The following is a 57232-nucleotide window of genomic DNA, read 5'->3' as shown; positions in this document are numbered from 1 at the left end:
CCTCGGCGCGAATGTAGAACAGATCGCCGCGGGTGATGCGATACGGTCTGTCGTTGAAGATATGCAGGCCGTTGCCGCGCCAGACCAGCACCAGTTCATAAAACTCATGGGTATGTTCAGCAAACACGTTCTGCGGGTAGCGATCCGCCACCGCCACCGCCTGCCCTTGGCGGGGGAAAAAATCCGCTTTACGAAGTATTAACTGGTTACCCACCGCATCACCTCAGCCGAAACTTAAAGATTTTTGACAAGTCACCCTGAGTTTATAAAACGGCGTAGTCCGGGTAAGCGCCAGCGCACCCGGTGTTTTCCCGAATGCGGCTTCGCCTTATCCGGGCTACCTTCATATTGACGTTTTTTCCGTGTTCCAGGATTTGGCCACAACTTCATAGTATTAGCGGATTTTTGCGGATAAATCGGTGACAGCCTTCTCGTTACTGCTATTGCAGCTGCACGTCGCGTCCCTGGCGGATATCGCGGGGCGACCAGTTAAACTCTCGACGAAAAAGGGTTGAAAAGTGATTACTGTCGCCGAAACCGCAGCGAAATGCGATGTCGGTAACGCTGTCGTCGCTATGGCGCAGCATATGACGCGCTTTGATCAGGCGCAGGCGGTTCAGGTAACGCTGGGGCGTCAGCCCGGTGTACTGCTTAAGCTGGCGATGCAGCGTCCGCAGCGACAGCGCGAACCTGTCCGCCAGCGACTCCCAGCAGATCTCTTCGGCGAAATGGTCTTCAAGCCATGAAATAAGCTGATTCAGGCGGGCGTCGTTACTGAGCGCCCCCTCCTGCTGGCTGCTTTTACGCAGCAGCACCAGCAGCTGCATAAAAAGGATCTCCCGGTTCGCCGCCGTTGCCATGTCCATCCCGTCCCCCACCGTCTCCATCTGGCCGATGATCTGGCGAACCTGCTGCAATACGCACTGATTGACCCGCCAGTGAGAGGGGTAATGTCCGTCCTGCTCCTGCGGCAGCAGCTGGTTCAGACCGGCGAGGAAGGTAAACGCATCCGGTGAACGATAGAGCACATTAGTAAGACAGAGGTTATCGGTATGTTCATAAAGGTGCCGATCGTGGTCGCGCACAAAGCAAACGGTGCCGCCGCTAATGGTGTAGGACTGGCCGTTGAAAACATGAATGCCGGTGCCGTGCTCCACTATCACAATCTCATGAAAATCATGGTGATGTTCCGGAAAGGCCGACTGCGGCAGACGCGGTTCGATAGCGACCGGCGTGATGCCGGAAGGGAAAAAATCCACGCTGTGTAATACGGTCATAATGACGCCCATCCACTAATGAGAAATGTTCTCAAAATAGTAAATAAGGGCGGCGAATCGCACCTTGAATTTTTGACCGCAAAACGGGCAAAGGCTGTCAGTTTTTCAAGAAACGGCTGGAAAGATCCGGAAATGCGGCCTGTATCACATCGGCAAAATTAGCTCTCTTTCCCTGAAACTGTGAACTCCCTCACTGTCATCTTTGCTTTCTTGCCAGTCCACCCTGGCGACTGTCATTGGCAAAAAGGTTAACGCGGCCTCCTTTTTTTAGACTGGGCGCAATGACTCTTTTAAGGACCCGATCATGACATTTCGCCATTGTGTCGCCGTCGATTTAGGCGCATCCAGCGGACGCGTGATGCTGGCGCGTTACGCGACGGAGCAGCGGACCATAACGCTCAGTGAAGTGCACCGTTTCGCTAACTGCCTGCAAAAACAGGATGGCTTCACCTGCTGGGATATCGACACGCTGGAACAGGAGATCCGCCAGGGCCTGGCAAAAGCCTGTGAATCGGGCGTGACTATCGACAGCATCGGCATCGACACCTGGGGCGTGGACTTTGTGCTGATCGACCAGAACGGCCAGCGTGTCGGCCTGCCCGTCTCTTACCGGGACAGCCGCACCGACGGCATTATGGCTGACGCGCTGGCGCAGCTGGGAAAGGCGGATATTTACCGCCGCAGCGGTATTCAGTTTTTACCGTTCAACACCCTCTACCAGCTTCGCGCGCTGGCGCAGCAGCAGCCGGAAGTCGTGGCCTCCGCTGCCCATGCGCTGCTGATCCCTGACTATTTCAGCTTCCGCCTGACCGGCAACCTCAACTGGGAATACACCAACGCCACCACCACGCAGATGGTCAATATCGACAGCGATAACTGGGATGCAACCCTGCTCGACTGGGCGGGCGTTCCGGCGTCCTGGCTGGGTACGCCAACCCATCCGGGGAATGTGATCGGCCACTGGCAGAGCCCGCAGGGAAGCGCGATTCCGGTTGTCGCCGTCGCCAGCCATGACACCGCCAGCGCGGTGATCGCCTCGCCGCTGAAAGAGGCCAACGCCGCTTACCTCTCTTCCGGCACCTGGTCGCTGATGGGCTTTGAGAGCACCACCCCCTATACCGGCAATGAGGCGCTGGCCGCCAATATCACCAATGAGGGTGGCGCGGAAGGGCGCTACCGCGTGCTGAAAAACATTATGGGGCTGTGGCTGCTCCAGCGGGTGTTGAAAGAGCGCAACGTCGCCGACCTGCCCGCGCTGATCGCCGCCGCGGGCGCGCTCCCGGCCTGCCGTTTCGTCATCAATCCGAACGATGAACGCTTTATTAACCCCGACCACATGGCCGCAGAGATCCAGGCGGCCTGCCGCGAAAGCGGTCAGCCGGTGCCGCAAAGCGATGCCGAACTGGCGCGCTGCATCTTCGACAGCCTGGCGCTGCTCTACGCCGACATTCTCGGCGAACTGGCCCGGCTTCGCGGTAAGCCCTTTAGCCAGCTGCATATCGTGGGCGGCGGCTGCCAGAACCAGCTTTTAAACCAGCTCTGCGCCGATGCCTGCGGCCTGCCGGTGGTAGCAGGCCCGATTGAAGCCTCGACCCTCGGCAATATCGGCGTGCAGCTTATGACGCTGAATGAACTCAGCAATGTTGACCATTTCCGTGACGTGGTGAGCGCCAGCTACGGGCTCACCACGTTTACACCTCATCCTGACAACGAAATTGCCCGCTACGTCGTGCGGTTTCAGCAAAAACGACCGACCAAGGAGCTTTGCGCATGACCACTCAACTTGAACAAGCCTGGGAACTCGCCAGACAGCGTTTCGCCGCTGTGGGTATTGATGTCGAGGAGGCGCTGCGCCAGCTCGATCGTCTGCCGGTATCAATGCACTGCTGGCAGGGCGATGATGTCGCCGGTTTCGAAAACCCGGAAGGCAGCCTGACAGGCGGTATTCAGGCCACCGGCAACTATCCCGGCAAAGCGCGTAACGCGCAGGAGCTGCGTGCCGACATCGAGCAGGCGCTGAGCCTGATCCCCGGCCCGAAACGGGTGAACCTGCATGCGATTTACCACGAAGCAGGCGAGACGGTTAGCCGCGACGCCATCAAACCGGAACACTTCAAAAACTGGGTTGAGTGGGCGAAAGCCAACGATTTGGGACTGGACTTTAACCCCTCCTGCTTTTCACACCCGCTCAGCGCCGACGGTTTTACCCTGTCGCACGCCAGTGATGAAATTCGCCAGTTCTGGATCGATCACGTCAAAGCCAGCCGTCGCGTCTCGGCTTATTTTGGCGAACAGCTGGGCACCCCGTCCGTCATGAACATCTGGGTGCCGGACGGTATGAAAGATGTGACCGTTGACCGCCTGGCGCCGCGCCAGCGCCTGATGGAAGCGCTGGATGAAGCGCTGAGCGAGAAATTCGACCTGGCGCACCATATTGACGCTGTTGAAAGCAAACTGTTCGGCATCGGCGCGGAGAGCTACACCGTGGGTTCCAATGAGTTCTACATGGGGTACGCCACCAGCCGCCAGACCGCGCTGTGCCTGGACGCCGGTCACTTCCACCCGACTGAGGTGATCTCCGACAAAATCTCCGCCGCCATGCTCTATGTGCCGCGTCTGCTGCTGCACGTCAGCCGCCCGGTGCGCTGGGACAGCGACCATGTGGTGCTGCTGGACGACGAAACGCAGGCCATCGCCAGTGAAATCGTGCGCCACAAGCTGTTTGACCGCGTGCATATCGGACTGGACTTCTTCGACGCCTCCATTAACCGCATCGCGGCGTGGGTTATCGGCACCCGCAATATGAAAAAAGCGCTGCTGCGCGCCCTGCTGGAGCCGGTAGAGCAGCTGCGCCAGCTGGAAGCCGACGGCGATTACACCGCCCGCCTGGCGCTGCTGGAAGAGCAAAAATCTCTGCCGTGGCAGGCGGTATGGGAGATGTATTGCCTGCGTCACGACGCCCCGGCGGGTAGCCAGTGGCTGGAGAGCGTGCGGGCCTATGAGAAAGACGTGTTGAGTCAGCGCGGGTGATTCACGCAAACCATCCCCTCGCCCCTGTGGGGAGAGGGTTAGGGTGAGGGCTAAACCTCACCGCGATAACTGGAAATGAAAACTATGCAGAACATTATTAACGCCTGGTTCGTCCAGGGCATGATCAAAGCCACCAGCGACGCCTGGCTGAAAGGGTGGGATGAGCGTAACGGCGGCAACCTGACGCTGCGGCTGGATGAGGCGGACATCGCCCCGTTCACCGGGGAATTTCACGCCGAGCCGCGCTATATCGCCCTGAGCGAACCGATGCCCCTACTGGCTAACACGCCGTTTATCGTCACCGGTTCCGGTAAATTCTTCCGTAACGTTCAGCTCGACCCGCAGGCCAACCTCGGGGTGGTAAAAGTGGACAGCGACGGCGCGGGCTATCACATTCTGTGGGGGCTGACGAACGAAGCGGTGCCCACCTCGGAACTGCCGGCGCACTTCCGCTCACACTGTGAACGCATCAAAGCCACCGACGGCAAAGATCGTGTCATTATGCACTGCCACGCCACCAACCTGATCGCCCTGACCTACGTGCTGGAAAACACCACCGACCTCATTACCCGCAAACTGTGGGAAGGCAGCACCGAGTGCCTGGTGGTCTTCCCGGACGGCGTCGGCATTCTGCCGTGGATGGTGCCGGGCACGGACGAAATCGGCAAGGCCACCGCCCAGGAGATGAGCAAACATTCGCTGGTGCTGTGGCCGTTCCACGGCGTCTTCGGCAGCGGCCCGACGCTGGATGAAGCCTTTGGCCTGATCGACACCGCCGAGAAATCCGCCGAAGTGCTGGTAAAAGTCTATTCCATGGGCGGTATGAAGCAGACCATCACCCGTGAAGAGCTGATTGCGCTGGGCAAACGCTTTGGCGTAACCCCGCTGGCAAGCGCATTAGAGCTGTACCAATAAGAACATCCAATAACCCCTTCGGGCAACGATCCGAAGGGGAAACTCTGTTACCTGTGCAGTAAAACTCTAACTCAGTGGAGTACAAGCAATGAAAATAAAGACAAGCTTAATCCTCACCGTTGCCGCTCTGGCGCTGTCCGGTTCCGCTTTAGCAGAAGTCAAAATCGCCCTGGTGGCAAAATCATTAGGAAATGGTTTTTTTGAAGCAGCAAACACCGGCGCGCAGGAGGCCGCCAAAGAGTTAGGCGATGTGAAAGTGATTTATACCGGCCCCACGACCACCACCGCAGAAGCGCAGATCGAAGTGCTCAACGGCCTGATCGCTCAGGGCGTTGATGCGATCGCCATTTCGGCGAACGATCCGGATGCCGTGGTGCCGGTGCTGAAAAAAGCGATGCAGCGCGGTATTAAGGTGGTCTCCTGGGATTCCGGCGTGGCGAAAGCGGGCCGTCAGATCCACCTGAACCCGTCTAACAACGCCCTGATCGGTGAGACCAACGTTAAGCTTGCCGCCGATGCCCTGAAAGCGCTGAATGTGGAGAAAGGCGACGTGGCGGTTCTTAGCGCCACCCCCACCTCCACCAACCAGAATATCTGGATTGAAGAGATGAAGAAGGTGCTGCCGAAGTACCCTTCCGTCAATCTGGTGACCGTGGCCTACGGCGACGATCTTTCTGACAAGAGCTACCGTGAAGCGGTAGGTCTGCTGAAATCTTATCCGGATCTGAAAGTGATTGTCTCGCCGTCATCGGTGGGCATCGTGGCGGCCGCGCAGGCGGTGAAGGACCAGGGCAAAATCGGCAAAGTGTACGTTACGGGCCTCGGCCTGCCGTCTGAAATGGCGGGGGCGGTGAAGTCCGGCGCGACGAAGAGCTTCGCCATCTGGAACCCGATCGACCTGGGCTATGCCGCCACCTATCTGGCGGACGATCTGGTGAAAGGAACGGCAACCAAATCCGAAGCCAATATGGGCAAACTCGGCAAGGTAAAACTGGATGCTGACGGCAACGGCGCAATGGCCGAGCCGTTCGTCTACGATGCCAGCAATATTGATAAGTTCTCGAAAATTTTCTGATCCCTTCTCCCTCACCCAACCCTCTGCGCAATGCTGCCAGAGAGCGCTGAACAGTTCCCTCGCCCCTTTGGGGAGAGGGTTAGGGTGAGGGGTGATTTTACGGAGAACTATCATGACGCCACTGCTTCAACTCAAGGGCATCACCAAGGTCTTTCCTGGCGTACGCGCCCTTGAAAATGTACAGCTCGATCTCTGGCCCGGCAAAGTCACCGCGCTTATCGGTGAAAACGGCGCGGGTAAATCCACTCTGGTCAAAGTGATGACCGGTATTTACCAGCCTGAAGAGGGAGAAATCCTCTATAAAGCGATTCCCATTCAGCTTCCGACGCCGGAATCGGCGCATAAGGTGGGGATTACCGCTATCCATCAGGAGACGGTGCTGTTCGACGAACTCTCGGTCACCGAAAATATTTTCGTCGGCCAGTACCTCTATAAAGGGCTGCTGAAAAAGCTCGACTGGCCCGCAATGCACCAGAAAGCGCGGGATATCCTTACCCGCCTTGAGGTGCAAATTGACCCGCGCGCCACGCTGAAAACCCTCAGCATCGCCCAGCGCCATATGGTGGCTATCGCCCGTGCGCTCTCGTTTGACGCGCAGGTGGTTATCCTCGATGAGCCCACTGCCGCTCTCTCCCAGCATGAAATTCTGGAGTTTTATCAGATCGTTGAGCGCCTGAAACAGGAAGGCAAAGCCATCCTGTTTATCTCGCACAAGTTTGATGAAATCTTCGAACTGGCGGACTACTACACCATTCTGCGCGACGGCGTTTTTGTCGGCTCCGGCGCAATGCAGGAGATCACCGAAGAACGCATGGTGGCGATGATGGTGGGCCGCGCCATTACCCAGACCTACCCGAAAGTCGCCTGCGAACAGGGCGAGACGGTGCTGGAGGTAAAAGACCTCTGCCATCCTACCGAGTTCGCCCATATCAATTTCTCCCTGCGTAAGGGGGAGATCCTGGGCTTTTATGGCCTGGTCGGCGCCGGGCGCACCGAGCTCATGCATGCGCTCTCCGGCGTCTCCCGCCCCTCCTCCGGCGACATCATCCTCAACGGTAAAGCGGTGCGCTTCCGCCAGCCAGCGGACGCCATTCAGGCCGGGATCGTCTGCGTGCCGGAAGAGCGGCAGAAACAGGGCGCGATTATCGAGCTGCCGATTGCTCAGAACATCAGTCTGCCGCAGCTCAGCAAGCTCAACCCTAACGGCGTGCTGAATGACGCCAAAGAGTGGGCGCTGGCGGATGAGTACGCCAGCCGACTGCAGGTAAAAGCCTTTAGCTGGCGACAGGCGGTAGAGACCCTCTCCGGCGGCAACCAGCAAAAAGTGGTGATCGGTAAATGGCTCGCCACCCACCCTGACGTCATCATCCTGGATGAACCGACCAAGGGTATCGATATCGGTTCGAAAGCGGCGGTGCATCAGTTTATGTCGGAGCTGGTGGCGCAGGGGCTGGCGGTGATTATGGTCTCCTCGGAACTGCCGGAAGTGATGGGCATGGCAGACCGCATCATCGTCATGCATGAAGGGCTGATGGTGGCTGAATATCGGGCCGGCGAAGCCACAGCGGAAACGATCGTCAGCGCCGCCAGCGGCGCTGGCAAGGAGGCGGCATAATGTGGCAGCTACTGCTGAAAAATCGTGAAGCCCTGCTGGGCGGGGTCATCGTGCTGATGGTGCTCGCTATCGGCAGCCGCGTGCCGTCATTTATCGGCCCCGGCAATCTGGTGGAGATGTTCAACGACACCGCCATTCTTATCATCCTGGCGCTCGGGCAGATGATGGTACTGCTGACCAAAGGCATCGACCTGTCGATGGCGGCCAACCTGGCCCTTACCGGCATGATCGTCGCCCTGCTTAACTTCCACTATCCCGCCATTCCGGTATGGGCGCTGCTGATGCTGGCGACCGCGCTCGGGCTGGTGATGGGCGTAATCAACGGCCTGTTGGTGTGGAAGATGGGTATTCCGGCGATTGTGGTAACCCTCGGCACCATGAGCATCTACCGCGGCATTATCTTCCTGCTTTCGGATGGCGGCTGGATCAACTCCCACCAGATGAGCGCCGATTTTCTCGGCCTGCCGCGCGCCTCGCTGCTGGGGCTACCGCTGCTGAGCTGGTGCGCTATCGCCGCGCTGCTGCTGGTGGGCTACTTCCTGCGCTACAGCCGCACGGGCCGCGCCCTCTATACGGCGGGCGGCAACGCCACGGCGGCCTACTACACCGGTATCAATGCCGGGAAGATGCAGTTCGTCAGCTTCTGCCTCTCCGGCGCGCTGGCGGGGTTCTGCGGCTATCTGTGGATCTCACGCTTCGCCGTGGCCTACGTCGACGTGGCTAACGGCTTCGAGCTGCAGGTGGTGGCAGCCTGCGTGATTGGCGGCATCAGCACCATGGGCGGAACAGGCCGGGTGCTGGGGTGCCTGCTGGGCGCGCTGTTCCTTGGCGTTATCAACAATGCGCTGCCGGTGATTGGCGTCTCCCCCTTCTGGCAGATGGCCATTTCCGGCTCGGTGATTGTGATTGCGGTGCTGCTCAATGAGCGCGGCAATAAACGCAAAGGGCGGCTGATTCTGCGCGACGCGGCGCTGGCCCGACAAAAACAGGCGGTGAAATCATGAGTAAAGTTATGACGTCTGATGAGATGAAAAGCGCCCCGGTACGCACCGCGTTCTGGCAGCGCCTGCTGTGCTGGGAAGGTTTTTTACTGGCGGTGACGGTGGCGGTGTTTATCGCCAACGCGCTGGCCTCACCCTACTTCCTCAATATCTGGAACCTGTCGGATGCCACCTTCAACTTCACCGAGAAGGCGATCATCGTGCTGCCGATGGCGATGCTGATTATCGCCCGGGAGATCGATCTCTCCGTGGCGTCAACCATCGCCCTTAGCTCAACGGTGATGGGCTTTTGCGCCGCCGCCGGGGTGGATACCCCGCTGCTGGTCTGCGTGGGGCTTGGCGTGGGGCTGCTGTGCGGGTTGTTCAACGGTATTCTGGTGACCCGGTTTAACCTCTCGTCGATTGTGATCACTATCGGCACCATGAGCCTGTATCGCGGCATTACCTACATTCTGCTGGGCGACCAGGCGCTGAACGCCTACCCGGAGAGCTTCGCCTGGTTCGGGCAGGGCTATGTCTTCGGCGCGCTGTCCTTTGAGTTCGCGCTGTTTATTGTGCTGGCCATCGTCTTCGCTTTCGTTCTGCACCGCACCAACTTTGGCCGCCGTACTTACGCCATCGGCAATAACCCGACCGGCGCCTGGTATTCAGGCATCAATGTGAAGCGTCACAACCTGCTGCTGTTCGCGCTGGTGGGGCTGATGGCAGGGCTGGCTTCGGTGCTGCTCACCTCACGGCTTGGCAGTACGCGCCCGACCATCGCGCTGGGCTGGGAGCTGTCGGTGGTGACGATGGCGGTACTGGGCGGCGTCAATATCCTTGGCGGCTCCGGCAGTATGGTGGGCGTGGTGATTGCCGCCTTCCTGATGGGGCTGGTGACCTTTGGCCTGAGCCTGCTCAACGTGCCGGGCATCGTGATGTCAATTATTGTCGGCGTGATGCTGATCGTAGTGATTTCACTGCCGATTTTATACCGTCGTGTTATGCAACGCAGGCGCATTTAATTTCCCCCTCACCCTAACGTGGCCTTTCACCCTCTCCCCTTTGGGGAGAGGGCCGGGGTGAGGGGAACAGGATTTCCCAAAATCAATGTTATGGAGAATATTATGAGCTTTATGTTGGCACTTCCCAAAATCAGCCTCCACGGCGCGGGCGCAATCGGCGATATGGTAAATCTGGTCGCTGGCAAGCAGTGGGGCAAAGCGCTGATCGTCACCGACGGCCAGCTGGTCAAACTTGGCCTGCTGGATAGTCTGTTCGCCGCGCTTGATGCGCACCAGATGTCGTATCACCTGTTTGATGACGTGTTCCCAAACCCCACCGAAGAGCTGGTGCAAAAAGGCTACGCGGCCTATCAGCAGGCGAACTGCGATTACATTATCGCCTTCGGCGGCGGCAGCCCGATCGACACCGCGAAAGCAGTAAAAATTCTAACTGCTAACCCCGGCCCCTCCACCGCCTATTCCGGCGTAGGTAAAGTGAAAACCCCCGGCGTGCCGCTTGTCGCCATCAACACGACCGCCGGTACTGCCGCTGAGATGACCAGCAACGCGGTCATTATCGACACCGCCCGTCAGGTAAAAGAGGTGATTATCGACCCGAATATCATCCCGGATATTGCCGTGGACGATGCCAGCGTGATGCTGGAGATCCCCGCCACTGTCACCGCCGCGACCGGGATGGACGCGCTGACCCACGCCGTGGAAGCGTATGTCTCAATTGGCGCGCATCCGCTGACCGACGCCAACGCACTGGAAGCGATCCGCCTGATTAACCTCTGGCTGCCGAAGGCGGTGGACGACGGGCACGATATCGAAGCGCGCGAGCAGATGGCCTACGGCCAGTATCTGGCAGGCATGGCCTTTAACAGCGCCGGTCTGGGTCTGGTGCACGCGCTGGCCCACCAGCCAGGAGCAACCCACAACCTTCCGCACGGCGTCTGCAACGCCATCCTGCTGCCGATCATCGAAAACTTTAACCGCCCCAACGCAGTGGCGCGTTTTGCCCGCGTGGCGCAGGCGATGGGTGTCGATACCCGTGGCATGAGCGATGAAGCGGCGAGCATGTGCGCAATTCAGGCAATCCGCGACCTGAGCGCCCGCGTGGGGATTCCCTCCGGCTTTAGCAAGCTGGGCGTCACCAAAGAAGATATTGAAGGCTGGCTCGACAAAGCGCTGGCGGACCCGTGCGCGCCGTGCAACCCGCGTACCGCCAGCCGTGATGAAGTGCGCGAGCTCTATCTGGAGGCATTATGATCCGGAAGGCCTTTGTGATGCAGGTTAACCCCGATGCGCACGAAGAGTACCAACGTCGTCATAATCCCATCTGGCCGGAGCTGGAAGCCGTGCTAAAAGCGCATGGCGCGCACCACTACGCCATTTACCTCGATGACGCGCGCAACCTGCTGTTCGCCACCGTGGAGATCGAGTCGGAAGAGCGCTGGAACGCAGTGGCCAACACCGATGTCTGCCAGCGCTGGTGGAAACACATGCGCGACGTGATGCCCGCCAACCCCGACAACAGCCCGGTAAGCGCAGAGCTTAAAGAGGTTTTTTACCTGGCGTAGCATGGCGTGATAGCGTCGTAGCCCGGATAAGGCGTCTTTACGCCGCATCCGGGAATCCCGGGTGCGCTGACGCTTACCCGGGCTACGATCATAAAAAAGCCCGGCGCTGATGCATCGGGCTCGTCTAAAACAGCGTTGTTAGCGAATCGGTTTACGCACAAAGAAACCGTAGCAGCAGGCTCCCATAAAGAGCAGACAACCGCCCAGAATAAAGACGTTGGTGAAGTGCCCGGTGGCATCAAGAATGATGCCCGTTACGATCGGTGCCAGCGCCGCTCCGAGGAAGCCGCCAAAGTTCTGAATAGCTCCCAGTGAAGCCACCTGCTCTTTCGGTGCCATATCGGTCGCCAGCGTCCAGATAACACCGGAAGGCATCTGGGAGCAGAAGTAGCCCAGCGTCAGCAGGATAATGGCCGTCGTGGTATCGCTGACAAACGGAATTGGCATCACAAAACAGGCCGCCAGTCCGGCACCGAGAACGATAGGCACCTTACGCGCCGTTACCGCAGAGACGCCTTTGCGCACCAGACGGTCTGAGAGCGTGCCGCCGCACAATACCCCCAGAATCCCCGCAAAGAACGGAACCGAGGCGATTAAGCCGGTCTGTTTCAGGCTAAAACCGAGGGACTGCTCCAGATATCCCGGCAGCCAGGTCAGGTAAACCCAGATGGTAAACATGATGCAGAAGTTGCCGGCAATCATGAACCAGGTTGTTTTGCTGCGAAATAAAGTGCCCCAGTTGCCTTTCTCCTGCGCTGACGCGGCGGATGTTACCTGGCCGGTATGGATCAGCATCGCCTCACGGGCATCCGGGTCGCGGTAAAATTTCAGCCACGCCAGCATTAACGGCAAGCCCAGCAGACCTACCGCAATAAACATCCCGCGCCAGCCGATCCACAGCAGCAGAATAGTCAGCAGCGGCGGCGCAATGGCATTGGCAATTTGCGACCCGGTGTTAATTATCGAGGTGGGCAAGCCGCGCTCTTTTTCCGAGAACCAGCTCTGAGTGATTTTTATGCCCGAGGTGAAAAACGGCGATTCCGCCACGCCCAGCAGCATACGCAGCCCATAAAAGAAGCTGTAACTGTTGACGAAGCCCATCAGGAAGGTCACCGCTGACCACATCCCCAGCGCGCCGGTGAACATCTTTTTCGGGCCGAAGCGGTCAACCAGCCAGCCTGCGGGCAGGTTCGCCAGCGCATAGGGCCACAGAAATGCCGAAAGCAGCAGCCCCATCTGGGTGGCGGAGAAACCGAACTCCTTCGCGATTGTCGTGTTGGCGATACTGAGGTTGGCGCGGTCAAGGTAGTTAACCACCGCCGCCAGCAGCAGAATCAGGATAATGCCCCAGCGACGGCGCGACAGCTCAGGTGCCTTAACAGCCGATGCAGTAGAAGCGTGTACGGTGCTCATAAGGTTCTCCGGATTAACGCGCAATGCGCTTGCGCCACAGGTCAGTGCCAGCCCGAATCTGATCGAGGATCACGGTCAGGCCCCAGAACTTCGTCAGCACATCGTCCCTGTTTACCCGGCAGGTAATACTGTCGAAGGTGCCAAGGCGCTGATGGTAGATTTTGGCGTTTTTCGGATAGCCCAGCGTTTCGGTCACTGCCCCCAGCGAGAGGAATACCGCCAGTTCGTCAGCCAGTTCGCGCTGCGCCTGGCCGTTTTTCCACAGCCAGCTATACAGTTCAGGATGGAAGTTAGTGAACACACCGCTGAACCCCTGCGAGCCTGCCAGCATAGCGGGCCAGGCGATGGCGGCGTTGGCATTGATAACTTTCAGCGGGGTGCCCTGCGCCAGCTTCACGCGCCGTTCGACGGTGGGCAGATCACAGCTTACGTCTTTCAGCACCACAAAGCGGCCGCTGTTGGCGCACCAGCTAAACTCTTCATCCGTCAGCAGACGGCGATACGGAGCCGGGCACTCATACAGACCCAGCGGCAGCGTTTCCGGTAATGTGTCGAGCAGCGTGTTCAGGGTGGCGAAAAAGGTATCGCTGCCTTCATTGCGGGGATCGAGATGGTTAGTTACCAGCACCAGCGCATCGATATCGGTCTGCGCCATCGCCAGCAGCTCTTCTTTTTGCGCGTCGATATCATCGCTGATGTGCCCGGAGGCGATCACCGGAATGCGGCCATCTACCTGTTTTACAACAAAGCGGGCAAGGTCAACACGCTCCTGCAACGTCAGCAGTTGCATTTCACTCGACTGACACACGGCGAAGAGCGCATCCACCCCCTTTTCCAGATACCAGTCGATCAGTTTCGCGAGCGCCGGATAATCAATCTGTTCATCGGTGGTAAACGGGGTGAGCATAACCGGAACAATACCTTGAATGGCTTTCATTTTTCTCTTCCTGAATCAGTTGTGGGTGCGGAGTCGTACGGTCGCCTGTTCAAAGTCAGGCATATTGGATGCCCCTTCCAGCTCAACAGCCAGAGAGGCGAATGCTGAGGCCCAGGTCGCGGCCTGAACCAGACTGTTTCCGGCGGCAAGCGAAGCAGCCAGCGCGCCGTTAAAGGCGTCGCCTGCGCCGGTGGTATCAACGGTGACCGCCGGGAAGGCACGAATATGGCTGAACTGGTTATTATCCAGCAGCAGCGCGCCGCGCGAGCCCATAGTAATAAGTACTTTCTTAGCGCCCATTCTGGCAATTACCATCGCCGCTTCTTTTGCCGTATCAACGTCACGGACATCGACGCCGGATAATAAAGAAGCTTCGGTTTCATTCGGGGTGATGACATCAACAAACGGTAAAGATGAAATTATTTCAGCAGAGCAAGGTGCCGGGTTAAGAATGACCGTTTTACCCAGCTCATGGGCCATCTTCATTAAGGCCGTAGTTGCATCAAGGTTATTTTCCAGCTGGACCAAAAGCACATCGGCTGCTGATAATTCAGAAGCAATAGCCTGTACTTCATTATGGGTAACTGTTTTATTGGCCCCGGAATAGATGGCTATCATATTCTCGCCATTTTCTTGCGAGACATAAATAATGGCATTGCCAGTGGGCTCACTGTCAGATTGATACAAGGTGTAAGAGTGGATATCAGATGAATTTAAATGATCGGCGGCAAGTTGGCTGAACTGATCTTTACCGACTTTCGCCGCAAAGTGCACCTGCGCGCCCGCCTTGCTTGCTGCGGTAGCCTGATTGGCCCCTTTGCCGCCCGGCCCCAGGCTACTGCCCAACGCCAGGAGGGATTCGCCGCCGCGGGGAAAACGCTCCACCCGCGCGACAATATCGACATTAAACGAGCCAAATACACAGACCTTGCCCTGCATAGTTTTTCCTTTTTGTTGAGGATCGTGCTGCGGCTTACGACGGTCTATTGGCTGGAGTAACACTTCGAATCCACGCCCGGTTTCAGAGATTAATTCCGCCTGTAAACTACGCCGCAAAATAATCGCCCCGCCGTGGCATCGCTGCACCAGCCCCATCTCCGCCAGAATATTTAAATCGCTACGGATCGTTTCTTTAGAAACGCCAAAATGCTGCGAAAAATAATTTACGTTGCCGCGTTCATTTTCATTTAAATATTGCCAAATACGATGTCTACGTTCTTCAAGAAACATAATAAACCCCGAAATCACAACTGGAGTATACGAACCGCATACTGTCTGAAGAGTGATATCAATCTCATGTTTCCAGGCAAAACGGAACCAAACAAAAATGGTAGTAAGCACACATCAACACTTATATTCGCTTTGTTACCCAAAGAAATTAATACATACCTAATGAAAGGAATTTCATCTCAATGTGCGCAGCGAGCGGGCTGGCCTGACGCACAATCCGCTGAGAAGTCCATCACAAACTGATTAAAACAAGGTTTCATTTTCCTCTCGGGCGGTAGAAAGTAACCAGTGTTTAATACATTGATTAGTGTCTAGTGTCGAAATGGAATCGACACTGGATGCCTGGCATTTGTGGGATATAACAATGGCACTCTCCGCCAAAGAAAAACTCTTCCAGAACATCCTGACCCATTATGCGGACCATACCGCAGGCTTTACCGCTCAGGACTGCGCTGACTTTATGCAGGTAAACCGCAGCGTCATCAGCCATTACCTTAACCGCCTGTGTGATGATGGAAAATTACAAAAAGATAATACCCGCCCGGTGCGCTTTTTCGTCAGGCAGGCGGAGGCTCTCTCGCAGCCCCGTTCGACGCTAGTGTCGAAAAACAGCGATGCTTTCTCGCAGCTGATTGGCGCAGAGGGTAGCCTGGCGGAAATCGTCTCCCTGTGTCGCTCTGCCGTAGATTACCCGACCCACGGTCTGCCTGTTCTGCTTTCCGGCGAGAGCGGCGTCGGCAAAAGCCACCTGGCTTCGCTTATCTGGCAGTACGCCGTTGAACGAGGAGTGATCTCCGGCGATAAGCCGTTTATCGAGCTGAACTGCGCCGATTATGCCAATAACCCGGAGCTGCTCTCCGCCACGCTGTTCGGCTATACCCGGGGGGCGTTTACCGGCGCTGACCGGGAAAAACGCGGCGCATTCGATGAGGCGGACGGCGGCTTTCTCTTTCTTGATGAGGTGCACCGCCTCTCCGCGGAAAACCAGGAGAAGCTGTTCCTGTTTATGGACAAAGGCTATTTTTACCGCCTTGGCGATAACCGGACCCGCCACCCCGCCGCGCTGCGCTTTATCTTCGCCACCACTGAAAATATCGACACGGTACTGCTCAATACCTTTCGTCGCCGTATTCCAGTTCGCGTCGCTCTGCCGAACTATATCTCCCGCCCGCTAACCGAGCGAATTGCCCAGGTCAGCCACTTTTTGCACGCCGAGGCCGCCAGCCTGCGCCGGGATATTCATCTTGATACGCAGCTGATGCATCAACTGGTGATGTCGCCGGTGCGCGGCAACATTGGCGAGTTAAAAAACCAGATCAAAGTGATGGCCGCCAGCGCCTGGAGTGACCAGCGGCAGAGCCCGTTTATCACCCTGCATACGCCCCGCCCCAGCGGCGAAGTGCTGGTGATCCCCGCCAGGGAGAAACTCGCCGGATTGGATACCGCCGCTTTGTTACCAAAAGCGATGCGTGATGATGTCATCCTGCGGGAGTTCTGCCACAGCGGCAATATTCTGCTGCTGAACCGGAAAATGGAACAGCTGCTGACCACCATTCACGGCATTCTCGATCAGGAGGCGCTCTATTCCGGCTACCTGTGGCAGAACACCATGCATGCCATAAATGAACTGGAGGGGCTGACCGGAATCGAGTGCGGCCAGGAGCTGCGCAAAGCCATCTGGCTGTGCCTTATCCAGGCGCTGCACGTTGAGCATAATGCCGATGAGGTTAACGAACTGCTGGCGGTGACGGAGTACGTCTCCTGCAAGGCGCGGCTGCTGGCGGAAACCTGCGTGAACCTGCTGGTTAAACATGTTGCCGACCGTCCACTGCCCATTCTGCTGCCGCTGCTCAGCTGCGCGCTCAACAAACCGGCAGGCGATGATGACGCCATCCAGGGGGTGATTGTCTCCCACGGGCGCTCTACCGCCTCCAGCATCGCCGGGGTCGCCAATCAGTTAACGGGAGGGTACTACTTCAAAGCATTCGATATGCCTTATTCCACCTCTACCCGTGAAATTATCGACCTGCTGATTGCCCATCTCGCGGCGCTGAAACCGGGCGCAGGGCTGATCATTCTTGTTGATATGGGTTCGCTTAAAGAGATTTATGAAGAGATAAAACTGCATCTGCACGGTGAATTACTGGTTATCAATAACGTCAGTACGGCCATGGCGCTGGATATCGCCGGTAAAATTCAGCATCAGTTGCCGATGGAAGAAATTATTGAAAGCGTGAAAGGCGCTTACGAGCCGGAGACGCGCTATTACGCAGGTATCCTGCCGGGTAATAAAATCATCATCTCCTGTATTTCCGGCGAAGGCATTTCGCGCAAGCTGAAAGATATCTTAAGCCGCTATCTGGCAAGAGAAGAGATCGACATCGTCACCATGGAATATGACGATCTGAAATGGAAAATCGCCCGCGACGATCCGGCGCTGAACGGCACCCGGCTGATTATCACCACCACCGACCTGGAGGCGGGCTACATTCCCCTGCTCAGCGTCGAACAGCTTATTAAAGAAAAAACCCAGGTGCTGCGCCGGGACTACTTCACCGACCTGCTGATGGAGGACAGCCTCGAACCGATGGTAGAAGAGGTGGTGAAACTGTTCACTGTGGAAGGGGTAGCCAGCAGGCTGAACTTCCTCAATCCGGTGATCATCATTGATGAGGTGGAGTCGGTCATTAAACAGTACGAAGCCTTCTATAAAATCCATTTCGAGAGCTATCTGCGCATCAACCTGTTTATGCATATCGCGCTGATGATTGAGCGGGTGATGGTCAATACCGGCATGCGCCACCGGGATGACGCCGCACTCACGCTGGAGCAGCAGGCGTTTGTCGCGGTCAATGACACCTTCTTCCAGGCGCTCAACCGCAAATATCACCTCGCCGTGCCGCTAACCGAAGTGCTGATGATTTATGAAATCATGGAGCCCTGGATAGCCACCGAAGCCGTTTAAACGCTGTGCTCGTGGCTCCCGGATGCGCAAGCTTATCCGGGCTACGACAACGCCACCGCCCGGGTAAGCTTGCGCCCCCGGGAACGCCCCCTTCGACGCTACGCTTTCAACAGTAAAAACAGCGTCCAGACCGCATAAAAAAACCATTAAAAACAATTCATTAAATAATTGGCACACTGCTTGCAATCGCTATTACCCATAACGTCAGCACCCCGCAAAAAGAAAGGAAACACTCATGCGAGAGATTTATATCGCAAGTCATGGTCGCTATGCCGAAGGCATTATTTCCGGCCTCAATCTACTTATTGGCGAAGACCACGGCGTCACGCCCATTTGCGCCTACTGCGGTGAGATCGGCTCCACCGCTGACCTTGCGAAGCACGTTGACGCTCTCGCCAGCGAAGCCGCGCGCCGCGGCAACGAGCTGGTGCTGTTTACCGATATGCAGGGCGGCAGCGTCAATAATACGGCCGTACAGCTGATGGTGAAGTACCCGCATATGCATGTCGTCAGCGGCGCAAATCTGATCATGCTGATGGAGTTCTGCATGTCTGAACACGCGCGTACCGAAGACCGCCTGCAGGACGCGATGACCGCGGCAACCGACGCCATGCAGTATATGAACACGCTGCCTGAAATCATGGCGGCGCGGCAGGCGACGCTGGCGGCGCATCGTGATGATGCGGACGATTTTTTCGCCACGGAGGGCAGCCTGTGATCCCAATTCTTGAAACGCTGGATAGCCGCTACCTCACAGCGCAGCCTGTGCTGGATAAAGCCTGGCTTGACGCAGCGATAAACGAAACGCTCGCCAGCATCGACGCCATGCTGCCGCGCTTTACGGACACCTTCCCCGCCGCCAGCGCCCATGAGGGCCGCTACCCGGCCGTTGAGAAGGTCGACTGGACAGAGGGTTTCTGGACCGGAATGCTGTGGCTGGCCTGGGAAGTGACCGGCGATGACAAATACCGCAAAGTGGCGGAAGGGCTGCTCGACAGTTTTGAAGAACGGCTCGATAAGCAGATCAAAGTCGATACCCATGACCTTGGTTTTTTATACCTCCTCTCCTGCGTTAACGCCTGGCGGCTGACGGGCAACACCCGCGCCCGTACCCTGGCGTTGCGGGCGGCGGAACTACTGTATCGGCGCTTCAACGCCACCGCGGGAGTCATTCAGGCCTGGGGCGACCTGAACGACCCGGCGCGCCAGGGGCGGATGATTATCGACTGCAACCTGAATGTGCCGCTGCTGTTCTGGGCGGCGAACGAAACGGGTAACGATGACTACCGGCAGGCCGCCACGCGCCATCTGCAGCAGGCGGCGCGTTATCTGGTGCGTGACGACGCCTCCACATTCCATACCTTTTATCTTGATATCCACAGCGGGCAACCGCTACGCGGCGACACGCACCAGGGGTTCAGCGACAGTTCATGCTGGGCGCGTGGCCAGGCGTGGGGGATTTACGGCTTCGCGCTGGGCTATGCGCACACTGGCGACACCGCGCTGCCGGAACTCTCCCGCAAGCTGGCGCACTATTTTCTCAACCGCCTGCCGGAGGATTACGTCTGCTACTGGGATCTGATCTTCACCGCGCAGGATAAAGCGTATCGAGACACCTCCGCCGCCGCGATTAGCGTTTGCGGTCTGGCAGAGCTGCTGAAACAGCTGCCGCTGACCGACCCGCTGCGTCCGGCATACCTCAATGCCATCAGCCTGATAATGCATCATCTACACGCTGATTACTTTGCGCATAACGAAGACGGCCTGCTGCGTGAAGGCGTTTATAACTTTGGCCGCGATATGGGCATCAACGTACCAAACCTCTGGGGCGACTTTTTCTGGTTTGAAGCCCTGGTACGTCTTTCCCGCGTCTGGACACCCTACTGGTAAAACTAAAACAGGAGTACGTAATGATTTCGCTAATAAGAATTGATGACCGTTTAATCCACGGACAGGTCGCGGTTGTCTGGACCAAGCATCTCGGCGTTAACCGCATTCTGGTCGCCAACGACCAGATCGTGAATAACGAGGTGCAAAAAATGTCGCTGCGCATGGCCGCGCCGGACACCGCTAAATGCGCCATCATGGCGGTGAACGATGCGGGCGACGTGCTCAACGATCCGCGCTCGGAGGCGATGAAGATTATGGTTATCGTCAACAACGCCGCCGACGCCCGTAGGCTGGTGGAGCAGGTGCCTGCTATCAAGACGCTGAATGTCGCTAACTTTGGCCGTATTACCGATAACCTGGCCGCCAAAACCCGTATCAGCGACACCGTATACGTTACGCCGGAAGACGTGGCCGATTTTCACGCTATCGCTGAACGCGGCGTCAACGTGGAATACCAGGTCCTGCCATCCCATCCGGTCAAAAATTTGATTGAGATGCTGGATAACGCCGCCAGCTGAGTGAGGTCGCTATGTTAACGTCTGCACTACTTGTCGCGCTGGTGATGTATATCGCCAAGTTCGCCGACCACACCCTGGGCCAACCGCTGATTGAGCGTCCACTTATTTGCGGCGCGATGGTGGGCTTTGTGCTGGGTGATTTCCAGCAGGGAATAATCATCGGCGCCACGCTGGAGCTTATCTTCCTTGGCACCATCACCATTGGCGGCTCGGTACCTGCCGACCTGGCGGTAGGCTCGGTACTGGCGACGGCATTCACCATTCTGACCAAAGCGGAACCTGCCGTCGCGGTGGCGCTGGCGCTGCCCATCAGCCTGCTGGCGGTCTTTGTCTATCAGGTGCTGAAGCTGGTCTATACCGGGCTGGTGGAGAAGTACGATGCCCTGTTGGAAGAGGGGCGCGATCGCGCCGCGCTCGGTATTACGCTGGGTATGACAATGTTTTACGGCGTGCCGTTCGCGGTGCTGGCCTTCTTCGGCATTCTGTTCGGCACGGAGGTTATCCGCAGCCTGGTCGAGAGCATCCCGGATACGGTAATGCGCGGGATGACGGCAGTCGGCGGTATTCTGCCTGCGCTGGGCTTCGCCATTCTTTTAAAAGCGTTGTGGAACCGCAATATCGCCGCCTTCTTCTTTATTGGCTTTGCGATGGCAGCTTATCTCCAGCTACCGATTATGGGTATCGCCATTATTGCCGCTTCGGTAGCGGTCTGGTTATGCCTCAACGAATTCAATCAGCTTAAAGCAAATAAACAAGCGACAACCACGGCGACGACCTCGGTTGACGATAAGGATGGGTTCTTCAATGACTGATATCCATAACAGCGCGGACAGCGCCTACGACGATAGCAAGAGCGAGAAGAAAATGTTCCGCCAGCTATTCTTCCGCCAGTTTCAGCTGCTGGGTTCCATGAACTTCACCCGTATGGAAGGGCTGAGCTACGGCTGGATTCTGGCGCCGCTGCTGAAAAAATATATCGGGGGAACCCGCACGGCTATATTGATTCCCTCAAGCGGAACAGCCAGTTCTTTAATACCAACCAGCATCTCGCCCCCTTTATTATGGGCCTGACGCTGTCGATGGAAAAAGAGAACGCGGCTAACCCTGGTTTCGATACCTCCAGCATTAACGGGATAAAGGTCGCGCTGATGGGGCCCTTCGCGGGCGTCGGCGACTCCTTCTTTTATGGCGTACTGCGTATTATCGCCACCGGGATTGCGATTGGCCTGGCGTCACAGGGGAATCCGCTGGGGCCGCTGCTGTTCCTGCTGATTTATAATATTCCCAGCTACCTGATTCGCTATTACGGTGGGGTAATGGGCTACCGGTTAGGGTCGAAATATATCGCCGAAGCCACCCAGTCCGGGCTGCTTGGCTGCGTGACCAAAGCATCGGCGATAATGGGGCTGATGATGGTAGGGGCGATGAGCGCCAGCATGGTGAAATTTACCACCACCTTCAAAACGACCATTGCCGGGCAGCCTTTCGTCTTACAGGAAATTCTCGACAAAATTTGCGTCGGACTCATTCCGCTGCTGCTGGTACTGGTTTGCCTGCGCATGCTGAATAAAAAGGTGAGCCCGAATAAAATCCTTATATTTTTAATTATATTTGGTTTCGCTGCGGCGGGAATTGGGATTATTTAACGCACCGGCCCCTCACCCTAACAAGAGGGGCGTTATTTTTAACAGCAAATCGCCTTAATTTAATAACACAGCCTCAACGTTTCAAAATAATAAGCTGGCGTATAACGCGCCGGTCAATACGTGCATAAAAATGAAATGGAAACAACCATGAAAAAGATAAATTATTTTGCAATTGCCTTACCGCTGACCTTATTTACCATGAACTCCCTGGCTGCCGCGACATGGGTAGATAACCGCTATGCGCACACCACTGCCTCGGAAAAAAACCAGTATAAAATTGGCGCTGGCCATATTTTTGATAACGGAGCCGGAATTTTAGTTTCGGCGATGTACGATTTAGGCCAGCATTTTGACCAAATGCGCAGCACCTTTCAGGAATATGAGGGCTGGTATCCGGTGCCTCTGAACGATAAATGGACTCTGACCCCCGGCGGCTTAACCGATATAGACAGCAACGGAACTAAACTCGCCCCCTATCTGGGCCTTGATTATAAAGTCAGTAAAGCGTTCAGTATCGGCAGCCGCTACCGTTACAACCATATGACCCACAAAGATCGCGATTACAACGGTGAGATGGACTATAACGACAGCCACCAGTTCGACCTGTACTTTAATTATCAGGCGACGGAAAAGCTATGGCTGCAGCTGAACCCGGAGTTCTTCGTCAATACCAACGATTTCAACGCCGCAAACGGGCAGAAAACTCACTGGGAGCCCAGCATTGTGGCGCGTTATCGTCTGGATAAACACTGGCTGCCCTATGCTGAAGTGGCATGGCTGGATCAGGATCAGAACCACGACGACCAGGTGCGATTCCGTATCGGCATCCGTTATTACATCAATTAAAATCTGCCGGGGCGCTTCTCGACACGGTTAATCATGCAGACGGTAGCCCGGATAAGGCGTAGCCGCATCCGGGGAAAATCCCGGGTGCGCTGACGCTTACCCGGGCTACGCCGTTCTATGAATTCCTGTTGGCTTTGTCAGCGGTCTGAAGCGCCCACGGGCGCTTTTCGACACGGTTAATCCTGCAGGTGATCCTCAAGCCAGGCAAACAGTGGGTTGAGGTTTTCACCGCTGCCCTGAGTAAGGCGAAAAACCGGCCCAAGCGCCATCGGCTCAGCATTTGCCGCCAGCAGAGCCAGTTCCGGCAGATACTCCTCGCCCGGATGGCCGACCCGGCGTTCGCCAAGACGCTGTGCGTAGCGGGCGACCGCGACATCCGACGACACCGCATTCCACACCTCCAGCACGCGCGCGACGCCAGCCTGTCGCAGATAATCGACCAGTGTCTCCCGCGGCTGAAAGCCAAACCAGGCGTCAATAAGAAACGGGCACCCTGGCGGCGCATCGCGCACCACGGACCAGATAACCTCATAGGCCGCGCAGCCCAGCTTGCGATTAAACGCGCGGTCTATCTCACTGAACTGCGCCATAAACGGCTCCTTAATGCCGTCTATCGTCAGATACGGCAGTGAAAACCGTTCCGACAGCTGGCGCGTCACCGTACTTTTGCCGGATGCCGGCACGCCATTTACCAGCACCACCGTTTTCGATTGCGTAGTCATAAAGCCGCCATCACCTCCTCCCGGGTCCGGGCCGCCCGCAGCGCCGCCATCGTTTCATCGTTATCCAGCAGGTTAACAATGGCGCGGATGCCTTCTTCTATATGCGCATTACTGTCGCGGGCGCCAAACATGATGACAATGTCCGCCGCTTCACTCTCTGCAAAGCGTATCGGTTTTTCCAGCAGCACCAGGCTGAAACAGTCCCGCTTTACGCCACACTCCGGCCGGGCGTGGGGCATGGCGATGCCTTCATCAAACACATACCATGCGCCATACTCCTGCGTATTGTCGATAACCGCTTCGCCGTAACGCGCCTCCAGGTATCCCCCGTCAACCAGCGGCCTGGCGGCCAGTCGAATGACCTGCCGCCAGTCCGTTTCCGTTACCCCGACCTGAATGGCATCGGCTTCGATGAGAAGATCTTTAATCGTCATCTGTGCTCCCTAAATATTACGTCGAATAATATTGCGTAGCTCATCAATACGCACAAATAAAACGTCCACTTCGTGACGATGCGTTTCGCTTTTCGCAAAGACATTTAATGCCCGGTTATACAGCAGCATTAATTGTTTTTGGATATCGCTATTTCGTGGCTCTCCGGCGAGATCGGCCTCCAGCTTTTTAATATCGGCTGCCAGTAATTCCGCCTGCTCATTATATTCCTGCGCGGATGCACTCTCTTTTTTCCACAACGATCTTAATGACTGAAACATATATCACTCCCGCCCCGAGACGCGCCTGGCATCAGGGTTATGGAATAAAATCAGATTAGCGTTTTATTTAAAGAGGTTCATTTTCTCTACTAACACCTGGGTCACGGCATCGTTGGCCGGGATGAGAAATTTGCGGACGCTGTCATTCACCTTGCCTTTTTCAAAGGTGGTCTTACAGCGGTCAACCCACTGCACATTCATCTCCGTACCCACATTGACCTTGTTGATGCCTTCGGTAACCGCCCGGCGTATATCGTCATCGCTTACTCCAGTGCCGCCGTGCAGCACCAGCGGCGTGCCGGTAGCCTGGCTTATCTCCAGCAGGCGCTGATGCTGGATCTGCGCCTTGCCGGTATACAGCCCGTGCACCGTACCCACCGACACCGCCAGCATATCCACCTGCGTTTCGTCGACAAAGCGTTTCGCATCTTCAACGGTGGTGAAACAGATATCCTCCGCCGCCACGGATTTACCGTCTTCCGAACCGCCAATCGCCCCCAGTTCGCCTTCAACGGTAATATTACGGGGCCGCGCCATTTCCACCACAATACGGGTATTGGCAATATTCTCATCGATACCCAAATGCGAACCGTCATACATGATCGAGCTGAATCCGGCGTCAATTGCCGTCTGGATAGCGTTAATATCCGAGCAGTGATCGAGATGCAGACAGGTCGGCACATCTTCGCTCACCGATAAAGAGCGTACCGAATCAACCAGCAGAGAATACCCTAAATATTGCGCCGTCCCGGTAGAGATCTGAATCATTAACGGGCTGTTGGTTTGTTTTGCCGCTTTAAAAAAGGCGGGCAGCATCTCCAGGCAGTGTAAATTAAACGATCCGACTGCTTTAAAATTCCGCTGGCGTGCAATCTCCAGCAATGCAGTAAAGTTATACAGATTCATGGATATTTTCCCCTTTAGGCTTAGCTGATTTACCGTTAACGAACCAGGCGATGAAGGCCACAAAGACAATGAACAGGCCGACAAACAGCCAGTTATTCTGGAAGGCATGACCCAGTACCAGCCCGGAACTGATGACGTCAGAGTCGCTAAACGTGACGCCGGTAAAGCCGTAGCTTTCCAGCATTGGCACCAGAATGGCGGGCAGGAAGGTGATAAACAGGCCGTGTACCACGCCGCCGATGATCGCGCCGCGCCGTCCGCCCAGCGCGTTACCGAACACGCCCGCCGTACCGCCGGCGAAAAAGTTTGTCAGCAGACCGGGCAGAATCATCGCCAGACCAAACATCGGGAATACCAGCATGCCGATAATGGAGCCGACGGTGGTGGCGAGGAAGCCGACGATGACCGCATTCGGCGCATAAGGGAACAGCACCGGGCAATCCAGCGCGGGTTTCGCATCCGGCACAACGCGCATGGCAATACCCCGGAATGCGGGCACCAGTTCGTTGAGCAGCAGGCGCACGCCGCTATAGAGCACAAAGACCCCGGCCACAAACTGAATGGATTGCATAAAGGCGTACATCAGGTAGTTAATGCCGCCGGAGAACTGGGCGATATAGGCCGGGCCAGCCGCCAGCGCCGGGATCAGGTACATCGGCACCATCACCACAGCCATTGCCAGATAGGTGTCCTGCAAGAATTTGAAGTTATCCGGCAGTTGCAGATCTTCGGTGGAGCGGGAGCCTTTGCCCACCACTTTCGCCACTGCCGCCTGCACCAGATAGCCGATGGTACAAAAGTGCCCCAGCGCCACATCGTCAGAATCGGTAATGCGCCTGACCACCGGCTGCGCCAGCGCTGGCATCAATACCGCCATCACGCCGCCAAAAATACCGCCGGTCAGAATCAGCGGCAGCCCGGTCAGGCCCGACTTGTAGCCGATTACCGCGCCGATAGTCGCCATCCACAGCAGCGCCTGGCCCGTCAGGAAGATATATTTCAGCGGCGTCAGACGGGCAATAATGATATTGACGGCAAAAATCACCATCAGCGTCAGCGCCACTTCCGAACCCAGCTCACGGTTGGCCAGCCCGGCAATGGCGGCTACGTCCGTGATATACCCTTTCATACCGAAGCCGTGGGTAAAAATGTCATTGAGGAAGGTTAATGTGGCGACAATAATATTTATCCCGGCCATCATAATTAAAAAGCCAAGCAGCGTTTTAAATGTCCCTTCGGCAATTTTACCCGGCGATTTTTTCTGCAAGATCAGCCCAAGCATGGCAATAAAAGCGATTAATATCGACGCCTGCCCGAGAAGATCTTTGACGATAAACTCCACAAAGCTATTCATGGTCAGCTACCTTCATATTATGCAGTTTAAGAAACGCGATAATTTTCTGTTCGATTTCTTCTTTATCGGTCAGTTTGTTTAACACGACGATACGCTTGATCTCCTCCTCGCTGGCATCCGCCGCCAGAATATCGGCAAAGGTTTTTTGCGTCAGGATCATATCGGATTTAAACGCGCCCGCTTCTGATACGGTGGTATGTTCTACCTGCGCCGGAATTTCTAATTTTTTAAGCACCGCTTTGGCGCTCATTTCAATCGCAAAGCTCGACCCGAGGCCGCAGCCACATACACAGAGAACTTTAAGCATGTAAAATCTCCTCAAATAATATTGAGTTGTTTGGCCAGTTTATAATGATGTCCTTCAGTGTCTACCAGACGTTTTTTCATACTAATAAGATCAATAGGGATGGGTTTATTGCTGGAGTTAATAATAATGGCTTTATTCTTCATGCCAGATTGAATACAACGAACCACTTCGCTGGCCATAATCGTGCCCTGGTATATTTCTTCACAGGTAGGATCGCCGTTGCGTAAGCCATAGCCGACGATGGTTTTACGGATACGCACGCCAATCTGCGGTTCAATCTGCTTGATCATGGTATCGATAGCGCCCTGAAAGCCGGGGGAGTATTCGCGGGTGTACCCCTCAGAGCAGAGGATCACCACGCTGTTCTGGCTGGCGAGGCGTGATTTGATGCGCGCGGAGAGGTCATCAATCGCAATCTGACATTCCGGGATGAGGGCAATATCCGCATTGCTTTTAATGGCTGATTGCAGCGTCAGTTCACCACAATAGCCACCCAGTACCTCCACCATAAATACGCGGCCTGGCAGCGCCCGTCCCGTATTTCTGAGGCGAGAGACCTCTTTAATAATTTGCTCGCAAGCGGTAGAAAAACCGATGGAGTAGTGGCTCCCGTAAACATCATTGTCAATGGTCATGGCAACGCCAAAACAGTTCACGTCAAATTCGCTAAGCGTATTTAAAAATTGTAGCGAGCCATCGCCACCCGCCATGATCAGCACATCGATATGCAGCGACTTTAATTTTTTAGCAATAGTTTCATATTCGCTGCGCACTAATTTACGGGTCGTGCGTCCTGAGGTGATAATGGGAATGGCTGCGATCGAAAAATCAACCAGATCGCGCCATTCAATTTCCTGGTGCCTTTTTTCAAGCAGGCCGGGTATCCCCCCGTTAAACAGGGTTATACGGGCTTTTGCCAGCCGGGCGATCTGGAAAATAAAATTATTTATTCCTGAAACGTCACCACCGCTAATAACCACACCGATATTCATCACGACGTCCTCAATGGCTGCCTTTGCGAATATTTTTCCCTGAGTTCAAGGGTTATATTTGCAATGAATGTCACACTTTCTGGATAATTTCAGCAGAGGCAATGATTGACAACGCGATCATTAGGCTTGTTTTTGCGAGTGCCATCACATAATCACAATGCGATAACTATCACATATTTTTTATTAATTCCTTTTCTATCATTTAGTTATAAATCGAGAGCACCAGAGCATCGTCTGTATAATAAAAACGCAGGCGGCAATTTTTGCGATTTGATAATTTTGTGAGTTTCGCCGCATTTTTTAGCGACAAAGAGGCATACAGCGTGGAGATAAACAGGGAGGGAAAAGACTGCGGGCGTAAACCTGTCCCCGCTCCGAAGAGTCAGGGACAGCGGTAGAGCGGAAGACTTATTTAGACAGCTCAGCGGTCATATGAACCTGATTACCGGTGAACGCTTCGGTGATCTGGTAAGAAGAGGCGCCAGCCTGCTGTGCCTGAGCGGCGATTTTCGCTTCTGCGCCAGACAGGGTGGAGTCCGTTGCGGTCACGGTCTGTGCAGCAAATGTGCCGAAAGAGGAAGCCAGAGCGACAACTGCGACAAAAGTTTTGATGCTTTTCATGATATAAACCCTTCTGTATGTTTGATTAGCTGAGGCGTTGTGCCTCGATGAAGTCAATAATAGACCTCAACCCTATCAACAAAAAGCGGAAGGTTTTGCTTTTATTGTTCAATAAAACTGAACGTTAGCGATTAAGCAAGCGTTGAGGGTGGGTATAGACCGTAGCCCGCCCCGGCTTACAAAAGCCCACCAGCGTCAGATTGCAGCGTTCGGCGACTTCAACGGCCAGCGTGGTGGCCGCCGATACGGCAAACAGAATCTCAACGCCGCACATCGCCGACTTCTGCACCATCTCATAACTGGCGCGGCTGGAGACCAGCGCAGCTCCCTGTTGCCAGCGCTCCCCTTCACGGGCGCGATGGCCGAGCAGTTTATCCAGCGCCACATGCCGCCCCACATCCTCATGGCCGCCCGCCAGTTCACCGGAAGGCAGCATCCACGCGGCGGCATGGGTACAGCCGGTCAGCATTCCGACCGGCTGGAAATCAGACAGGTGGGCGAGCGCCCGGTCCAGATGGGCCAGGTCAAACGTGCGGGTAAAGGGCAATGGCGCGATGGGTTTGCCAATATCGTTAAGCTGTTCCACCCCGCAGACGCCGCAACCGGTACGCCCGGCAAGGGCACGGCGGCGCGCTTTTAACTCCATAAAACGGCGACTGGAAAGCTCAATCTGTACCTCCAGCCCGTTACAGGCAGGAACAACATCAATACCGTAAATGTCACCGGGCTCTTCAATAATCCCTTCGGAAAGGGAAAAGCCGATAGCGAACCACTCAAGGTCTTTGGGCGAAGCCATCATCACAACATGAGAAATGCCGTTATAGACCAGCGCGACTGGCACTTCCTCGGCCAGCATATCGGGAAGCGTCTGCTGCAGGTTGTCGCGGCGCCAGAGCGACACCTGGCGTGCCCCCGTGATCTCGCTTGCATTTTCTGGATGTTTAGTCGAATTTTCGTTCACGTTGTTTTAACCGAATAAGAACAGGCGGAGCACAATATGGTATTCTGGCGTCATTCCCCTGTGGGACGAGGGGATTAACCGCAATTCTGAACCTTTGCGGCGTCGACCGCAAAGTAAATAAAAGCACGTGACAATGTCGAAACAAGGAGCGACCCATGCAGGTCAGCAGAAGGCAGTTCTTTAAGATCTGCGCTGGCGGTATGGCAGGAACAACAGCAGCGGCACTCGGCTTCGCCCCGAGTCTGGCGCTGGCGGAAACGCGGCAGTATAAATTACTGCGCACCCGCGAAACGAGAAACACCTGCACATACTGTTCCGTTGGTTGTGGGCTGTTGATGTACAGCCTCGGCGACGGAGCAAAGAACGCCAAAGCATCAATTTTCCATATTGAAGGCGACCCGGATCATCCGGTTAACCGTGGCGCGCTCTGCCCGAAAGGCGCAGGCCTGGTGGACTTTATCCATTCAGAAAGCCGCCTGAAATACCCGGAATACCGCGCACCAGGTTCAGACAAATGGCAGCGCATCAGTTGGGAAGAGGCGTTTGAACGCATTGCCAAACTGATGAAAGAAGATCGTGACGCCAACTATATTGCGCAGAACGACGAAGGCACCACCGTTAACCGCTGGCTCTCCACCGGGATGTTATGTGCTTCTGCTTCCAGTAACGAAACCGGCTATTTAACCCAGAAATTTTCCCGCGCGCTTGGCATGCTCGCGGTCGACAACCAGGCGCGTGTCTGACACGGACCAACGGTAGCAAGTCTTGCTCCAACATTTGGTCGCGGTGCGATGACCAACCACTGGGTCGACATCAAAAACGCCAACCTCGTCGTGGTGATGGGCGGTAACGCCGCTGAAGCGCACCCGGTCGGGTTCCGCTGGGCGATGGAAGCCAAAATCCACAATGGCGCGAAGCTGATTGTGATCGATCCGCGCTTTACGCGTACGGCGTCGGTGGCGGATTTCTATGCCCCAATTCGTTCCGGTACTGACATTGCTTTCCTGTCAGGCGTAATGCTGTACCTGCTGAATAACGAAAAATATAACCGCGAATATACCGAGGCCTACACCAACGCCAGCCTGATCGTGCGTGAAGATTTCAGCTTTGAAGACGGTCTCTTCTCCGGCTATGACGCGGATAAACGCAAATATGACCGTTCAAGCTGGAACTATGAGCTGGATGAACAGGGCTTCGCCAAACGCGATACCACCCTTACCCACCCGCGCTGCGTCTGGAACCTGCTGAAACAGCACGTCTCCCGCTACACGCCGGAAGTGGTAGAAAACATCTGCGGTACGCCAAAAGCGGACTTCCTGAAAGTTTGCGAATACATTGCGGAAACCAGCGCTCACGATAAAACCGCCTCGTTCCTGTATGCACTGGGCTGGACACAGCACTCCGTCGGCGCACAGAACATCCGTACCATGGCGATGATTCAGCTGCTGCTCGGCAATATGGGGATGGCAGGCGGCGGCGTGAACGCCCTGCGCGGCCACTCCAATATTCAGGGGCTGACCGACCTTGGCCTGCTCTCCCAGAGCCTGCCGGGTTATATGACCCTGCCCAGCGAAAAACAGCCGGACCTGCAGACTTACCTGACCGCCAACACGCCGAAACCGCTGTTGCAGGGGCAGGTAAACTACTGGAGCAACTACCCCAAATTCTTCGTGTCGATGATGAAAGCCTTCTACGGCGATAAAGCGACCAAAGAGAACAACTGGGGCTTTGACTGGTTGCCGAAGTGGGACAAAGGCTACGATGTCCTGCAGTACTTCGACATGATGTACAAAGGCCAGGTGAACGGCTATATCTGCCAGGGCTTCAACCCGGTGGCGTCCTTCCCGAACAAAAACAAAGTCGTGGCGGCGCTCTCGAAGCTGAAATTCCTGGTCACCATCGACCCGCTTAACACCGAGACGGCGACCTTCTGGCAGAACCACGGCGAGTCGAACGATGTCGATCCGTCGAAGATTCAGACCGAAGTGTTCCGTCTGCCGTCTACCTGCTTTGCAGAAGAGAATGGCTCGATCGTTAACTCCGGTCGCTGGCTGCAGTGGCACTGGAAAGGCGCGGACGCCCCCGGCGAAGCGCTGAACGACGGCGAGATCCTCGCGGGCATCTTCTTACGCATGCGTAAAATGTACGCAGCGGAAGGGGGCGCGAACCCGGAACAGGTGCTGAACATGAGCTGGAACTATCTGACGCCGGAGAACCCGTCGCCGGAAGAGGTGGCCATGGAGAGCAACGGCAAGGCGCTGGAAGATATTATCGACCCGGTTACCGGTGCTGTGCTGGCGAAGAAAGGCAACCAGCTGGGCACGTTCGCGCATCTTCGCGATGACGGCACCACCTCCAGCGGCTGCTGGATCTTCGCGGGAAGCTGGACGCCGGACGGCAACCAGATGGCGCGTCGTGATAACGCCGACCCGTCAGGCCTGGGCAATACGCTGGGCTGGGCATGGGCATGGCCGCTGAACCGCCGCATTCTCTATAACCGCGCCTCCGCCGACCCGCAGGGCAAGCCGTGGGATCCGAAACGTCAGCTTCTCTCATATGCCAATGGCAAATGGGTGGGCGCGGATATTCCGGACTACAGCACCGCCGCGCCGGGCACTGACGTCGGGCCGTTTATCATGCAGCCAGAGGGCGTTGGACGCCTGTTCGCCACCGACAAAATGGCGGAAGGGCCGTTCCCTGAGCACTATGAGCCGTTTGAGACGCCGCTGGGGACGAACCCGCTGCATCCGAAGGTTATCTCCAACCCTGCCGCCCGCGTCTTTAAAGACGATATGGATGCGATGGGGAAAGCGGATAAGTTCCCGTATGTCGGCACCACTTACCGTCTGACCGAGCACTTCCACTACTGGACCAAGCACGCGTTGCTCAACGCCATCGCGCAGCCGGAACAGTTTGTGGAGATCGGCGAGAAGCTGGCAGGCAAGCTAGGCATCGCGCAGGGCGATACGGTGAAAGTCTCCTCCAACCGCGGCTATATCAAAGCCAAAGCGGTGGTGACGAAACGTATTCGCACTCTGAAGGTGGACGGCAAGGATGTGGATACCATCGGTATTCCTATCCACTGGGGTTATGAAGGCGTGGCGAAGAAAGGCTTTATCGCCAACACCCTCACCCCGTTTGTGGGTGACGCAAACACCCAGACGCCAGAGTTCAAGGCGTTCCTGGTGAATGTGGAAAAGGTATAGCGGAGACGAATCATGGCTTATCAATCGCAAGATATTATCCGTCGTTCCGCGACTAACGGCTTCACTCCCGCGCCTCAGGCGCGGGATCACCAGCAAGAGGTGGCGAAGCTTATCGATGTCACCACCTGTATTGGCTGTAAAGCCTGTCAGGTGGCCTGCTCTGAATGGAACGACATTCGTGATGAAGTGGGTCACAACGTCGGGGTGTACGACAACCCCGCCGATCTGACCGCCAAATCCTGGACGGTAATGCGCTTCTCGGAAGTAGAGCAGAACGACAAACTGGAGTGGCTTATCCGTAAGGATGGCTGTATGCACTGCGCCGATCCGGGCTGCCTTAAGGCGTGCCCGGCAGAAGGGGCTATCATTCAGTATGCCAACGGTATCGTCGACTTCCAGTCGGAGCAGTGCATCGGCTGCGGCTACTGCATTGCTGGCTGCCCGTTCGATGTCCCGCGACTCAACCCGGAAGACAACCGCGTCTATAAATGTACGCTCTGTGTCGACCGCGTGACCGTGGGCCAGGAACCGGCCTGCGTGAAGACTTGCCCGACCGGCGCTATCCATTTTGGCTCCAAAGAGGATATGAAAGTGCTGGCAGGCGAGCGCGTGGCCGAACTGAAAACCCGTGGTTACGACAACGCGGGCCTGTACGATCCGGCCGGGGTCGGCGGCACGCACGTGATGTACGTGCTGCACCACGCCGACAAGCCGAATCTCTATCATGGCCTGCCAGAAAACCCGGAAATCAGCGAAACGGTGAAGTTCTGGAAAGGGATCTGGAAACCGCTGGCGGCAGTGGGCTTTGCGGCCACTTTCGCAGCCAGCATTTTCCACTACGTTGGCGTAGGCCCGAACCGTGCAGAGGAAGGCGACGAAGACAATCTGCATGAAGACAAAGACGAGGTGCGCAAATGAGAAGACGTGACACCATCGTGCGCTACACGGCGCCGGAACGTATCAACCACTGGGTTACCGCCTTCTGCTTCGTGCTGGCGGCGGTGAGCGGGCTGGGCTTTTTCTTCCCCTCCTTCAACTGGCTGATGCATATTCTGGGCACGCCGCAGCTGGCGCGTATTCTGCATCCGTTTGTCGGGGTGGTGATGTTCGCCTCGTTCATCATCATGTTCTTCCGTTACTGGCACCATAACCTGATCAACCGGGACGATATTTTCTGGGCGAAAAACATTCGCAAGATTGTCGTCAACGAAGAGGTGGGCGACACCGGGCGTTATAACTTCGGCCAGAAGTGCGTCTTCTGGGCGGCGATTATTCTGCTGGTGCTGCTGCTGGTAAGCGGCGTGATCATGTGGCGTCCTTACTTCGCTCCGGCCTTCTCTATTCCGGTCATTCGTCTGGCGATAATGCTGCATTCATTTGCCGCCGTTGGACTCATTGTGGTTATCATGGTGCATATTTACGCTGCCATCTGGGTAAAAGGCACAATAACCGCTATGGTGGAAGGATGGGTGACCAGAACGTGGGCGAAGAGACACCACCCGCGCTGGTACCGTGAAGTCCGCCAGAAAGAGGAAAAAACCACGGAATGAGTATTCGCATAATCCCGCAAGATGAGCTGGAGAAGAGCGAGAAACGCACGGCGGAAGTCATTCCGCCGTTATTATTCCCCAGGCTGAAAAATCTCTACAACCGCCGGGCGGAACGCCTGCGTGAACTGGCAGAGAATAACCCGCTGGGCGATTATCTGCGCTTTGCCGCGCTGATCGCCCACGCTCAGGAGGTGGTGCTGTACGACCACCCGCTTGAAATGGACCTGACCGGGCGTATCAAAGAGGCCGCCGCGCAGGGCAAGCCGCCGCTGGATATCCATGTTCTGCCGCGCGACAGGCACTGGCACAAGCTGCTGCACTCCCTCATCGCTGAGCTAAAACCGGAGATGAGCGGCCCGGCGCTGGCGGTGATCGAGAACCTGGAAAAAGCCTCGGAGCAGGAGCTGGAAGCGATGGCGAGCGCGCTGTTTGCCGCCGATTTTGGCTCAGTCAGTAGCGACAAAGCTCCGTTCATCTGGGCCGCGCTGTCGCTCTACTGGTCGCAGATGGCAAGCCTTATTCCTGGCAAAGCACGCGCAGAGTACGGCGAGCAGCGCCAGTTCTGCCCGGTGTGCGGCTCGATGCCTGTTTCCAGCATGGTGCATATCGGCACCACTCAGGGGCTGCGCTACCTGCACTGTAACCTGTGTGAAACCGAGTGGCACGTGGTGCGCATTAAGTGCAGCAACTGCGAACAGACGCGCGATCTGCATTACTGGTCGCTAGATAACGAGCAGGCGGCCATTAAAGCGGAAAGCTGCGGCGACTGCGGCACCTACCTCAAGATTCTGTACCAGGAAAAAGATCCCAATGTGGAGCCTGTGGCAGACGATCTGGCCTCGCTGGTGCTGGATGCGCGTATGGAGCAGGAGGGCTTTGCCCGCAGTTCCATCAACCCGTTCCTGTTTCCGGGCGAAGGGGAGTAGCGTCTTTTATAATCACCGGGCAGCCCGACTGCCCGGTTTATAGCGTATAGGGCATCACGACCTCAGGTATGCCTGCAAAATCTTTGGTATTGCGCGTCACCAGTGTAAGGCGATGAATTTGCGCCGTTGCCAGAATAATTGCGTCTGGCAGTTTCATGCCATATTTCTGGCGCAGGCTAACGCTCCTCTCGGCGATTTCTCCCGAAATATCAATCACCTTAAACGCGCCTAACGCAATACGGGTTGGGTACTCCTGCTGGTACCTTTTCGCCCCCACCATGACTTCCATCCAGGTAATCAGGCTAATGGCATTCTGCGATGGCCAGGCTTCCAGCGCCTGCTTTGCTTCACTGCGCCCGCGAAACAGGTCAATTAAAATATTGGTGTCGAAAAGCGCCAATCCCTGCATTATTACCACTCCTCACGCAGCGTCCTTTCGTACTCTAAACCATCCTCTTCACACCCCTGCCAGAGCCCCAGCGCATTTATCATCGCCGTTTCAGACTGCTTTTCCAGGTACTGCTCAATCGCTTCACGCAGGAGTTCCGCGCGGGGAAGGTTGCGCTGCTGCTTAAGCTCGTCCAGCCGCTGGATAGCCTCATCTGGTAAGTCGAGTAAGATCCTGCCCATCTCCATGCCCGCCATCGTCATCATATATACCTCCAGTATATCATTGGCGTTTGTGTTCAAAAACCATACGCCATAACCTGACGAAACAAAAGGCTTACACCGGGTTACATCGGCTTTTGCGAAGCGCTTTCCATAAATTTATTTATGGCTAAATCATCCCTTCTCATCCGCTACAACCCAGGCTATAACCCTGTACATCCATACAGAGCGGAGCAACATTATGGCACTGAAAAAAGGTGTGGCACGGCTACGTGAGCCTACTGTGGCGGGACGATTTGGGTGGGCTGCCGTCGGTACATATCATTACCGCCGAATACAATCCGCTCTGGACGAAGGCGAAGCGCTGTATCAATGATGACAGAACAGAGGGGAGTTCACCTGCAGCGCTATCCTGGGGTAATTCACGGGTACTATACGGATTACGGTGAACGGATAATCCGTATACTGCGCCAGCTTATGAACCCGTATGCGCAAGTGGGGTAGAACCGCTACTCCTCTTCGTTCCCGCCCTCTTCATACGAGCCAAAGGGTTTTGCTGGCAGGACGATGAAAATGCCCTCGAACAGCGCACCCGGCTTTTCATCGCCGAACAGCTCAACCTGTAACTGAACACGCGCTTTTTTACCCCGTGCCAGCCTGTCGAGATCGCCGCTCAGCGAGCCTAAATCGGCAACGGCGCTGGGTTTACCGCTAATGGGTCTGCTGTAACGGATGTGCGCATCGGCAAGGATAATCGTGCCGCCCAGGTGGCGCTCGCGCAACATCAGCCAGATTAGCCCCCAGCCTGTCAGGGTCGCCAGGGAAAAGAGGCTGCCGGCAAACAGCGTATGGTGCGGATTCTGGTTGCCCGCTTCCGGCATAGTGGTAATAAATTTTTGCCCGGTGTACTGCTGAATGCGCACGCCCATCTTCTCGCTAAGAGGGATATGCTGATACCACGCCTGCTGCAGCTGCCCACACCAGTCGCCGCGATGGAGGATGTCGTCCAGGGTGGCGACGGGTTTGATCATCAGGAAATGGCGCACCGGCGTAGTCTGCGGCGCGGTTATCTCGCCTTCATTGATAAACCCCAGCTTGGCGAAAAACTCCACCGCGTCTTCTCTGGCGCTGCATGTCACCCGTTTTACCCCTTCCTGGCGCGCGACGGACTCCAGCGTCATCGCCATGAGCGTGCCCAGCCCTTTATCCTGAACGGAAGGGTGTACCGCCATAAAGCGGATCGACGCTTCATTATCGGCGTTGATATACAGCCGCCCCACCGCCACCAGGTTTCCCTCTTCATCCACCACCATCTGGTGATGCGCCATCGCATCCCAGGCGTCGCGTTCTGAACCTTTCGGCTGGTGCAACGGTTTACGCAGCATCTCCCAGCGGAAGTGATAATACTGTTCCAGTTCTTCTTCTGTCTGCGGTACACGAAGGTGATACATAGCCGTATTCTCTCTTGTTACCCGGGGCCACTCTGCCAGTTCGCTCATACTTGCAACCAGAACGTTACGGGGCCGTCATTGACCAGCGACACCTGCATATCAGCAGCGAATCGCCCGGTTTGTGTCTCAATTTGCTGGCTGCGGCAACGCGCCACAAAATAGTCGTACAGCGCTTCGGCTTTATCCGGCGCCGCGCCGCAAGAAAAGCCGGGGCGCATGCCGCGGCTGGTATCCGCCGCCAGCGTAAATTGGGACACCACCAGCACGCTGCCGCCCGCCTGCTGTACGTTAAGGTTCATCTTGCCGTCGGCGTCGCTAAAAATGCGATACCCCAGCACACGCTCGCAGAGGCGGTTCGCTTTCTGCTCGTCATCATCCCTTTCGACACCTAACAACACCAAAAGTCCCGGACCGATTTCACCCGTCACTTCACCCGCCACGGTAACGCGGCTCTGGGTTACACGTTGAATCAATGCAATCATGGTTGGTCTTCTTGTTCTTCTCTGAGTCTGCGGTATTCACCGAGAGTGACAGTTATTTCCGCGCCAAGCAAGACGATACACCAGGTCCAGTAGACCCACAGGAACAGAATGGGGATGACAGAAAGCACGCCATAAATCAGCTGATAAGAAGGAAATGTGGTGATGTAAAGGGCAAACCCTTTTTTCCCCGCCTCAAACAGCAGGGCGGCGACAAAAGCACCGACTATCGCGTCACGGTTAGGGACGCGCGTCGTTGGCACGATACTGTATAACAACCAAAAAGAGAGCCAGGAGAGGATTAGCGGAAAGATACGCAGTACATCATCAATCACGCTATTCAGTTCGCTGGCCCATTGCAGCGACAGCAGGTATGAGCTTATCGCCATGCTCGCCCCTGCAAGCAGCGGGCCAAGCGTCAGAATCATCCAGTAAACGGCAAAAGAGTAGACGCGCGGCCGCACGCGGGTGCTGCGCCAGATAGCGTTGAGGGCGCTGTCGATGGAGTACATCAGCAGCAGCGAGGTCACGACCAGGCCACACGCCCCTACTGCGGTCATCTTGCTGGAATTAGCAACGAACTGCTCGATATAGCGCTGAATGACGTCGCCGGTGGTGGGAATAAAATTGGCGAACACAAAATGCCGTAGCTGAATGCTCACTTCCGAAAACATAGGAAAGGCGGCGAACAGGGCGAATATAACCGCAATTAGCGGCACCAGCGAAAGCAAAGAGACATAGGCAAGGTTGCCCGCCAGCGTGGTCATATTGTCTTCATCAATACGCTGCCAGAGCAATTTCAGCCACGCCAGGAGCGACCTGGCATGGTGTTTCGCTTTATGGTGAAAACATTTCAGCATAGCTGTTTCGCAAAGTAGTCAGGCACGGTATTTTTACCCGTCACCAGGATCGAGGTAATCCCTGCCTGGTTAGCTCCTTCTATATTATCGGCGTTATCGTCAAAAAAGACCGCGTCATCGGCGGAGTATCCTTCCAGCTCCAGCACGCGCTGATAGATACGCGCCTCGGGCTTGCGCATGCCCATCTCCTGCGAAAGATAAATATGGTCGGCGGCGGCGCGGATTTCCGGATACCGATCCGGCCAGAAGGTGGTATGCAGGCGGTTGGTATTGGAGAGAACGACTACCCGATGCCCCTGCTCTCTTAGCCGCTGCATAATCTCAATTACCTCTTTACGCAGCGAGACAAAGACCGCCTGCCAGCCTGCGGAGAATTGCTCAAAACTCAGCGGCAGCGCCATCTCTTCACACAATGCTTTGGCAAAGTCCTCATCGCTGATCTCGCCCCGCTCGTGCAGATGAAACGGCTCGCCCATCGTGAAGCTTTGCTTAAGCGTCGCCAGCGGCACGCGGCTGAAATCGCTCCATGCACCCAGCACGCGGTTAAAGTCAATATCGACAATGACATTACCTAAATCAAAGATATAGAGCATCTTTCTCTCCTCGCATTCCGTGGAAAGTTAACTGTAGCGGGAAAGTAAGGTGTTGAATAGTTCGTCCGCTCATGCGGGCGAAAGGGATCTCAATAAAAACATATCCTGAAAGCAGTGATATCTGGCGACGCACTACACTCACAGAGAAAAAGAGGCTAGAACGGTTGATAGTAGAGGGTATGAGCTAATGCCCTCAGCCACAGGCAAAAAAAAGCCGCTGATATCAGCGGCTTTTTCACAACCGGGCGGGCCCGGTCTTATTAACCCGTATTACTCTTCTTTCGCACCGCGCATAGCACGTTTACGATCGTTTTCCGTCAGGTGACGTTTACGAATACGAATAGACTGCGGCGTCACTTCAACCAGTTCGTCGTCATCAATAAACTCCAGAGCCTGCTCCAGGGTCATCTTGATCGGCGGAACCAGGACCGTTGCTTCGTCCGTACCGGACGCACGCATGTTGGTCAGTTTCTTACCGGTCAGGCAGTTTACCGTCAGGTCGTTAGAACGGCTGTGAATACCGATAATCTGGCCTTCGTATACTTCCGCACCGTGGCCCAGGAACAGCTTACCGCGGTCCTGCAGGCCGAACAGCGCAAACGCAACTGCTTTACCCTGACCGTTGGAGATCAGTACGCCATTGTTACGCTGGCCCACTTCGCCCGGACGAACGTCGTCATAGTGGCTGAAGGTGGAGTACAGCAGACCGGTACCGGAGGTCATGGTCATGAACTCGGAACGGAAGCCAATCAGGCCACGGCTTGGGATCACGTAGTCGAGACGTACGCGGCCTTTGCCGTCCGGATTCATGTTTTTCAGGTCGCCTTTACGCTCGCCCAGCGCCTGCATCACAGAACCCTGATGCTGCTCTTCAACGTCCAGCGTCACGTTTTCGAACGGCTCTTGTTTACGGCCATCGATTTCACGGAAGATTACTTTCGGACGGGAAACCGCCATTTCGAAACCTTCACGACGCATGTTCTCGATAAGAACGGACAGGTGCAGTTCACCACGGCCAGAAACGCGGAACGCGTCTGCGTCTTCGGTCTCTTCAACACGCAGCGCAACGTTGTGCACCAGCTCTTTGTTCAGGCGGTCAAGGATCTGACGAGAGGTAACGTATTTACCCTCTTTACCACAGAACGGCGAGGTGTTGACGTTGAAGAACATGGTTACGGTCGGTTCATCAACAGAGAGCGCCGGCAGCGCTTCAACCGCCTGCGGATCGCAGATGGTGTCGGAGATGTTCAGCTCGCCCAGACCGGTAATCGCGATGATATCGCCCGCTTCCGCCAGGTCGCTGTCGATACGCTCCAGGCCCAGATGAGTCAGTACTTTACCGACTTTACCGTTACGGGTTTTGCCTTCGCTGTCGATAAGGGTAACCTGCTGGTTCGGCTTAACTTTACCGCGTTTGATGCGGCCGATACCGATAACGCCAACATAGTTGTTGTAGTCCAGCTGGGAAATCTGCATCTGGAACGGACCGTCAAGGTCAACGTCCGGAGCCGGTACGTGGTCGACAATCGCCTGGTACAGCGGGGTCATGTCTTCCGCCATATCTTCGTGATCCAGACCGGCGATACCGTTCAGCGCGGATGCATAAATGATCGGGAAGTCCAACTGCTCGTCAGTGGCGTCGAGGTTAACGAACAGGTCGAATACCTGATCGACAACCCAGTCCGGGCGCGCGCCGGGACGGTCGACTTTGTTGATAACCACGATCGGTTTCAGGCCATGGGCAAAGGCTTTTTTGGTCACGAAGCGCGTTTGCGGCATCGGGCCGTCAAAAGCATCAACCACCAGCAGCACAGAGTCTACCATGGACATGACACGCTCAACTTCACCCCCGAAGTCGGCGTGCCCTGGGGTATCAACGATGTTGATACGGTAATCATTCCATTTGATGGCGGTGTTTTTCGCGAGGATGGTAATCCCACGCTCTTTCTCCAAATCGTTGGAGTCCATCACGCGCTCTTGAGTTTCGGCACGCGCATCGAACGTACCGGATTGCTGCAGCAGCTTATCAACCAGGGTAGTTTTACCATGGTCAACGTGCGCGATGATGGCGATGTTACGCAAATTTTCGATCACAACTTTGCCTCAGGCATTAGAAATAGCGCGTTATTGTACACGGATTAATCGCACTACAAAACAGGATCACAAACATCCCCTGCAAACAAGTGCTGCAGGGTTGCTTTGTGATCGCTTTCACGGAGCGGAACAGAGCGCACCTAACGGAAATTGCACCAATTTAGTGCTTAATTTTTACGCTTACGCACTAAATTGGTGCACAATAACCATCATGGTGCAGCTCTTTTGCACTATGGCGCGCATGATAGCGCCTTTTGCAGGGCATTTGAAAGTTGGCATAGATTTCGCTTTATCTTTTTTACGGCAACCAAGCCAGTCCAACACAAAATTTGCAGACCTCGTTACCACGACGACAATGACCAATCTGGAGAGTTAAGTATGTCCGCTGAACACGTTTTGACGATGCTGAATGAGCATGAAGTGAAGTTTGTTGACCTGCGCTTCACCGATACCAAAGGTAAAGAACAGCACGTCACAATTCCTGCTCACCAGGTAAATGCCGAATTCTTTGAAGAAGGCAAAATGTTTGACGGCTCCTCGATTGGCGGCTGGAAAGGTATCAACGAATCTGACATGGTCCTGATGCCGGATGCCTCCACTGCGGTCATTGACCCGTTCTATGAAGAATCCACGCTGATCATCCGCTGCGATATCCTCGAACCAGGCACGCTGCAGGGCTACGATCGCGACCCGCGCTCCATCGCCAAACGCGCTGAAGAATACCTGCGCTCCACCGGCATTGCCGACACCGTCCTGTTCGGGCCAGAGCCGGAGTTCTTCCTGTTTGACGACATCCGTTTCGGCGCTTCTATTTCCGGTTCCCACGTCGCCATCGACGATATCGAAGGCGCATGGAACTCCTCTACCAAATACGAAGGCGGTAACAAAGGCCACCGTCCTGGCGTAAAAGGCGGTTATTTCCCGGTTCCGCCGGTCGATTCAGCGCAGGACATCCGTTCCACCATGTGTCTGGTGATGGAAGAGATGGGTCTGGTTGTTGAAGCGCACCACCACGAAGTGGCAACCGCAGGTCAGAACGAAGTGGCAACCCGCTTCAACACCATGACCAAAAAAGCGGACGAAATTCAGATCTACAAATACGTCGTGCATAACGTCGCTCACCGTTTCGGTAAAACCGCGACCTTTATGCCGAAACCAATGTTCGGCGACAACGGCTCCGGCATGCACTGCCATATGTCCCTGTCCAAAAACGGCGTAAACCTGTTCTCTGGCGACAAGTATGCGGGTCTGTCCGAGCAGGCGCTGTACTACATTGGCGGCGTAATTAAACACGCTAAAGCAATCAACGCCCTGTCTAACCCGACGACCAACTCTTATAAGCGTCTGGTCCCGGGTTACGAAGCGCCGGTTATGCTGGCCTACTCTGCACGTAACCGTTCTGCGTCCATTCGTATTCCGGTTGTTGCTTCTCCGAAAGCGCGTCGTATCGAAGTGCGCTTCCCGGACCCGGCTGCTAACCCGTACCTGTGCTTCGCCGCGCTGCTGATGGCGGGTCTTGACGGTATCAAGAATAAGATCCACCCGGGCGAAGCGATGGACAAAAACCTGTACGACCTGCCGGCTGAAGAAGCAAAAGAGATCCCGCAGGTTGCCGGTTCTCTGGAAGAAGCTCTGCAGGCGCTCGACGCAGACCGTGAGTTCCTGACTGCGGGCGGCGTATTCACTGACGACGCTATCGATGCGTACATCGCACTGCGCACCGAAGAAAACGACCGCGTACGCATGACACCGCACCCGGTAGAGTTCGAGCTGTACTACAGCGTTTAATAATTTAAAGTCCGATGGATTTTGTGTCGCAGCAAGGCGGCAACCGAAGGAATCCCGATGAGCTTAGTGAACTTAGTGATTCGGGTGACTGAGGGTAGCCAACACCGCTGCGGCGCGAAAGACATCAGGAGTTTTGTTGCCGTGGAAACTTTCAGCCCATCTTCGATGGGCTTTTTTCTCCAACAACATCATGAACTGCGAACGTTTTTTAAGATAAAACGCTATAATGCACTAAAATGGTGCACTCTTTGGGAGACTGCTGGATGGCGAGTGGCTCGTTGCCCGATGCTGGGCAGATCCTCAATTCTTTAATCAACAGCATATTGCTGGTTGATGATGAGCTGGCGGTGCATTATGCCAACCCGGCGGCGCAACAGCTTCTGGCGCAGAGTTCCCGCAAATTATTCGGTACGCCGCTGCCGGAACTACTGAGCTACTTTTCCCTGAACATTGTCCTGATGCGTGAAAGCCTCAACGCAGGACAGGGTTTTACCGACAACGAGGTCACGCTCGTTATCGATGGTCGATCGCACATTCTCTCTTTAACGGCGCAGCGGCTGCCGGAAGGGCTGATTTTGCTGGAGATGGCACCAATGGATAATCAGCGGCGCCTTAGCCAGGAACAGCTACAGCATGCCCAGCAGGTGGCGGCACGCGACCTGGTACGCGGCCTGGCCCATGAAATTAAAAACCCGCTCGGCGGATTACGCGGCGCGGCACAGCTGCTAAGTAAAGCGCTGCCCGATCCTTCACTTATGGAATACACCAAAGTGATTATCGAGCAGGCCGACCGGCTGCGCAATCTGGTGGACAGGCTACTGGGGCCGCAGCAGCCCGGTATGCACGTTACCGAAAGCATCCATAAAGTCGCCGAACGCGTGGTTAAGCTGGTATCGATGGAGCTGCCCGATAACGTCAGCCTGGTACGCGATTATGACCCCAGCCTGCCGGAATTACCGCACGATCCCGACCAGATAGAACAGGTTTTACTGAATATCGTGCGCAATGCCCTTCAGGCGCTTGGGCCGCAGGGCGGCGAGATTATCCTGCGTACCCGCACCGCGTTTCAGCTTACGCTGCACGGCACGCGCTACCGCCTGGCGGCACGAATTGATGTTGAAGATAACGGGCCGGGGATCCCTTCGCATCTGCAGGATACGCTCTTTTACCCCATGGTCAGCGGACGCGAAGGCGGAACGGGCCTGGGCTTATCCATTGCCCGCAGTTTGATTGACCAACACTCCGGCAAAATTGAATTCACCAGCTGGCCAGGCCATACCGAGTTCTCGGTGTTCCTGCCTATTCGGAAATAGAGGTGTTTATGCAACGAGGGATAGCCTGGATCGTTGATGACGATAGCTCCATCCGTTGGGTGCTTGAACGCGCGCTCACCGGGGCAGGCATGAGCTGTACAACATTTGAAAGCGCCAGTGACGTGCTTGACGCGCTCACCACCAAAACGCCGGACGTACTCCTTTCAGATATCCGGATGCCCGGCATGGACGGGCTGGCCTTGTTAAAACAGATTAAACAACGCCACCCCATGCTCCCGGTCATCATAATGACCGCCCACTCCGATCTGGACGCAGCGGTAAGCGCCTATCAGCAAGGGGCATTTGATTACCTGCCAAAACCTTTCGATATCGACGAAGCCGTCGCGCTGGTTGAGCGGGCTATCAGCCATTATCAGGAGCAACAGCAGCCGCGTAATGTCCAGGTTAGCGGGCCAACGACGGATATCATCGGCGAAGCGCCTGCCATGCAGGACGTGTTTCGCATCATTGGCCGTCTCTCCCGCTCTTCTATTAGCGTGCTGATTAACGGCGAATCGGGGACCGGTAAAGAGCTGGTAGCTCATGCTTTACACCGCCATAGCCCCCGCGTTAAAGCGCCCTTTATTGCCCTGAACATGGCGGCGATACCCAAAGATTTGATTGAGTCCGAACTGTTTGGCCACGAAAAAGGGGCGTTCACCGGCGCTAACACCATACGTCAGGGGCGTTTTGAACAGGCTGATGGCGGTACGCTGTTTCTGGATGAGATCGGCGATATGCCGCTGGATGTGCAGACCCGCTTACTGCGCGTGCTGGCGGACGGCCAGTTTTATCGCGTTGGCGGCTACGCCCCGGTGAAGGTCGATGTGCGGATTATCGCCGCGACTCACCAGAACCTGGAGCTACGCGTGCAGGAAGGCAAATTCCGTGAGGACCTTTTCCACCGCCTGAACGTGATTCGTGTACATCTGCCGCCGCTGCGCGAACGCCGGGAAGATATTCCGCGGCTGGCCCGCCACTTTCTGCAGGTCGCCGCGCGCGAGCTGGGCGTGGAAGCCAAGCTGCTGCACCCGGAAACCGAAGCGGCGCTAACCCGGCTGGCATGGCCGGGCAACGTGCGTCAGCTGGAAAACACCTGCCGCTGGCTTACGGTGATGGCCGCAGGGCAGGAAGTGCTGATTCAGGATCTGCCTGGAGAGCTGTTTGAAACAACCGCGCCCGAGAGCCCGTCGCAAACAATGCCTGACAGCTGGGCGACGTTGCTGGCTCAATGGGCCGACCGTGCGCTGCGATCCGGTCATCAAAACCTGCTTTCCGAGGCGCAGCCAGAGATGGAGCGGACGCTGTTAACCACGGCGCTCAGGCACACTCAGGGGCATAAGCAGGAGGCTGCGCGCCTGCTCGGCTGGGGCCGCAACACCCTGACGCGTAAGCTGAAAGAGCTGGGTATGGAGTAAGCGCAGCGCGCTGTGTAAAGATTGAGCGATAAGCGCAAATTGCTGCAATTTTGCGCTTTACTGTTCCGATGAGTTCAGTATGATCCTGCTCGTTCACGGGGGAAGCCATCATGCTGGAATCATTAATCAATCTGCTATCAAGCGGCGCTGTCGACAGCCACACACCGCAAACGGCCGTCGCCGCTGTGCTGTGTGCCGCGCTGGTCGGGCTGTTTAGTTAGCGCGCTTTTCCCGGCGGCCTGGTGCCGCCGGGAAGAGGCTTAAATAACCCGCGAGAATTGCTGCATACGCGCTTTCTGGCGCAGATATGCATCGAAGCACATGCAGATGTTACGAATCAACAGGCGGCCTTTTGCCGTCACCTGGATCCCCTTCTCATTAACATCCACCAGCCCATCTTTGGCCAGCGGCGACAGCAGCTGCAGATCTTCGGCAAAATAATCGGCAAAGTTTAACGACCACGGTTGTTCTATCGCCGCGTATTCAAGGCGGAAGTTACAGATAAGCGACTTTATGACATCCCGACGAATACAGTCATCACGGGTCAGAGCAATACCGCGCCATAACGCGTTCCCACGTTCATCGACCTGCTGATAGTACTGCTTAAGATCTTTTTGGTTCTGCGCGTAGCTATCGCCAAGCATACTGATAGCCGAAACGCCCAGCCCCAGCAGGTCGGTATCGCCCTGGGTGGTATACCCCTGGAAGTTGCGATGCAGCACGCCGTGACGCTGGGCTACCGCCAGTTCGTCATCCGGGCGGGCAAAGTGATCCATGCCGATAAACTGATAGCCTGCCATAGTCAGCGAGTGAATAGTTTGCTGCAAAATATCCAGCTTCTGCTGCGCGGAAGGCAGGTCGGCATCTTTGATTTTGCGTTGCGCGGCAAAGAGCGTCGGCAGGTGCGCGTAGTTAAACACGCTCAGCCGGTCAGGGTTCAACTCCGCCACCCGTTCCAGGGTATAAGCGAAACTGTCCGGCGTCTGTTTTGGCAGGCCGTAAATCAGGTCGATATTGGTAGAGGTGAAACCTATATCGCGGGCATGGTTGAGCAGGGCAAAGATAAACGCTTCATCCTGTTCACGGTTAACCAGCCGCTGGACCTCTTTATTGAAGTCCTGTACGCCCATACTCAGCCGGTTAAAGCCTTCGGCGCGTAAATGATCGAGAACATCCAGTTCGATTTCCCGGGGATCGACTTCAATAGAGATCTCCGCGTTGGTTTCGAAGTGGAAGTGGTCACGCAACAATCCCATCAGGCGGCTGATTTGCGCTTTATTAAGATAGGTGGGCGTACCGCCGCCCCAGTGCAGTTGACTTACCCGCCGGTCGGAAAAGAGCGGCGCGCGATGCAAAATCTCCTGCTCCAGCGCATCAAGATACTGATCGGCTTTATGCTGCTGACGGGTAACAATTTTATTGCAGCCGCAGAAATAACAGAGTTTATGGCAAAATGGGATGTGCACGTACAGCGATAACGGGCGGCCAGGGTAGCGCGCAACGGCATTGCGGAAATCTTCTTCGCCATAGCTGGCGGAAAACTCCAGCGCGGTGGGATAGGACGTATAACGCGGCCCGGAATAGTTATATTTCTGGATAAGGGCCAGATCCCAGTCAATGCGCTGCTCAGACATGCTCACTCCTTCCGATAACGCCGCCGGCGGATCCGGCGGCCTGGCCCGCCCGCATTTCGGGTCATGAGCCGGTTGCGCAGCCAGGCTTTGCGCCGCGACAACCGCTGTAGTTTAACGAATAACCACGCCAGATAACATATAACCGGAAGGGTTATAAGCAGGACCGTCAGCCCCATAGCAAAGTGTTAGTTGCCGCCTTTCAGCAGACGCATCATATCTTCCTTGCCCTCTTCCTCTTCTTCTTCGTCATCATCATAAGAGAGGCCAAGCTGCTGCATCAGCTCATCAATACGGTCCAGCTTCGCGTCAACCCAGCTCTGCTCTTCGGCAGTCAGGGTTTCGCCCTCTTCAAGACGTTCCAGCAGCGCGTCCAGGCGCTCATCGTTCTCCAGCATCTCCAGTTCAGCCTGCGGTGAAAGCATAGGTTTCTCGCTCTTGGGTTTGTGCTGCTTTTTAGGCTGGGCCTCTGTCGCGCCCAGCGGGATCGGTTTTTTACTGCCGATACGTGGATCGGCCTGCTGAGTACGCTTCCCTGAGCCCGAGCCTTCACCCGCACCACTTGCGCGGCTGCCCGGCGCATTGCCACGATGCTTTTTATCGCGCTTACGGTCACGCGACTCCTGATTGAGTTCTTCACGGGTTTTGCGGCGCGCTTTTCCAGCACTGTTACCGCGCGGAGTAGTAGAAGGTTTTTTCATGATGCTCAGCTTTGATGTTTTTAATCAGTATAGAATTGCGGCGGAATCTAGCAGAAAGCAAGCAAAGAAAAAAGGCGACAGTGTAAACTGTCGCCTTTTTTTCTGACCCTCAACCCTCAATGGGCATCACATTCCGTGTTTGCTGGTAACGAACCCTGTTTTATCCCTTAGCATTCAACGTTCCCTGTAGGATCCTTTTCCTTTTCAGACTGCCATCCTGACAGTTTCCTGACCTTCGCCTCCTGGCGCTCCGGGTCCCTTATCCTTAAGTTCTTATCCTGTTGGCTCCCCTGCCCTGACGCTTACTTTACCGACTTCATTTAATCATACAAGCGACTAATGACCACTTTGAAGTAATTTCAGAAAATTCCTCATATATAACCGGCTGTTTTCATTGATTTTACCATTTTAATACCCTGCAATTATTCTGAAAGTTCGCATAAGACCTATGGCAAATATCTCACAAGCAGCATGGTTATTATCTACATCATAGAGACGCGGCGAGAAAAACAGCCTTTTAAGCGGGTTCAGGTATAATCCCCCCATGCCTGAGATTATGGAGACGACCATTTTGACTAACTGGAACTATCAACAGACGCACTTTGTCACCAGCGCGCCTGATATTCGCCACTTACCCGCCGATACCGGTATTGAAGTGGCTTTTGCCGGCCGCTCCAACGCAGGTAAGTCCAGCGCGCTGAATACGCTGACTAACCAGAAGAACCTTGCCCGCACCTCAAAAACGCCGGGACGCACCCAGCTGATTAACCTGTTTGAAGTCGCTGAGGGTAAGCGTCTGGTTGACCTGCCGGGCTACGGCTATGCCGAAGTACCGGAAGAGATGAAGCGTAAATGGCAACGCGCGTTAGGTGAATACCTTGAAAAACGTCAGTGCCTGCAGGGGCTGGTTGTGCTGATGGACATTCGCCATCCGCTTAAAGATCTCGATCAGCAGATGATTGAATGGGCGGTTGAGAGCAATATTCAGGTACTGGTGCTGCTGACAAAAGCCGATAAGCTCGCCAGCGGCGCGCGTAAAGCGCAGCTGAATATGGTGCGGGAAGCGGTGCTTGCGTTTAATGGCGAGGTACAGGTAGAAGCGTTTTCGTCTTTGAAAAAACAGGGCGTGGACAAACTGCGGGAGAAACTCGATAGCTGGTTCAGCGACCTGCCCCCTGCCGTTGAAGGTTCGCCGGAGGCGTAATGGCGTGCGCGCGGCTCAGTCCGCGCCTCTCTTTCGCGCAATAAAAAACGCCCCAGTCATTACTGACTGGGGCGGCTAAATATTCAGCCAAATCCGATTACGTGAAGTAAAAGGTCTGAAAGATAGAACATCTTACCTCTGTACCCTACGCGTTTAACTCTACTCTCTTTTCAGAATCAGACAAAGTATTTTTTGTAATTTTTTTTCAACCTTTACATAGGGAATTCTAATACCTGTCACAAAAGAGAGCGGTTATGTTGCTTAGTTACAGGAAATGCACCTTGTCCAGCCAGAACTTAGTGCGCCTGATCCCAGTTTTGCCCGCTACCCACCTCCACCAGCAGCGGTACATCCAGACGCGTGCTGCTTTCCATCAGTTCATGGATTTTTTTCGACACGGCTTCCACATCGTCCTTATGAACCTCAAAAACCAGTTCATCGTGAACCTGCATGATCATTTTGACCCGTGGTTTTTCCGTCTGTAACCATTCGTCGACGGCAATCATTGCACGCTTAATGATATCGGCCGCGGTGCCCTGCATCGGCGCGTTGATGGCGGCACGTTCCGAACCCGCGCGGCGCGCTGCATTGCTGGACTTAATATCTGGCAAATAAAGACGTCGCCCTTCCAGCGTTTCAACGTAGCCCTGCTCCTTTGCCTGAGCGCGAGTTCGCTCCATATACTCCAGCACGCCCGGATAGCGCTCAAAGTAGAGGTCCATATATCTCTGGGACTCTTTACGGGGGATATTGAGCTGGCGAGATAACCCAAACGCGCTCATGCCGTAAATCAGGCCGAAGTTGATCGCTTTAGCGCTGCGGCGCTGTTCATTCGAAACGCTTTCCAGCGGCAGGCCGAAGACTTCGGCAGCCGTCGCCCGGTGGATGTCTTTTCCTTCGGCAAACGCTGAGAGCAGCCCTTTATCACGCGACAGATGCGCCATGATACGCAGTTCGATTTGCGAATAGTCCGCTGAAACGATGACATAATCTTTCGGCGCGACAAAAGCCTGCCTGATCCGGCGCCCCTCTTCGTTACGTACCGGAATATTTTGCAGGTTCGGATCGGTGGACGATAAACGTCCGGTCGCCGTCACTGCCTGATGATAAGAGGTATGCACGCGCCCGGTTTTGGCATTAATCATCAGCGGCAGTTTATCGGTATAGGTCGATTTGAGCTTCGCCAGCCCGCGATGCTCAAGGATAACCTTCGGCAAGGGGTAATCCAGCGCCAGCTCTTCCAGCACCTCTTCAGAGGTGGACGGCGCGCCGCCCGGCGTTTTTTTCAGCGGCTTGATACCCTGCTTTTCAAACAGAATGGTCTGAAGCTGCTTCGTGGACGACAGATTAAAGGGCTCGCCTGCTATCTCATGCGCCTTTTTCTCCAGCTCCGCCAGACGCAGCGTGATCTCTTCGGAGTGCTTGTGCAACACTGCCGGATCGATATTAACGCCGTTGCGCTCAATGCGTGACAGCACAGGCACCAGCGGCATTTCGATATTCTGGAAGATGTTAAGCGGCCCGGCGAGTTTTTGCAGTTCCGGCCACATTTTCAGGTGCAGCTGCAGCGTAACGTCAGCGTCTTCCGCCGCATAACGGCCAGCTTCTTCCAGCGCAATCTGGTTAAAGGTCAGCTGGTTTTTGCCTTTCCCGGCGATCTCTTCAAAGGTGATGGTTTTATGTTTCAGCCAGCGTTCGGAAAGGCTGTCCATATCATGACGGCCCGCTACGCTGTCCAGGATATAGGACTCCAGCATCGTGTCGAAGGCGATGCCGCGCAGTTCAATATCGTAATTCTGTAAAATGCCGCGATCGTACTTCAGGTTCTGGCCAACCTTGAGCAGCTTCTCGTCCTCAAGCAGCGGCTTAAGCAGCTCCAGAGCGCGGGTACGGGCGATCTGCGGCGGCGCATCCAGATAATCATGCGCGACAGGAACATAGGCGGCGACGCCCGGCTCGATAGCAAAGGAGAGCCCGACCAGATTTGCATTGATATTATCAAGGCTGTCCGTTTCGGTATCGAAAGCAAAAACCGGCGCTTTTTTGAGCTTCGCAATCCACTCATTAAGCACCGTTTCATCCAGGATGGTCACGTAATTCTCAAACGACAGGGCAATGCCCGGCGCTTCAGCTTCAACCTCGATAGTCTCCTGAGGTTTTGCGGCCGCTTTACCTTTCGCCTGCAGCCATTTCCCCGCTTCTACATCGGCGGTCCAGCGTTTGAATTCATACTTCTTAAACAGGCCAAGCAGCGTCTCAGCTGCTGGCTGCTGTACGGTGAGCTGCTCGCAGGTCAAATCCAACGCTACATCCGTTTTGATGGTCGCCAGCTGGTAGGAAAGATAGGCCACTTCTCTGTTCTGCTCCAGCTTCGCCGCCATTGTTTTGGCGCCGCGGAAGGAGAGCTCTGCTATTTTTTCCGGCGCGGCGTAAAGCGCATCCAGGCCGCCAAGCCCTTGCAGCAGCGCCTGCGCCGTTTTTTCGCCCACGCCAGGCACCCCTGGAATGTTGTCCGAAGAGTCGCCCATCAGCGCAAGAAAATCGATAATCAATTCGGGCGGCACGCCATACTTATTCGCCACCTCTTCCGGCCCAAGAATGGTGTTGGTCATGGTGTTGATAAGGGTAATATGCGGCGTTACCAGCTGCGCCATATCTTTATCACCGGTACTGATCAATACAGGACGGCCCGCTTTTTCCGCTTCACGAGCCAGCGTGCCGATCACGTCGTCGGCTTCCACGCCGGAAACAGCCAGCAGCGGCAGCCCCATGGCTTTCACCATTTCATGCAGCGGTTCGATCTGCGCGCGCAGATCGTCAGGCATTGGCGGGCGATGGGATTTATAGTGTTCAAACAGCTCGTCACGAAACGTTTTGCCCTTCGCGTCAAATACGACGGCGGCATGCGTTGGCTGGTACTGCAATATCAGGCTACGCAGCATATTCAGCACGCCATACATCGCACCGGTAGGTTCGCCTGCGCTATTCGTCAGCGGAGGAAACGCGTGGTACGCGCGGTAGAGATAGGATGAACCATCAACAAGGATAAGTGGGTTTTCTGGGATCTGAACCATAATGTCCGTGCCTGTCTATTAATTTATGGTTAAAGGATGCCACAGAAGGGCGAAAACATCAGTTTTTAGCCTGAATTACGGGAAAAGAATTCTCGATCCGTCGGATCGCTTTTCTGACGCACCTGTGGATAACTTTGTGAATTATTTCTCATTTCAGGGAATATTGTGCATATCCGCCGAGCCGGAAAATATCCTTTCCTTTTATTTTCAAATAGTTAATAAAATAAAAAAGATCCTTCTTGCTTTTTGTATGCTTTTTGTTCTATGTGGATATAAGAAAAGGAAAATTCTTTTCCGCGTCTGTCGCTCAATCATCCAGGGCAACCTTTCCTCATTCCTGCGGACGGTTTTCTGTTAGAATCGCCGCCTTATGCGTGCCTTGTCCGCATGTTTATATTAACTCTTTGAAAAAATTAATTATGTCGAGATTACTCGCTGTATGTACTCTCATCCTGAGCGTCATACTTACCATTCTGGTGACGATTGCCTGTTCAGTGCCAATCATTATCGCCGGTATTTTTAAACTGCTGTTGCCGATCCCTGTCCTGTGGCGCGCTATTTCAGCATTCTGTAATTTTATGATGTATTGCTGGTGTGAAGGTCTGGCCTGGCTGCTGCACCTTAATTCCCATTTACAGTGGGACGTTGAAGGGCTGGAAGGATTAAACAAAAAGAACTGGTATCTGCTTATCTGTAATCATCATAGCTGGGCGGATATTGTGGTGTTATGTGTCCTGCTGCGTAAGCATATCCCAATGAATAAGTATTTTCTTAAGCAGCAGCTGGCCTGGGTGCCCTTTATTGGTCTTGCCTGTTGGGCGCTGGATATGCCATTTATGCGCCGTTACTCCCGCAGCTATTTAATTCGCCATCCTGAACGCCGGGGTAAAGATGTTGAAACCACCCGCCGCTCCTGCGAGAAATTTCGTTTACACCCGACCACCATCGTCAATTTTGTTGAAGGTTCTCGGTTCACGAATGAGAAGCGGCTCCAGACCCGCTCTCCTTTCACCCATCTGCTCCCCCCTAAGGCAGCGGGTATTGCTATGACATTGGGCGTGCTTGGCGAGCAATTTGATAAATTGCTGGACGTCACCTTATGCTATCCGCAGAACGATCGGACACCGTTTTTCGATATGCTTAGCGGCAGGCTAACGCGTATTGTGGTTCGCGTTAATCTGCTGCCAGTGAATGATGAACTGCACGGGGATTATGTGAACGATAAGAACTTTAAGCGTAGCTTTCAGCAGTGGTTGAATAACCTCTGGCATGACAAGGACCAACAAATTGCCGCTATCAAAGCGGAATACAAAAAAGCCGGTCAGTGACCGGCTTTTTACTGTTATTTTTTCTCGACCAGATATCTGACCGTATCTGCATACTGCTGTACGAAGATATCCATGCTGCTGGTGTCCATACCCTGCATGTTCAACTGGTATTTACCGTTTACATACATGGCCGGAACACCCTGCAGTTGCATATCGGCAGCGGCTTTTTCCTGCTGAGCAACCAGTGATTTAACAACGAAGCTGTTCCAGGCGGCATCGTATTCCTCACCTTTCACACCCGCTTTAATAAAGACATCACGAATGTCAGCAACGGACTGAACGGTTTGCGTTTTCTGAACGGCTTCGAACATTGGCGCAGTAATTTTATCTTCTACGCCCAGCGCCATTGCTACAGCCCAGGCCTGCGTCATCTCTTTACCCAACGGGCCGAGGAACTCGACGTGGTATTTCGTCATTTTCGTCCCTTCGGGCAGCTTCTGTTTTACCGCATCAGGAATATGCCAGACATGTTCGAAATCATAGCAGTGCGGGCAGTAAAATGAGAAAAACTCAAGCACCTGCGGTTCACCCGCTACAGGCTTATCAAGGGTGATGTATTGTTTACCATCGGTGAACTGAGCCGCAGACGCGCTAAATGCCAGAATCATTCCTGCCAGCGCCAGCCAAATTTTCTTCATGGTTAAATCTCTCCAGGATGTATCACATTAATAAGTGGGCGTTAATTGTAGAGGCGGTTCTTGCAATATCTTAACCTGCCCAAGAAAAATTGATGTTTGCTCGCGCCAGAAATCCTCTCCGGTTAACCAGGGGAAGTTCCTTGGGAAAGCAGGATCGTCCCAACGACGAATTATCCACGCCAGATAATAGACCAGCCGCATAGCGCGTAGCGGTTCGATAAGACTGATTTCTGCCGTATCAAATTCGCAAAATTCTTCATAGGCTTCAATAATCATTTCAAGCTGCATACGCTGCTCGGCTTTATCGCCGTGGAGCAGCATCCATAAATCCTGAATAGCCGGGCCGGTACGCGCATCATCAAGATCGACAAAAAGCGGGCCATCACGCCAGAGAATATTGCCGGCGTGGCAATCGCCGTGTAAACGCAAATGAGTATAGCGGTTATGCCACTGCGCTATGACAGCTTCAGTAAGCTGGTCGACGGCGCGTAAGAACTCATCTTTAAGCGCCGAAGGGATGATGGCTGCCTGTTCAAAGATAGCACGAGGCTCTATCAGGTACTCTTTTACCCCAATATCCGGGCGATGAACAAAAGGCGCCTTTTTGCCCGTCTGATGCAAACGGCCCAGATAGCGCCCCACCCACTCCATCTGATCGAGGTTATCGGCCTCAAACTGCCGCCCTCCCACGCTAGGGAAGACGGCGTAGTAGAAGCCCTGATGGGTCAGTAAGGTCTGGTTATTAAAAGCTAACGGCGCAGCAACAGGCACTTCATCACCGACAAGCGCTAACGCAAAGTCATGTTCTTCCTGGATCTGGGCTGCAGACCAGCGCTCAGGACGATAAAACTTCACCACATAGCGGCGACGTTCTTCGTCCTGCAACTGATAAACGCGGTTCTCATAGCTGTTTAACGGGGTCAGACCGGAATCAACCCGGATACCCAATTCAAACAGCGCATCCATAATGGTATCAGGATGGAGCGTCTGGAAAGTAAAAGCGTTGTGGTTCATCCCATCATCCGCAAAAAAACGAATGATTGAGGATAACATTTCAGTGCACTTTCGGTGGCTTCGCTTACAAGCTTTTACTCTTTAATTACACCGCGAGCGCGTAACAAGGCGGTCTTAAAATCTTCTTCGTAGTCTTTCTGAATGCCGGGGATAGCTGCATCTTTAGCCGAGTCGCGCATTTTAAGATGATAGATCAGGATATCGTCGCTTAAATCTACGAGGTCGCCTTCATAGCCGGACTCTTGCGCCAGTTTCTGTAAGAATTGCATCAGGTTAAGTTCTGGCTCTTTCTGCCACGCTGGCTGGAGGAGTTCGATTACTTCATTAAGACGTTTACATTTCATGGTTCTGCTCCTTACTCTTGATACAGACACGTTAGCAGGGTCAATCCCACAATAAAAGAGGCGATATAGGTGGTTCGAAGTGATGAAGTAACAGGAGTAGTACTGGCCGGGGGTAAAGGCAGGAGAATGGGCGGCGCAGATAAAGGCTTGCTGAACCTGCAAGGGGAACCGCTGTGGCGGCACGTCGCCAGCAGGCTCAGGACGCAGCTCGGCAGAATCATCATCAGCGCTAACCGCCATCAGGAGATCTATCAGGCTAGCGGTATGAAAGTTATTACGGATTCGATGATCGATTATCCAGGGCCGTTAGCCGGTATGCTCGCTGTTTTTCAGCAGGATGAAGCGGAGTGGTTTCTCTTTTGCCCCTGCGATACCCCTTTTATTCCACAGAATCTCGTCGATCGTCTGAAAACCCAACGCAAAAACGCGCCAGCAGTATGGGTGCATGATGGCGAGCGGGATCATCCGACAATTGCCTTAATGCACCGCAGCGTACAGCCCGTACTGCAGGAATATTTACAATCCGGTGAGCGCCGCGTCATGGTTTTTCTACGCCTGATCGGCGGTCATGCTGTCGATTTTAGTGATTTTAAAGATGCGTTTGTGAATATTAATACACCCGAAGAGCTTGATCGCTGGGAGCAAAAACAATGATTCCGCTTCTTGCTATTGCGGCCTGGAGTGGGACGGGCAAAACCACATTGCTTAAGAAGCTGATTCCCGAATTACGCGTTCATGGTATTCGGCCCGGTTTAATCAAGCATACCCATCATGATATGGATGTTGATAAGCCGGGTAAGGACAGCTACGAGTTACGTAAAGCCGGAGCAGCGCAAACGCTGGTAGCAAGCCAGCAACGCTGGGCGTTAATGACGGAGACACCGGAACAGACAGAACTGGATTTAACGTATCTGGTAAGCAGAATGGACGCTTCCAGTCTGGATATTGTGCTGGTTGAGGGGTTTAAGCATGAAGCAGTAGCAAAAATTGTGCTGTTTCGGGAGGGATGTGGGCATAGCGTAGAAGAGCTTACCCTTGATGAGCATGTTATTGCCGTCGCCAGCGACATTTCAATCATTGCGAATGTCCCCGTTTTGGATATTAACGATATCCCGCAGATCGCAGCGTTTATTTTAAGCTGGCTGGACGGTAAGGCTGGCGAGTAAAGAATGTCATACAGGTATTAATATGCGTAGAAACGCAAAAAGCCCATCCGTCAGGATGGGCTTCTTACTTATTTGATGCCTGGCAGTTCCCTACTCTCGCATGGGGAAACCCCACACTACCATCGGCGCTACGGCGTTTCACTTCTGAGTTCGGCATGGGGTCAGGTGGGACCACCGCGCTGTTGCCGCCAGGCAAATTCTGTGCACGAAACGAATCTTTTCCACTGATGCTGCGTTGGCTGCGCTCGTAAAGTCAGTCACATACTCGTGTATGCTCCTTCCTTTCCTTCGGCTTGCCGCCTTGCCTCAGCGTAAAATCTTTCGTTTCCGCTAATCTGTATCTAA

55 protein-coding genes, 1 rRNA gene and 2 pseudogenes (1 of these 58 cut by a window edge) are annotated in these 57232 nt (G+C 54.9%); 29 read left to right on the top strand and 29 right to left on the bottom strand.

What is annotated here, in order from left to right:
- Positions 1–214 carry the beginning of an HTH-type transcriptional activator RhaR gene (gene rhaR, locus ENTHG_RS22290; protein WP_044185401.1) on the bottom strand. It extends 635 nt beyond the left edge of the window, so 214 of the gene's 849 nt are visible here — the first part of the coding sequence; the start codon lies at positions 212–214; its stop codon lies beyond the left edge, outside the window.
- 226 nt (positions 215–440) lie between these two features.
- Positions 441–1277, bottom strand: a complete 837-nt coding sequence (gene rhaS, locus ENTHG_RS22285) for an HTH-type transcriptional activator RhaS (RefSeq protein WP_044185398.1) — start codon at positions 1275–1277, stop codon at positions 441–443.
- A 304-nt stretch (positions 1278–1581) separates the two neighbouring features.
- Here rhaS (ENTHG_RS22285) and rhaB point away from each other — a divergent pair, with 304 nt between their 5' ends.
- The 9 genes from rhaB to rhaM all read left to right on the top strand — a co-directional run bounded on the left by rhaB (position 1582) and on the right by rhaM (position 11479).
- Positions 1582–3051: a rhamnulokinase gene (rhaB, locus tag ENTHG_RS22280; protein WP_044185395.1), complete on the top strand. Its 1470-nt coding sequence runs from the start codon at positions 1582–1584 to the stop codon at positions 3049–3051.
- A complete protein-coding gene (locus ENTHG_RS22275; protein WP_044185392.1) occupies positions 3048–4307 on the top strand; it encodes an L-rhamnose isomerase in 1260 nt (419 codons plus the stop codon). Before rhaB ends, ENTHG_RS22275 begins: the two co-directional genes overlap by 4 nt.
- An 84-nt stretch (positions 4308–4391) precedes the next feature.
- The gene (gene rhaD, locus ENTHG_RS22270; protein ID WP_044185389.1) at positions 4392–5222 is read left to right on the top strand and encodes a rhamnulose-1-phosphate aldolase; all 831 of its coding nucleotides are present in this window, start codon (positions 4392–4394) and stop codon (positions 5220–5222) included.
- Positions 5223–5310: 88 nt separating this feature from the next.
- A complete protein-coding gene (gene rhaS, locus ENTHG_RS22265; RefSeq protein WP_044185386.1) occupies positions 5311–6297 on the top strand; it encodes a rhamnose ABC transporter substrate-binding protein in 987 nt (328 codons plus the stop codon).
- Positions 6298–6409: 112 nt separating this feature from the next.
- Positions 6410–7912 carry a sugar ABC transporter ATP-binding protein gene (locus ENTHG_RS22260; RefSeq protein WP_044185383.1) on the top strand — a complete coding sequence of 501 codons (1503 nt, stop codon included), beginning with the start codon at positions 6410–6412 and terminating at the stop codon, positions 7910–7912.
- The gene (locus ENTHG_RS22255) at positions 7912–8916 is read left to right on the top strand and encodes an ABC transporter permease (RefSeq protein ID WP_044185380.1); all 1005 of its coding nucleotides are present in this window, start codon (positions 7912–7914) and stop codon (positions 8914–8916) included. Before ENTHG_RS22260 ends, ENTHG_RS22255 begins: the two co-directional genes overlap by 1 nt.
- Positions 8913–9917, top strand: coding sequence for an ABC transporter permease (locus ENTHG_RS22250; protein ID WP_044185376.1), 1005 nt, complete (start codon positions 8913–8915; stop codon positions 9915–9917). The genes ENTHG_RS22255 and ENTHG_RS22250 overlap by 4 nt, the downstream gene beginning before the upstream one ends.
- 102 nt (positions 9918–10019) lie before the next feature.
- Positions 10020–11168, top strand: coding sequence for a lactaldehyde reductase (gene fucO / locus ENTHG_RS22245; protein ID WP_044185373.1), 1149 nt, complete (start codon positions 10020–10022; stop codon positions 11166–11168).
- Entirely contained in the window at positions 11165–11479 is a 315-nt protein-coding gene (gene rhaM / locus ENTHG_RS22240; RefSeq protein WP_044185370.1) for an L-rhamnose mutarotase, read from the top strand. Before fucO ends, rhaM begins: the two co-directional genes overlap by 4 nt.
- Before the next feature lie 138 nt (positions 11480–11617).
- Here the strand turns inward: rhaM and ENTHG_RS22235 are convergent, their stop codons facing one another.
- From ENTHG_RS22235 to ENTHG_RS22225, 3 genes are read right to left on the bottom strand one after another with little or no spacing between them, the layout of a single operon-like run.
- Positions 11618–12892 (bottom strand): MFS transporter, encoded by a 1275-nt coding sequence (locus ENTHG_RS22235; RefSeq protein ID WP_044185367.1) that lies wholly within the window; start codon positions 12890–12892, stop codon positions 11618–11620.
- A gap of 13 nt (positions 12893–12905) precedes the next feature.
- The gene (locus ENTHG_RS22230; protein WP_044185364.1) at positions 12906–13829 is read right to left on the bottom strand and encodes a dihydrodipicolinate synthase family protein; all 924 of its coding nucleotides are present in this window, start codon (positions 13827–13829) and stop codon (positions 12906–12908) included.
- Positions 13830–13844: 15 nt separating this feature from the next.
- The gene (locus ENTHG_RS22225; protein ID WP_044185361.1) at positions 13845–15059 is read right to left on the bottom strand and encodes a PfkB family carbohydrate kinase; all 1215 of its coding nucleotides are present in this window, start codon (positions 15057–15059) and stop codon (positions 13845–13847) included.
- Positions 15060–15423: 364 nt separating this feature from the next.
- On the opposite strand from ENTHG_RS22225, the gene ENTHG_RS22220 reads away from it, so the two are divergent.
- The 7 genes and pseudogenes from ENTHG_RS22220 to ENTHG_RS22190 all read left to right on the top strand — a co-directional run bounded on the left by ENTHG_RS22220 (position 15424) and on the right by ENTHG_RS22190 (position 22924).
- Positions 15424–18024 carry a sigma 54-interacting transcriptional regulator gene (locus tag ENTHG_RS22220; protein WP_044185358.1) on the top strand — a complete coding sequence of 867 codons (2601 nt, stop codon included), beginning with the start codon at positions 15424–15426 and terminating at the stop codon, positions 18022–18024.
- Positions 18025–18259: 235 nt separating this feature from the next.
- A complete protein-coding gene (locus ENTHG_RS22215; protein ID WP_044185354.1) occupies positions 18260–18742 on the top strand; it encodes a PTS sugar transporter subunit IIA in 483 nt (160 codons plus the stop codon).
- Positions 18739–19914: a glycoside hydrolase family 88 protein gene (locus tag ENTHG_RS22210; RefSeq protein WP_081653666.1), complete on the top strand. Its 1176-nt coding sequence runs from the start codon at positions 18739–18741 to the stop codon at positions 19912–19914. Before ENTHG_RS22215 ends, ENTHG_RS22210 begins: the two co-directional genes overlap by 4 nt.
- A gap of 20 nt (positions 19915–19934) precedes the next feature.
- Positions 19935–20432, top strand: coding sequence for a PTS sugar transporter subunit IIB (locus ENTHG_RS22205; RefSeq protein ID WP_044185351.1), 498 nt, complete (start codon positions 19935–19937; stop codon positions 20430–20432).
- 11 nt (positions 20433–20443) lie between these two features.
- Complete coding sequence (locus ENTHG_RS22200; RefSeq protein ID WP_044185345.1) at positions 20444–21244, top strand: PTS mannose/fructose/sorbose/N-acetylgalactosamine transporter subunit IIC; 801 nt, start codon at positions 20444–20446, stop codon at positions 21242–21244.
- Positions 21225–22078: pseudogene (locus ENTHG_RS22195) on the top strand (PTS system mannose/fructose/sorbose family transporter subunit IID). The gene ENTHG_RS22200 and the pseudogene ENTHG_RS22195 overlap by 20 nt, the downstream one beginning before the upstream one ends.
- A gap of 147 nt (positions 22079–22225) precedes the next feature.
- A complete protein-coding gene (locus tag ENTHG_RS22190) occupies positions 22226–22924 on the top strand; it encodes an oligogalacturonate-specific porin KdgM family protein (RefSeq protein ID WP_044185342.1) in 699 nt (232 codons plus the stop codon).
- Positions 22925–23100: 176 nt separating this feature from the next.
- Here ENTHG_RS22190 and ENTHG_RS22185 read toward each other — a convergent pair whose 3' ends face one another.
- The 9 genes from ENTHG_RS22185 to fdhD all read right to left on the bottom strand — a co-directional run bounded on the left by ENTHG_RS22185 (position 23101) and on the right by fdhD (position 29500).
- Complete coding sequence (locus ENTHG_RS22185; protein ID WP_044185339.1) at positions 23101–23646, bottom strand: P-loop nucleotide/nucleoside kinase family protein; 546 nt, start codon at positions 23644–23646, stop codon at positions 23101–23103.
- On the bottom strand, positions 23643–24080 hold the full coding sequence (locus tag ENTHG_RS22180; protein WP_044185336.1) for a PTS sugar transporter subunit IIA: 438 nt from the start codon (positions 24078–24080) through the stop codon (positions 23643–23645). The genes ENTHG_RS22185 and ENTHG_RS22180 overlap by 4 nt, the downstream gene beginning before the upstream one ends.
- A gap of 9 nt (positions 24081–24089) precedes the next feature.
- On the bottom strand, positions 24090–24359 hold the full coding sequence (locus ENTHG_RS22175) for a hypothetical protein (protein WP_044185333.1): 270 nt from the start codon (positions 24357–24359) through the stop codon (positions 24090–24092).
- 63 nt (positions 24360–24422) lie between these two features.
- Entirely contained in the window at positions 24423–25265 is an 843-nt protein-coding gene (locus ENTHG_RS22170; protein ID WP_044185330.1) for a class II fructose-bisphosphate aldolase, read from the bottom strand.
- Positions 25252–26619, bottom strand: coding sequence for a PTS sugar transporter subunit IIC (locus ENTHG_RS22165; protein WP_044185328.1), 1368 nt, complete (start codon positions 26617–26619; stop codon positions 25252–25254). Before ENTHG_RS22165 ends, ENTHG_RS22170 begins: the two co-directional genes overlap by 14 nt.
- Positions 26612–26926: a PTS sugar transporter subunit IIB gene (locus ENTHG_RS22160; protein ID WP_044185326.1), complete on the bottom strand. Its 315-nt coding sequence runs from the start codon at positions 26924–26926 to the stop codon at positions 26612–26614. Before ENTHG_RS22160 ends, ENTHG_RS22165 begins: the two co-directional genes overlap by 8 nt.
- 11 nt (positions 26927–26937) lie before the next feature.
- On the bottom strand, positions 26938–27918 hold the full coding sequence (locus ENTHG_RS22155) for a 6-phosphofructokinase (RefSeq protein ID WP_044185323.1): 981 nt from the start codon (positions 27916–27918) through the stop codon (positions 26938–26940).
- 408 nt (positions 27919–28326) lie between these two features.
- Entirely contained in the window at positions 28327–28539 is a 213-nt protein-coding gene (locus tag ENTHG_RS22150) for a YdgH/BhsA/McbA-like domain containing protein (protein ID WP_044185320.1), read from the bottom strand.
- 124 nt (positions 28540–28663) lie between these two features.
- Positions 28664–29500, bottom strand: a complete 837-nt coding sequence (fdhD, locus tag ENTHG_RS22145) for a formate dehydrogenase accessory sulfurtransferase FdhD (protein WP_044185317.1) — start codon at positions 29498–29500, stop codon at positions 28664–28666.
- A 155-nt stretch (positions 29501–29655) separates the two neighbouring features.
- On the opposite strand from fdhD, the gene fdnG reads away from it, so the two are divergent.
- The 4 genes from fdnG to fdhE are packed head-to-tail and all read left to right on the top strand — an operon-like array spanning position 29656 to position 35182.
- Positions 29656–32706: a formate dehydrogenase-N subunit alpha gene (gene fdnG, locus ENTHG_RS22135; RefSeq protein WP_106403365.1), complete on the top strand. Its 3051-nt coding sequence runs from the start codon at positions 29656–29658 to the stop codon at positions 32704–32706.
- A gap of 12 nt (positions 32707–32718) precedes the next feature.
- Positions 32719–33624 carry a formate dehydrogenase subunit beta gene (gene fdxH / locus ENTHG_RS22130; protein ID WP_044185309.1) on the top strand — a complete coding sequence of 302 codons (906 nt, stop codon included), beginning with the start codon at positions 32719–32721 and terminating at the stop codon, positions 33622–33624.
- On the top strand, positions 33621–34256 hold the full coding sequence (gene fdoI / locus ENTHG_RS22125) for a formate dehydrogenase cytochrome b556 subunit (protein ID WP_044185306.1): 636 nt from the start codon (positions 33621–33623) through the stop codon (positions 34254–34256). Before fdxH ends, fdoI begins: the two co-directional genes overlap by 4 nt.
- The gene (gene fdhE, locus ENTHG_RS22120; RefSeq protein WP_044185303.1) at positions 34253–35182 is read left to right on the top strand and encodes a formate dehydrogenase accessory protein FdhE; all 930 of its coding nucleotides are present in this window, start codon (positions 34253–34255) and stop codon (positions 35180–35182) included. Before fdoI ends, fdhE begins: the two co-directional genes overlap by 4 nt.
- 37 nt (positions 35183–35219) lie before the next feature.
- Here fdhE and ENTHG_RS22115 read toward each other — a convergent pair whose 3' ends face one another.
- Positions 35220–35594 (bottom strand): type II toxin-antitoxin system VapC family toxin, encoded by a 375-nt coding sequence (locus tag ENTHG_RS22115; protein WP_044185556.1) that lies wholly within the window; start codon positions 35592–35594, stop codon positions 35220–35222.
- Positions 35594–35836 (bottom strand): ribbon-helix-helix domain-containing protein, encoded by a 243-nt coding sequence (locus ENTHG_RS22110; protein ID WP_044185300.1) that lies wholly within the window; start codon positions 35834–35836, stop codon positions 35594–35596. Before ENTHG_RS22110 ends, ENTHG_RS22115 begins: the two co-directional genes overlap by 1 nt.
- A gap of 218 nt (positions 35837–36054) precedes the next feature.
- Between ENTHG_RS22110 and ENTHG_RS26185 the strand changes: the two are divergent.
- Positions 36055–36226, top strand: a pseudogene (locus ENTHG_RS26185) (alpha/beta hydrolase fold domain-containing protein); the annotation flags it as partial.
- A 74-nt stretch (positions 36227–36300) separates the two neighbouring features.
- Here ENTHG_RS26185 and fabY read toward each other — a convergent pair.
- The 5 genes from fabY to typA all read right to left on the bottom strand — a co-directional run bounded on the left by fabY (position 36301) and on the right by typA (position 41268).
- Positions 36301–37242, bottom strand: coding sequence for a fatty acid biosynthesis protein FabY (gene fabY / locus ENTHG_RS22105; protein ID WP_044185297.1), 942 nt, complete (start codon positions 37240–37242; stop codon positions 36301–36303).
- Between the two features lie 44 nt (positions 37243–37286).
- Positions 37287–37724, bottom strand: a complete 438-nt coding sequence (gene dtd, locus ENTHG_RS22100) for a D-aminoacyl-tRNA deacylase (RefSeq protein WP_044185293.1) — start codon at positions 37722–37724, stop codon at positions 37287–37289.
- Complete coding sequence (locus ENTHG_RS22095) at positions 37721–38581, bottom strand: virulence factor BrkB family protein (protein ID WP_044185287.1); 861 nt, start codon at positions 38579–38581, stop codon at positions 37721–37723. The genes dtd and ENTHG_RS22095 overlap by 4 nt, the downstream gene beginning before the upstream one ends.
- Complete coding sequence (yihX, locus tag ENTHG_RS22090; RefSeq protein ID WP_044185284.1) at positions 38575–39174, bottom strand: glucose-1-phosphatase; 600 nt, start codon at positions 39172–39174, stop codon at positions 38575–38577. The genes ENTHG_RS22095 and yihX overlap by 7 nt, the downstream gene beginning before the upstream one ends.
- Positions 39175–39444: 270 nt before the next feature.
- Positions 39445–41268: a ribosome-dependent GTPase TypA gene (gene typA, locus ENTHG_RS22085; protein WP_044185281.1), complete on the bottom strand. Its 1824-nt coding sequence runs from the start codon at positions 41266–41268 to the stop codon at positions 39445–39447.
- A 378-nt stretch (positions 41269–41646) separates the two neighbouring features.
- On the opposite strand from typA, the gene glnA reads away from it, so the two are divergent.
- The 4 genes from glnA to ENTHG_RS25200 all read left to right on the top strand — a co-directional run bounded on the left by glnA (position 41647) and on the right by ENTHG_RS25200 (position 46008).
- Positions 41647–43056, top strand: a complete 1410-nt coding sequence (glnA, locus tag ENTHG_RS22075; RefSeq protein ID WP_044185278.1) for a glutamate--ammonia ligase — start codon at positions 41647–41649, stop codon at positions 43054–43056.
- Positions 43057–43319: 263 nt separating this feature from the next.
- On the top strand, positions 43320–44369 hold the full coding sequence (gene glnL, locus ENTHG_RS22070; protein ID WP_044185275.1) for a nitrogen regulation protein NR(II): 1050 nt from the start codon (positions 43320–43322) through the stop codon (positions 44367–44369).
- Between the two features lie 8 nt (positions 44370–44377).
- Positions 44378–45787, top strand: coding sequence for a nitrogen regulation protein NR(I) (glnG, locus tag ENTHG_RS22065; protein ID WP_044185273.1), 1410 nt, complete (start codon positions 44378–44380; stop codon positions 45785–45787).
- A gap of 110 nt (positions 45788–45897) precedes the next feature.
- Complete coding sequence (locus ENTHG_RS25200) at positions 45898–46008, top strand: YshB family small membrane protein (RefSeq protein ID WP_106403358.1); 111 nt, start codon at positions 45898–45900, stop codon at positions 46006–46008.
- A 39-nt stretch (positions 46009–46047) separates the two neighbouring features.
- On the opposite strand, the gene hemN is transcribed toward ENTHG_RS25200, so the two are convergent.
- Positions 46048–47421, bottom strand: a complete 1374-nt coding sequence (gene hemN, locus ENTHG_RS22060; RefSeq protein ID WP_044185270.1) for an oxygen-independent coproporphyrinogen III oxidase — start codon at positions 47419–47421, stop codon at positions 46048–46050.
- Positions 47422–47606: 185 nt separating this feature from the next.
- Positions 47607–48119, bottom strand: coding sequence for a Der GTPase-activating protein YihI (yihI, locus tag ENTHG_RS22055; protein ID WP_044185267.1), 513 nt, complete (start codon positions 48117–48119; stop codon positions 47607–47609).
- Positions 48120–48690: 571 nt separating this feature from the next.
- On the opposite strand from yihI, the gene yihA reads away from it, so the two are divergent.
- The gene (gene yihA, locus ENTHG_RS22050) at positions 48691–49323 is read left to right on the top strand and encodes a ribosome biogenesis GTP-binding protein YihA/YsxC (RefSeq protein ID WP_044185550.1); all 633 of its coding nucleotides are present in this window, start codon (positions 48691–48693) and stop codon (positions 49321–49323) included.
- Positions 49324–49406: 83 nt separating this feature from the next.
- On the opposite strand, the gene spfP is transcribed toward yihA, so the two are convergent.
- Positions 49407–49454 (bottom strand): small protein SpfP, encoded by a 48-nt coding sequence (gene spfP, locus ENTHG_RS26550; protein WP_071892919.1) that lies wholly within the window; start codon positions 49452–49454, stop codon positions 49407–49409.
- 165 nt (positions 49455–49619) lie between these two features.
- Entirely contained in the window at positions 49620–52397 is a 2778-nt protein-coding gene (polA, locus tag ENTHG_RS22045; protein WP_044185265.1) for a DNA polymerase I, read from the bottom strand.
- A 419-nt stretch (positions 52398–52816) separates the two neighbouring features.
- Between polA and yihG the strand changes: the two genes are divergently transcribed.
- On the top strand, positions 52817–53725 hold the full coding sequence (yihG, locus tag ENTHG_RS22040; protein WP_044185262.1) for a 1-acylglycerol-3-phosphate O-acyltransferase, YihG family: 909 nt from the start codon (positions 52817–52819) through the stop codon (positions 53723–53725).
- A 14-nt stretch (positions 53726–53739) separates the two neighbouring features.
- Here yihG and dsbA read toward each other — a convergent pair whose 3' ends face one another.
- The 3 genes from dsbA to ENTHG_RS22025 form a co-directional block, all read right to left on the bottom strand.
- The gene (gene dsbA / locus ENTHG_RS22035; RefSeq protein WP_044185259.1) at positions 53740–54363 is read right to left on the bottom strand and encodes a thiol:disulfide interchange protein DsbA; all 624 of its coding nucleotides are present in this window, start codon (positions 54361–54363) and stop codon (positions 53740–53742) included.
- Positions 54364–54390: 27 nt separating this feature from the next.
- On the bottom strand, positions 54391–55377 hold the full coding sequence (locus ENTHG_RS22030; protein ID WP_044185546.1) for a serine/threonine protein kinase: 987 nt from the start codon (positions 55375–55377) through the stop codon (positions 54391–54393).
- A gap of 74 nt (positions 55378–55451) precedes the next feature.
- Positions 55452–55721, bottom strand: coding sequence for a YihD family protein (locus tag ENTHG_RS22025; protein WP_044185256.1), 270 nt, complete (start codon positions 55719–55721; stop codon positions 55452–55454).
- A 69-nt stretch (positions 55722–55790) separates the two neighbouring features.
- Here ENTHG_RS22025 and mobA point away from each other — a divergent pair, with 69 nt between their 5' ends.
- Both mobA and mobB read left to right on the top strand, forming a co-directional pair.
- Positions 55791–56375 (top strand): molybdenum cofactor guanylyltransferase MobA, encoded by a 585-nt coding sequence (mobA, locus tag ENTHG_RS22020; protein WP_071825926.1) that lies wholly within the window; start codon positions 55791–55793, stop codon positions 56373–56375.
- Positions 56372–56887: a molybdopterin-guanine dinucleotide biosynthesis protein MobB gene (mobB, locus tag ENTHG_RS22015; RefSeq protein WP_044185251.1), complete on the top strand. Its 516-nt coding sequence runs from the start codon at positions 56372–56374 to the stop codon at positions 56885–56887. Before mobA ends, mobB begins: the two co-directional genes overlap by 4 nt.
- A 77-nt stretch (positions 56888–56964) precedes the next feature.
- On the opposite strand, the gene rrf is transcribed toward mobB, so the two are convergent.
- Positions 56965–57080 (bottom strand): 5S ribosomal RNA (gene rrf / locus ENTHG_RS22010).
- Between the last annotated feature and the right edge of the window lie 152 nt (positions 57081–57232).

Origin of the sequence: Phytobacter massiliensis JC163, from assembly GCF_000321045.1 — a bacterium.
Classification (GTDB): domain Bacteria; phylum Pseudomonadota; class Gammaproteobacteria; order Enterobacterales; family Enterobacteriaceae; genus Phytobacter_A; species Phytobacter_A massiliensis.
The sequence above is the reverse complement of the archived record's forward strand: the minus strand, read 5'-3'. Positions and strand labels throughout refer to the sequence as shown.

Bases quoted from the DNA above. Each gene is read 5' to 3' on its own strand.
- rhaS (WP_044185398.1), bottom strand. From the start codon at position 1,277: ATGACCGTATTACACAGCGTGGATTTTTTCCCTTCCGGCATCACGCCG.
- rhaB (WP_044185395.1), top strand. From the start codon at position 1,582: ATGACATTTCGCCATTGTGTCGCCGTCGATTTAGGCGCATCCAGCGGA.
- ENTHG_RS22275 (WP_044185392.1), top strand. From the start codon at position 3,048: ATGACCACTCAACTTGAACAAGCCTGGGAACTCGCCAGACAGCGTTTC.
- rhaD (WP_044185389.1), top strand. From the start codon at position 4,392: ATGCAGAACATTATTAACGCCTGGTTCGTCCAGGGCATGATCAAAGCC.
- rhaS (WP_044185386.1), top strand. From the start codon at position 5,311: ATGAAAATAAAGACAAGCTTAATCCTCACCGTTGCCGCTCTGGCGCTG.
- ENTHG_RS22260 (WP_044185383.1), top strand. From the start codon at position 6,410: ATGACGCCACTGCTTCAACTCAAGGGCATCACCAAGGTCTTTCCTGGC.
- ENTHG_RS22255 (WP_044185380.1), top strand. From the start codon at position 7,912: ATGTGGCAGCTACTGCTGAAAAATCGTGAAGCCCTGCTGGGCGGGGTC.
- ENTHG_RS22250 (WP_044185376.1), top strand. From the start codon at position 8,913: ATGAGTAAAGTTATGACGTCTGATGAGATGAAAAGCGCCCCGGTACGC.
- fucO (WP_044185373.1), top strand. From the start codon at position 10,020: ATGAGCTTTATGTTGGCACTTCCCAAAATCAGCCTCCACGGCGCGGGC.
- rhaM (WP_044185370.1), top strand. From the start codon at position 11,165: ATGATCCGGAAGGCCTTTGTGATGCAGGTTAACCCCGATGCGCACGAA.
- ENTHG_RS22235 (WP_044185367.1), bottom strand. From the start codon at position 12,892: ATGAGCACCGTACACGCTTCTACTGCATCGGCTGTTAAGGCACCTGAG.
- ENTHG_RS22230 (WP_044185364.1), bottom strand. From the start codon at position 13,829: ATGAAAGCCATTCAAGGTATTGTTCCGGTTATGCTCACCCCGTTTACC.
- ENTHG_RS22225 (WP_044185361.1), bottom strand. From the start codon at position 15,059: ATGTTTCTTGAAGAACGTAGACATCGTATTTGGCAATATTTAAATGAA.
- ENTHG_RS22220 (WP_044185358.1), top strand. From the start codon at position 15,424: ATGGCACTCTCCGCCAAAGAAAAACTCTTCCAGAACATCCTGACCCAT.
- ENTHG_RS22215 (WP_044185354.1), top strand. From the start codon at position 18,260: ATGCGAGAGATTTATATCGCAAGTCATGGTCGCTATGCCGAAGGCATT.
- ENTHG_RS22205 (WP_044185351.1), top strand. From the start codon at position 19,935: ATGATTTCGCTAATAAGAATTGATGACCGTTTAATCCACGGACAGGTC.
- ENTHG_RS22200 (WP_044185345.1), top strand. From the start codon at position 20,444: ATGTTAACGTCTGCACTACTTGTCGCGCTGGTGATGTATATCGCCAAG.
- ENTHG_RS22190 (WP_044185342.1), top strand. From the start codon at position 22,226: ATGAAAAAGATAAATTATTTTGCAATTGCCTTACCGCTGACCTTATTT.
- ENTHG_RS22185 (WP_044185339.1), bottom strand. From the start codon at position 23,646: ATGACTACGCAATCGAAAACGGTGGTGCTGGTAAATGGCGTGCCGGCA.
- ENTHG_RS22180 (WP_044185336.1), bottom strand. From the start codon at position 24,080: ATGACGATTAAAGATCTTCTCATCGAAGCCGATGCCATTCAGGTCGGG.
- ENTHG_RS22175 (WP_044185333.1), bottom strand. From the start codon at position 24,359: ATGTTTCAGTCATTAAGATCGTTGTGGAAAAAAGAGAGTGCATCCGCG.
- ENTHG_RS22170 (WP_044185330.1), bottom strand. From the start codon at position 25,265: ATGAATCTGTATAACTTTACTGCATTGCTGGAGATTGCACGCCAGCGG.
- ENTHG_RS22165 (WP_044185328.1), bottom strand. From the start codon at position 26,619: ATGAATAGCTTTGTGGAGTTTATCGTCAAAGATCTTCTCGGGCAGGCG.
- ENTHG_RS22160 (WP_044185326.1), bottom strand. From the start codon at position 26,926: ATGCTTAAAGTTCTCTGTGTATGTGGCTGCGGCCTCGGGTCGAGCTTT.
- ENTHG_RS22155 (WP_044185323.1), bottom strand. From the start codon at position 27,918: ATGAATATCGGTGTGGTTATTAGCGGTGGTGACGTTTCAGGAATAAAT.
- ENTHG_RS22150 (WP_044185320.1), bottom strand. From the start codon at position 28,539: ATGAAAAGCATCAAAACTTTTGTCGCAGTTGTCGCTCTGGCTTCCTCT.
- fdxH (WP_044185309.1), top strand. From the start codon at position 32,719: ATGGCTTATCAATCGCAAGATATTATCCGTCGTTCCGCGACTAACGGC.
- fdoI (WP_044185306.1), top strand. From the start codon at position 33,621: ATGAGAAGACGTGACACCATCGTGCGCTACACGGCGCCGGAACGTATC.
- fdhE (WP_044185303.1), top strand. From the start codon at position 34,253: ATGAGTATTCGCATAATCCCGCAAGATGAGCTGGAGAAGAGCGAGAAA.
- ENTHG_RS22110 (WP_044185300.1), bottom strand. From the start codon at position 35,836: ATGATGACGATGGCGGGCATGGAGATGGGCAGGATCTTACTCGACTTA.
- fabY (WP_044185297.1), bottom strand. From the start codon at position 37,242: ATGTATCACCTTCGTGTACCGCAGACAGAAGAAGAACTGGAACAGTAT.
- dtd (WP_044185293.1), bottom strand. From the start codon at position 37,724: ATGATTGCATTGATTCAACGTGTAACCCAGAGCCGCGTTACCGTGGCG.
- ENTHG_RS22095 (WP_044185287.1), bottom strand. From the start codon at position 38,581: ATGCTGAAATGTTTTCACCATAAAGCGAAACACCATGCCAGGTCGCTC.
- yihX (WP_044185284.1), bottom strand. From the start codon at position 39,174: ATGCTCTATATCTTTGATTTAGGTAATGTCATTGTCGATATTGACTTT.
- glnA (WP_044185278.1), top strand. From the start codon at position 41,647: ATGTCCGCTGAACACGTTTTGACGATGCTGAATGAGCATGAAGTGAAG.
- glnL (WP_044185275.1), top strand. From the start codon at position 43,320: ATGGCGAGTGGCTCGTTGCCCGATGCTGGGCAGATCCTCAATTCTTTA.
- glnG (WP_044185273.1), top strand. From the start codon at position 44,378: ATGCAACGAGGGATAGCCTGGATCGTTGATGACGATAGCTCCATCCGT.
- ENTHG_RS25200 (WP_106403358.1), top strand. From the start codon at position 45,898: ATGCTGGAATCATTAATCAATCTGCTATCAAGCGGCGCTGTCGACAGC.
- hemN (WP_044185270.1), bottom strand. From the start codon at position 47,421: ATGTCTGAGCAGCGCATTGACTGGGATCTGGCCCTTATCCAGAAATAT.
- yihI (WP_044185267.1), bottom strand. From the start codon at position 48,119: ATGAAAAAACCTTCTACTACTCCGCGCGGTAACAGTGCTGGAAAAGCG.
- polA (WP_044185265.1), bottom strand. From the start codon at position 52,397: ATGGTTCAGATCCCAGAAAACCCACTTATCCTTGTTGATGGTTCATCC.
- yihG (WP_044185262.1), top strand. From the start codon at position 52,817: ATGTCGAGATTACTCGCTGTATGTACTCTCATCCTGAGCGTCATACTT.
- dsbA (WP_044185259.1), bottom strand. From the start codon at position 54,363: ATGAAGAAAATTTGGCTGGCGCTGGCAGGAATGATTCTGGCATTTAGC.
- ENTHG_RS22030 (WP_044185546.1), bottom strand. From the start codon at position 55,377: ATGAACCACAACGCTTTTACTTTCCAGACGCTCCATCCTGATACCATT.
- ENTHG_RS22025 (WP_044185256.1), bottom strand. From the start codon at position 55,721: ATGAAATGTAAACGTCTTAATGAAGTAATCGAACTCCTCCAGCCAGCG.
- mobB (WP_044185251.1), top strand. From the start codon at position 56,372: ATGATTCCGCTTCTTGCTATTGCGGCCTGGAGTGGGACGGGCAAAACC.